Consider the following 43,799-nt stretch of genomic DNA (forward strand, 5'->3'; position numbering starts at 1 on the left):
AACTGCTCAAAATAATTAGCGTAGGGAGTACCCACCAAACCGATCAACATGGAAGGAATAGCCAACACCAACAGAGGTAGAGTCATTGTCCAAGGAGACTCATGAGGTGAACTGCTGTGGTGTCCATGTCCATGACTTTCTAACTCACCTTTTTTCATTGCTCCTGGTCCAAAATTAGGTTGTAATTCCAAACCTAACTTAGCAGCAGCAGCATCTTTGAGCATGGTTTTGATTTTCTCATCATTACCCCGGAATTTGCCCTCAAATGTCGAGAAATACATTCTAAACATATAAAAAGCGGTAATACCGGCAGTCACCCAACCAATAAACCATAACAGAGGGTTAGCTGCAAAAGCCGCGCCGAGAATTTCATCTTTTGACCAGAAACCAGCAAAGGGAGGAATACCGGAAATTGCCAAACATCCTATTAAAAAGGTAAAACCGGTTGCGGGCATATATTTCCGCAGTCCACCCATTAAGCGCATATCCTGAGCTAAAACAGGGTCATGGCCAACCACTGCTTCCATACCGTGAATAACTGAACCTGAACCCAAGAACAGCATCGCTTTAAAGTAAGCATGGGTCATCAGGTGGAATATACCCGCACTGTAAGCGCCTACACCCATTGCCATCACCATGTAACCAAGTTGGGAAATGGTGGAGTAAGCGAGTCCTTTTTTGATGTCGTTTTGGGTAATAGCGATCGTCGCCCCCAAAAATGCTGTAAATGCCCCAGTGAAAGCGATCACGTTCATTGCTGCGGGGACGTGTTCAAATACTGGGTACATCCGGGCAATGAGGAAGACACCAGCCGCCACCATTGTTGCTGCGTGGATGAGGGCGGAAATAGGTGTAGGACCTTCCATTGCGTCTGGTAGCCAGACATGGAGGGGGAACTGGGCAGACTTGGCCACTGGACCGAGGAAGACCAAAATGGCGAAGAGGATAGCCAGGAAATTGCTAATAGAACCGGTTTCTACCAATTCACCCAGGCGATCGCCCATGATTGTAAAATCAAAGCTGCCTGTTGCCCAAAATAGCCCCAGAATGCCGAGTAATAAACCAAAGTCACCGACGCGGTTAGTTACAAAAGCCTTTTGACAAGCATCCGCTGCCGCCTTGCGATCGTACCAAAAACCGACTAGGAGGTAGGAACACATCCCTACCAATTCCCAGAAAATATAAATTTGTACCAGGTTGGGACTAACCACCAACCCCAACATTGATGAGCCGAATAAACTGAGATAGGCGTAAAACCGCACGTAACCAGGGTCATGCGCCATGTAGCCATCAGTGTAAATCATCACCAAAAAGGCTACAGTTGTGACAACCACCAACATCATAGCGGTGAGATTGTCAATTGTATAGCCCATCGTCAGGTGAAAATTACCTGCTGCTGCCCATTCAAAGGTGTGAAGATAAGGCTCATGTCCTTGATATTGACTCCACAGCAGAGCTATAGACAGCCCCATAGCTGCGCCCATGAGGGAGATAATAACCACAGCGTTTAGCTGTCGCAGTCTATTTGTTACCTGATTTAACGAGATTAATCCTAGACCTACCAGCATTGCTCCTAATAGGGGTAATACTGGAATAATCCAGGCATACTGATAGATTACTTCCATCACTCACGCCTACTTTTAAAATTCTTGACAAATTAAGGACAATGCTGTAAGAATATTCTTCTTAGGCTAACTTGTCCAGGTCGGAACTGCTAATAATTGTAAGATAACGCCAATAGTCATTAAAAATATAGTCAAGTATTTACAGCTTTCAGGAGATGAGACCTGAAGCTTGATAACTGCAAACTAAATATATTTAATTTTTCCTCAAGAAAATATAAAAACCCTTTTCAGAATCTCTGAAAAGGGTCATAAATTTTGTTAAGTTTGTTAAGGATGATTTAATATTTGAATCATGGAAAAAATTGGGTGAAGAGGAATGTTGATATAGGTAGGTTGGCGTTAGGTTGGGGTTAAAAATTGTCGTTGTGACAAATTAGAAGACAGTGGAAGAAGAAGCAGGGGAGCAGGGAGCGGGGAGCAGGGGAAGAAAAGATTTTTACCAATCACCAATCACCAATCACCAATCACCAATCACCAATCACCAATCACCAATCACCAATTAAACAGAGCGGCACTCTAAATCAGGCATGGTTGTTATACTCAAGGTGTTATGGTTGGTCATGCAACTGAGTTTAATTTCTTCCAGTGCTAGACGTAAATCATCTCTACTGCGGAAACCCTCAAGGCGTTGTCTGATCACACCCTTTTCAATTAGTAGTAAAGTTGGTAGTGACTTGAGACGATAGGTGGTAGATAGCTTGAAATTTTGATCAGCGTTAACCGCTACAAGTTTAATTCCGTTGTCGCATTGAGCTTGAAATTGCAGCAACAATGGGTGAATGATGCGACACAAGCCACACCAAGGAGCCTCGAAATTAACTAACACAGGAATTGGAGATTCTAAAACTTCTTGAGTAAATGTCCGCTCACTGACCGACAACACCATGACGCCTCTTGATTTATAAGGTTTTTATATCAAAGTAACTACCACTGATGTGAGTTGGCAAGTCAGTATTATTAGGAGTGGCTGACAAAAAAGCCAGCGCGATCAAATTCACGGTAGCTTTTTTTGATGTTTAACTTTCTGACTGCCGTTTCCTCCCCAGGAAAGTTAATCGACCAGCAAATCCCAATATTCAATCTCAAACCGACTGAGGAAACCCACACTGACAGTTGGTTTAATTCATCTTACATTGATTTAGTGGTATTTGATAAGCGGGAATTTTGATGAAATTAGTATTTTATGTTTATCTTGGGGATCACTAAAAACTACCATGATATCCTACTGGTGGCTACGATCAATAGGGGGTGTAACCACCAGAACAAACCCACAAAAATGGCAACTCCCAAATAAGCAGGACGAATAAATTCTTGCCATTTCAGAGATTGACGACCATCAAAAACTGCTTGAAAGGGAATAATTGAAGTGCGTTGTTTGACTACTTCAAAAGCTTCTCCATAGCGTTTGCTCAAACGGCGATCGCCATGCCAAACTCCAAACAAGTGATGTAGCACTAAACCCAAAGATGTAACAACAGTGAAGGTTGTACCCAACCATAGGGTATGGGCAACACACCAAATAATTTGACCCACCATTTGCGGATGACGGGTAATACGAATGATACCTGTTTCATAAAGATGGACTTGGGGCTTTTGAATAGCCGCAATTTCTAGTAGATTGAAGGTAGCAGGATATAAAAATAAAAAGGAAATTGCTGATAGTACCCAAACTACTGGTTTCACACCTGGTATATCCTGCACTTGCCACAGTTGCCAACCATCATAACGGTGATTAAAAAAGTAAGTAATTAAGATCACTGCTAAGGGTAAACTAACTAATGCAAACAAAATGCGATACAACCTTGGTCCGATGTATTTTTCAGCCCAAGGACGCAAAGCAGCACCTCCGCTGTGGGCGATCGCAAAAACTAACTGTAACCCCAGTATCACAAAATGACTGGTGGTGAACCAAGGACTAGACATCATAGACACAACTCAATTTCCGATGAAAAATTCAAAATTGAAAATAAAAGCAGCTAATATTGGTAATTATCTTGACTAATAATCACTAGATGGTAAAAGCCAAGACAGTTGATTGCACCCTTAACAGTTTATACACAAGAGGATTTTTTGCAAGATGTTGTGTTAATTTCTTTTTCAGATCACGTTTTTAAATGTCATATTTAAATGTCATAGCAGTTTTCAAGATCATTAGGAGCAGTGTATATTTTGGAATCTTTGTCAAACAAGAGTTTTCCAAAGCTGACTACTGACTACTGACTGCTGACAGCTATTACAATGCCATAAATCATGCCTAGCCCAAAAGCTATAGACCTTGATTTATTTTTAAAGCTGCTCCTTCCCAAGTTTGTGGGTTAAGCCTTATGTCTGACCTTCCTTTCACTTTAGATCAGTTACGCATTCTCAAAGCGATCGCACAAGAAGGGAGCTTCAAACGCGCCGCTGATAGTCTTTACGTCTCTCAACCAGCAGTGAGTTTACAGGTGCAAAATCTGGAACGCCAACTGGATGTCCCCTTATTTGATCGGGGTGGAAGACGCGCTCAGTTAACCGAAGCTGGACATCTACTCCTCAGTTACGGTGAAAAAATTCTCAGTCTGTGTCAAGAAACTTGTCGCGCTATTGAGGATTTACAAAATCTTCAAGGTGGTACTTTAATTGTCGGTGCTTCTCAAACTACTGGTACTTACTTGTTACCGCGTATGATTGGGATGTTTCGTCAAAAATATCCTGATGTGGCGGTACAACTTCACGTCCACTCTACCCGTCGTACAGCTTGGAGTGTGGCTAATGGACAAGTTGATTTAGCTATCATCGGTGGCGAGATTCCCGGTGAACTGGCTGAATCTTTGGAAATTGTTCCCTACGCTGAAGATGAACTGGCGCTGATTTTACCTACATTCCATCCCTTTGCTAAACTCGATACCATTCAAAAAGAAGACCTATATAAATTACAATTCATTGCTCTTGACTCCCAATCTACGATCCGCAAAGTCATTGATCAGGTACTGGCACGCTGTGATATTGATACCAGACGTTTTAAATTTGAAATGGAACTAAATTCCATTGAAGCAATTAAAAATGCTGTGCAATCAGGTTTGGGGGCGGCTTTTGTTTCTACTTCGGCGATCGCTAAAGAATTACAAATGGGTGTGCTACACTGTACCCCCATTGAAGGTGTGGTTGTCAAACGCACTCTTTGGCTGATTGTTAATCCTAATCGCTATCGCTCTAAAGCCGCAGAAGCCTTTAGTCAGGAAATTTTACCCCAGTTTGCTACCCCTGGATGGGATGGAGATGCGTTAAAATTATCACAAAAAAATCTGATGTTAAGTACATTAGAAATAGATACATCAACGTCTATTTCATCTGATCCAGAGTAAATTTTTTGTCATTAATCAGTAGTCACTCGATTTTGGATTTTGGATTTTGGATTTTGGATTAACGATTTTCCTTCCTGAAGGACAGTGGCCTATACCAAATTTTTTTTCATCTAAAATCTAAAATCTAAAATCTACAATTCCCAGTCACAAGTGTAGATAAGTAGGTGAACAGAAAAAACCGAAATATGTAACCAAAAGTAAAATATCTAACAACCTGTTCCCTGTTCCCTGTTCCCTTGTCATAACGACAATTTTTAACACCCACTTACTTAGCTAATGACTCATGACTCACAACTAACATGGAAGTTTACTGCACTCGTACCAACTGCCCCAGGCCAATCAACCATTTCGCGGATTTAGATGATGTTACAACTTTACAAACTACTCAGCAAAAATACTGCATAAGTTGTGGTATGCCACTACTTTTAGATGGTCGTTATGTACCTACTCAGTTACTGGGTAAGGGAGGTTTTGGTGCTGCCTTTTTAGCACGCGATCGCCGTATTCCGGGAATGCGCTCCTGTGTGGTTAAGCAATTCCAACCTGCTGGGAATTTAACACCCACTCAACTACAACTAGCACAACAACTCTTTGAACGAGAAGCAGAAGTTTTAGCGCAAATAGGCAATGAACATGAGCAAATTCCTGACTTATTTGCTTTCTTCCCTGTCTCTGTCTCCAGTTTACCACCAGGAAAACAAGAGCAGTTTTTTTACCTCGTTCAAGAATATATTGATGGACAAAATCTAGAAGAAGAATTACTCCAAGAAGGTAAATTTTCAGAAATCGGAGTTACACAAATACTCACGGAAATTCTCCCAGTTCTGACTTTTATCCACGAAAAAGGCATTATTCACAGAGATATTAAACCCTCTAATATTATGCGTCGTCGGGATGGTAAATTATTTCTGTTAGATTTTGGTGCTGTAAAACAAGTTGCTAATGTTCCTGGTGCTTCTACTGCTTCTACGGGCATCTATTCTATGGGTTTTGCACCACCAGAACAAATGTCAGGAAATCAAGTATTTCCCTCTACGGATTTATACGCTTTATCTGTGACTGTGATTACTTTATTAACAGGACAGGAAGCTAGTAAACTTTTTGATTCCTATACTAATGAGTGGAAATGGCGGACACAAGTTACTGTTAATGACAGACTAGCTGATATTTTAGACAAAATGCTGCTACCTGCTGCTAGTCAACGCTTTCAGTCAGCAGCAGAAGTTTTAGAAGCTCTTTCTCCACCTGCTCCTAATGTAATTCCCACAGTACCACCTTCAACAACCCAAGCACCTCCACCAATATCACAACCACAACCAATACAACCACCTTCAACAACCCAAGCACCAGCACCAATATCACAACCACCACTAAAACCAATCCCACTACAACCAAAATTTGCTACTTGGGAATTATTAGCTGGTGCTGCTTTTAGCGGGTTTGAAGGTGCATTAATAGCGATCGCCCTTTTCAGCTTATTCAAAAATCCGATCATCACTATGGCTATTTCTATTGTGATTTTGAGTGGTTTAATCTTTGCTCAAACTCAACGCTGGGTGGAAAAATTTGACTTATTAATTATCCCCGCCATTACTTTGGCAATTATATTTTTTCTCCCCTTCTTACACCGTGGTATTGTTATTCAGAACGTGGTTATTTTAGCATTGGCTTCAGCTTTAATAGCTATTGCTGTAACATCAATATTTCGTTTGATTTATAAATTAATATATTCAATAATTTAGAGAATTTTAATTGAGAAAGTTTTGTTGTTTTTTTCAACTAGCGAATTATGTTACAAAAAGAAGTTAAAGTATTACTTTTATCCCTATTGGTTACAAGTGGCATACTTGGTATTGGTATATGGTTATTTCTCCCTCAAATTTCCAGCATGACTGGTGTTAAAAATTCAGTAAATAATCAAGTAAAAAATAACAATAATCAATCAAAAATCTCCATAGAAGAACGGATTAGTTTTGGTGAAAAAATATTTAGTCCGGGTGAAGCTTCTCAACTTAAAAAAGATGGCGTGAAAGCAATAGCTAATAAAAATTATGAACAAGCGATCGCCAAATTTACAGCATCTCTAAAAGTCAAACCAAACGACCCAGAAGCACTGATATATCTGAATAACGCCCGGATTGGGACAAACAAAAACTATACAATTGTGGCCACAGTACCATTAGGAAATAACCCCAATACTGGATTAGAAATTTTACGAGGTATCGCTCAAGCCCAAAATGAAATTAATAGCAATGAAAAAATTAACGGAGTTTATTTAAAGGTAGGTATAGCAAACGATGATGATAATCCAGAAATATCTAAACAAATTGCTACTAACCTCGTCAAAAATCCAGAAGTATTAGGTACAGTTTGCTGTAATACCAGCGATGCCACATTAACAGCAGGTACAGTTTATAATTCAGGAGAACTTGTTGCTATTTCTCCGATTAGCACTTCTGTAAAAATTACCAACTTTAGCCCCTACATTTTTAGAACAGTTCCCAGCGATTTTATAGCTGCTAGAACCTTAGCAAATTACATGGTGAAAAATCTAAATAAGAAAAAAGCAGCAGTTTTCTATAATTCTCAAAGTGGTTATAGTCAGTCCCTAAAATCAGAGTTTGTTTCCTCTATGTTATTGGAAGGTGGAGAAATATCTAAAGAATTTGATTTATCCAAAGCGGATTTTAGTGCTGCTTCCAGTCTCAAACAGGCAACTGAACAAGGGGCGCAAGTATTAATGTTAGCTGCTGACACGGGAACTTTAGATAAAGCACTGCAAGTAGTTCAGGTAAATCAAAAGCGTCTCACATTACTAGGAGGAGATGATGTGTATACACTAAAAACCTTAGAAATTGGCAGAGAACAAGCAGTAGGAATGGTATTAGCAGTTCCCTGGCATATTCAAGGTAATCCCAAATCAGATTTTCCCAAAACATCCCGAAAATTATGGGGTGGTGATGTGAGTTGGCGTACTGCCCTAGCCTATGATGCTACAAAAGCCTTTATTGCTGCATTAGCAACTGATCCCACCCGTTCTGGTATTCAAAAAACTCTTGTATCTCCTAGATTTTCTGCTCCAGGTGCTGCTGGTGAAATTCGCTTTTTACCATCAGGAGATAGAAACACCTCAGTCCAACTTGTAAAAATTGTTCCTGGTAATCGTTCTCGTGCTGGGTATGATTTTGAGCCAATATCACCAAGCAATTGAAAATTGAAAATAGATTGTTAATTAAAGGTTAATCAAAAGTTAAAAATCGAAAGTTAAAAATCAGGAAGGTAGGACTTGATATCAAGTCCGGCTAATTACTTACGAGGGTTGTAGGAGTGTAGGGATAATATTTTTTATTCTGTCACCTGTTCCCTGTTCCCTTCTTTTATGAGAATGTTTGCAAAAAAAATTAATACTTATCAACCCTAAATATTTCTATATCCACTAAAAATGGTAATTTACTATGTCTCAAAAAAATGAACCATTGGTTCTTGCTATATCTTTATTGACCACAATATTGCTAATAGGTGGGGGTTTTTGGTTTTTTACTCAAAAATCAAACGTTGATTTGAATAATGTCATTAATTCTCAATCCAATAATAATTCTAATTCTAGTAATCAAACCCAACCCCAGAACACCTCAACACCACCTCAAGGTACAACTTTCGCTACTGTAAAAAATGTCCCCACAGGATTATTTAACTACGGAGGCAGTACATCTTGGGCGACGATTCGGTTGGCAATTGATCCAGTCATTCAGACAACACGGCTAGAATTTAGGCTGCGTTATGTACAACCTACTAAGGCTACTCCTGGCTCTGGTACGGGTATCCAGTCTTTAATTGATGGTCAATTAGCTTTTGCCCAGTCTTCTCGTCCGATTTTAGATGAAGAATTAACTCGCGCCGAACAGCGTGGGTTCAGACTCAATCAAATTCCTGTAGCCATTGATGGGTTAGCTGTAGCCGTAAATCCCAACTTAAATATTCCAGGATTGACAATAGACCAACTAAAATCCATATACACAGGCAAGATTAATAATTGGAATCAAGTGGGTGGACCCAATTTACCGATTAAGGCATTTACACGCCGTATTAGCGATGGTGGCACAGTTGAACTTTTTGTCCAAGACATTTTGGGTGGTCAAGCTTTTGCTTCCCAAGTCGAGTTTGTTTCTACGACCACCCAAGCCTTAAAAAAGGTGGCTGATAGTCCTGGTGGCATCTATTACGCTTCTGCTCCAGAGGTTGTTCCTCAATGTTCTATTAAACCCTTGCCTTTGGGACGCACGGCTGGGGAATACATTGCTCCTTATCAAGAACCATTGATTCTCCCTAATCAATGTCCTGAAAAACGCAATCAATTGAACATTCAGGCTTTTCAATCAGGAAAATACCCGATTACCCGGAATCTGTTTGTAGTGGTTAAACAGAATGGTCAAACTGAGGAGCAAGCCGGCGTTGCTTATGCTAACTTACTGCTAACAGAGCAGGGACAGGAACTAATTACCCAAACTGGGTTTGTTAAAATCCGCTGACACCTGCTAGTCATAGCTTCTAAAATTCCCAGAACCAACTTAGACACTTCACTTGGCTTTGTGAGTGTGTTTTAACTGGCTCTGTTAATAGACTCTGCTGGCAAGCAAATCAGATTATCCCCTTGGGTGAGGATGAGTCCACGTTGACGCAATTTACCCATCAAGCGGGTAACGGTGACGCGAGTAGAACCAATGGCGCTGCCAATTTGGGCATGGGTGAGGGGGAAAGGTAGGCAATAGCCGCGAATAACATCGGGATCGGTTTCGCTCATTGCTGGTTCTCCATATTCCTCAATTAACAAGGTGAGGAAACCTAGCAGTCGGTCAATTGTACGTCGTTGACCTAAAGCACTTAGCCACAATAGCTTGCGCTGATGTTGATATCTAAAGGCATCCATGACTTCACGGCGGAAGTGAGGCCAGTTATCCAAATCATGCCAGTACATCCACAGCACCGCAGTTTGGTCAACGTGGGCGTAAGCTTGGAGTGTAAAGGGGGACTGAGCGACGATTTCAAATGGTTGTCCTGCGCCCACAAAACCTAAAAAGGCTTCTTCAGGGGTTCTGTTAATGCGTCGAGATGTTAGCTGGCTGGCAGTAGCACTTACTTGGGCTGTTCCTACCATGCGGATTGCACCTCTCTGCACTAAATACAGCAATCCGGGTCTGGCGGGAATGCGCTCATCTTTGCTGAAGGTGCGGCAGCGGTAGTGTTCTTGCGCCCAGTCAAGAATTCGTTGCCAAGTTAAGAAAGGCCGTGATGCCTCGGAAAAAGAGGATTGAGATTGCATAGTTAACAAAGAGCGTTCGGCTGAAAACAAAGACTAAATAAAAAGGTGCAAGGAGTGTCTTTGTGTTAACAGGGTAGGCTGAACACCCAACAGCGTCAGCCATCCAAAGTGTAGAAAGCGAATTTTGCCCTCTACTCTTTTGTTATACTTCTTACTGTACAATGAGGGTAGTAAAGTTTACTAATCATTCATCGATTATTCACGAAATTTTATCCTACTCTCATTTTTCTTTACTTAGACTAAACTTCTATCTCAAGGTGGATGGAACAGGATAAAATCGTGATAACCGTAAAAGTTTGCTAAATAACTACGTGCAACATTGGCTACTATTTAAGAAGTATACCTCAATTAAACAAATAGTCCATACCCATTTCATGAATTTCCTCAGTGTTTATACCAAGGATGAGAAAATTCTATGGATCAAAAAGGGAAAACTGCCTCTATATCAAGGTACAGATGGTAAAAAAATTTTATATATTTCTAGTGTAGCTTTGCAACTTTCTCCATCTGATAATTCAAAAGCGAAACATATTGTCAAGTCAATCGCTGCTCATTTAGCAGCTTATGGTGAGTTTTTTCACGTTAAAGTTGTTCCTCCTGCTTTGATTCATATAGAACTGATTGATTCTACTTTGGCAGTTTGGTTACATAATCTAACAGTCGGTGAAACTAGCTTAGAAGGAATTGGAGGTGGGGAAGATGGGGAGACGGGGAGATGGCCAGATGGTGAGAATTACAACAATAAATTGTTTAAAATTCAATATGCCCATGCACGCTGCTGTTCATTATTGAGATTAGCTGATCGGGAGGGATTGATTCAACTGATAGATAATAGTACAGAAGTGCTAGGTTTGCTGTCTACCCAACCGATACCCTGGCTAGACTGTGATCAAAAATTGCGTCTTTATCAAGGGGATGAGGTGCGTCTGATGCACCTGTTGGTAAAAATGGTGGATGATTTGGTATTCCCTGATTCTAACACTTCAGTTAACTGGATGACAACTGCACTGAAATTGAGCGAAGCTTTTGAAAGTTTCTGGTGTAATTGTCGCATCTGGGGGGAAGTGAAAATTAATTCATTGGAGTTAGCTCAGGCTAGGTTAGGATTGCTGATTGTTACCCAGTTGGTTTTAAGGTCTGTATTAGAAAGTAAATTGGCAGTTTTTGCGCCTGTGGAGTTGTGATTGGTGACTGGTGACTGGTGATTGGTGACTGGTGACTGGGGAGAATAAGATATTACTCCTTGATCTCCTGACTCCTTCCTGCCTCCTGAGACTGCAATTGAAAAAATTTGACTGTAGCTATTGACGTGATCTGACTCCTGGGATATATTAGCTGGTGTGTGAGGAGCGAACCAGCAAGAACACCGAGACGAAACACGGTCAGTCGTCGGTGTTCTTTCTGATTTTTAGGTAGAAGTCAGGGAAATTTTAGATTTTAGATTTTAGATTGAAATTAAGAAAAATAATCCAAAATCCAAAATCCAAAATAGAACCCCCAGTCACCTGTTAAAGTAAGAATTTTTCTATGGCGATCGCTACTCCATCATTTTCTACACTGGGTGTCACCCACGTTGCTATCGCTTTTACTGGTTCTGGTGCGCTTCCCATTGCTACACCTATTCCTGCATATTCCAACATTTCTACATCATTAAAGTTATCCCCAATAGTCATTACTTGACTGCTTTCTATTCCTAACATTTCTTCTGCAAGGTAACGGACAGCAGTACCTTTGTTAACAAAAGGATTTGCTACTTCTAGGAAGGTGGCGACAGAAGTTGTCATGTATAATTCTGCGGGTGTGTATTGTAAACGTAAATCACCCATCATTTTTCTAATCAAGTCTACTTCATTACACAATGCTAAAACTTTAGTCGGGATATTATCGGTTAATGCTTGACGCAAATCACCCACAGGAAGAGGAGTCACACCACAACGTTGAGAATAGTCTGCGGTATCTGTAGTGATTTCTCGCACGTAAAGTTGATCATTAATATAGAAATGGACTGAAAGGAGCGATCGCCATTGTGGCTGTTCAAAGTAATCTAGTAATTGATGGGCAATTTCCTTAGTTACAGTTAAATGACGGTGAAGTTTACCAGTATTAGGGTCTTGAATCCAAGCACCCTGATAAGCTACTAATGGTAAATTAGACCTTACATCTTGATGAAAGCGCAAAGCTGAACAATACATTCTACCTGTAGCTATAGCTACTTGAATACCTTTAGCTTGGACTGCTTTAATAGCTTGCTGTACAGTTTCACTGACTTGGTTGTCATGGCCAGCGATCGTACCATCTATATCTAGTACCAGTAGCTTAATATCTTTTTTATTTTCAGCCTGATTGTTGATAGATGTCATAAGATGAGCAGATACATTATTTAATAATCGTCCCAGTAAGAGATTAACAGGCGATCAGCAATAGTTAAAATAGGCTATGTTCCCAAACTCGACTAATTCAGTGATTTCAGATTCTGCAACTACAACCAATCCTACTATTATCCTTGTAGATGGACATTCTTTAGCTTTTCGTTCCTATTTCGCTTTTGCTAAAGGTAGAGATGGCGGACTACGTACAAAAGCAGGTATTCCTACAAGTGTTTGTTTTGGATTTATTAAATGTTTATTAGAAGTATTAAAAAGCGAACAACCACAAGCAATAGCAGTAGCATTTGATTTAGCCGCACCGACATTTCGCCATGAAGCTGATGATAACTATAAAGCGAATAGGGCAGAAACACCAGAAGATTTTATTCCCGATATAGAAAACCTGAATGATTTATTAACAGCTTTAAATATACCGATTATTACACAACCTGGTTATGAAGCAGATGATGTATTAGGAACTTTATCACAAAAAGCATCTGCGGCTGGTTATCGAGTGAAGATTTTATCAGGAGATAGGGATTTATTTCAATTAATTGATGAAAAAAAAGGGATTACAGTTTTAAATTTTAGTCCTGAAGCTTTAAAACGTTCTGCTAATAGTATCACTGAATTTCAAGCAGAACAAGTTAAAGAAAAATTAGGCGTTTTACCTACCCAAATTGTAGATTTTAAAGCCCTTTGTGGAGATACATCTGATAATATTCCTGGAGTTAAAGGAATTGGGGAAAAAACAGCAGTAAAATTATTAAATACTTATAATTCTTTAGAGGAAATTTACGCCAACATAGATAAAATTACAGGTGCAAATCAAAAAAAATTAATTGCAGGTAAAGAAGACGCGCTACATTCTCAATATTTAGCCAAAATAGTTGTCGATGTACCTTTAGAAGTTAATTTAGAAGATTGTCAATTAACGGGTTTTGATACTGCTAATTTAATTCCCATTTTAGAGAAGTTAGAATTTAAGAAATTTTTAGAACAAATCAACGAACTACAAGCAAAATTCGGGGGAGAAGTTCCAGAAACCCAAACCGAAACTATCAAAAATAACCAGATTAATATTGCATCGGAAGAAGATGATGAACTATGGTTTTTTAGTGCGGAAGATACAGCGAATGCTGAAAAATCAAATCATGGAAAAATTCACATCCGCATTATTGATACAACAGAAAAATTAGATGAGTTAGTGAGCATTTTAGAGAAATGCACTAACCCAGAAAAACCCGTTGCTTGGGATACAGAAACAACTGATTTAGAACCAAGAGATGCAAATTTAGTAGGAATTGGTTGTTGTTGGGGAACAGGAGAAAATGAAGTTGCTTATATTCCCGTTGGTCATAAAATAGGTAATATTGGCAATAATTTAAAATTAGATGTAGTATTATCAAAACTACGTCCAATTTTAGAAAATGCAGATTATCCAAAAACATTTCAAAATGCCAAATTTGATAGATTAATTTTCAAATGTCAGGGAATTAATTTAACAGGGGTGGTATTTGATCCCATGTTAGCAAGTTATTTGCTAAATCCAGATAATACCCACAATTTAAGTGATTTATCTTTAAGATATTTGGGTTTACAGCTTACAGAATATAATGATATTGTACCCAAAACTGGGAAAAAAGAACCACAAAAAACTATTGCTGATATTGGCATAAATACAGTAGCATATTATTGTGGAACTCAAGTTTATGCCACATTTCAATTAGTTGATAAATTGCGAAATGAATTAAATCAAATACCAGCATTAGAGAAATTATTGGTAGAGGTGGAACAACCCTTGGAAACCGTTTTAGCAGAAATGGAATATACAGGGGTAAAAATTAATTCTGGTTATTTACAAGAATTGTCTCAGTTGTTAGAATCAGATTTAGCAGTTTTAGAAACAAAAGCAACAGAAATTGCGGGAGAAACATTTAATTTAGGTTCTCCTAAACAATTGAGTTATATTTTGTTTGATAAACTTGCTTTAAGTACCAAATATTCCCGCAAAATTCAAACTGGTTATTCTACCGATGCTGCAACTTTAGAAAAACTCCAAGAAGTTGATACCACAGGTTTGGTTGATGCGATTATTGAATATCGAACTTTATCAAAATTAAAATCTACCTATGTAGATGCTTTACCAGCGTTGGTACATCCCAAAAGTCAACGGTTACATACTGATTTTAATCAAACTGTAACTGCAACAGGTAGGTTATCTTCTTCTAATCCTAATTTACAAAATATTCCCATTCGTACCGCTTTTAGTAGACAAATTAGAAAAGCATTTTTACCCCAATCTGGTTGGTTAATGGTTGCTGCTGACTATTCACAAATTGAGTTAAGAATTTTGGCACATTTAAGTCAAGAACCTGTATTAATTCAAGCTTATCAAAATAATGAGGATATTCATACAGTAACAGCTAAATTGGTGTTTGAAAAAGAAGAAGTGACATCAGAAGAAAGACGTTTTGCGAAAACAATTAATTTTGGTGTGATTTATGGGATGGGGTCGTTAAAGTTTTCTCGTTCTACAGGTGTGGATAAGAATACTGCAAATGAATTTATCAAGCGATTTAATGAACGATATCCCCAAGTATTTAAATATTTGGAAAGTGTGAAAAAACAAGCTATTGCTCAAGGTTATGTAGAAACAATTTTGGGAAGAAGACGTTATTTTGATTTTACTACTAAAAGCTTGAAAGAGTTAAGGGGTAGAAATTTAGAAGAGATTGATTTGAGCAAGTTAAAAAATTTGGGTGCTTATGATGCGGGGTTATTGCGTTCTGCTGCAAATGCACCAATTCAAGGTTCAAGTGCGGATATTATTAAAATTGCAATGGTGAGAATACATGAGGTTTTAAGAAGATATCAAGCGCGGTTATTATTGCAAGTTCATGATGAATTAGTGTTTGAAGTACCTCTGCAAGAGTGGGAAGAATTGCAAATAGAAATTAAGTCAGTGATGGAAAATGCGGTGAGTTTAAGTGTTCCTTTGGTTGTTGATGTGCGTGCGGGTGATAATTGGATGGAAACAAAGTAGTGTTGCAGCCGTAAAACAAATATCTGAACATTTATAGTAAAACTTTTACAAATCCCCTCATGGTATGCTATGATTATAGTATTGAGGTCGAGATTATGTTAAGGAAGAAAGTTGTACTGTTACAGCAATTTACGGTATTATGAAGTACAGATATTAATTATAAAACCCTTGTTTCACAGTCATCTTGCCTGTTCATAGTGTACCTCATGTAGATGGAATGTGCTGTATGTAGTGGAAATTGTATATGAAAAACAGGGGGAAGAACAATAAACCTATTTTATTTCCGTATTTTATCACAAACTCCTCAGGATTGCTATATAGTATTCCTACTTTAAAAACTCCATCACTTCTTGTAGAACATCAGCTATATGTGGCTTTTCGCAAGCAATTACATTGCCAAAAAGATGTTTATGGTGGGGGAAACTAGGCAAGTTGGGAAAGTGTGGTGTACTGTCATAACGAAAAATTAGACTATTTTGCTCATCTTGAAAGTGATAGCGGTAATCAACATATTCAATCTGATTATTTACAACAACAAATGCTTCACTAACTGCTAGTAAATATTTAATTGCAAAACGTATTCTAATACGGAGATTAGCACGCTCTGGCGTTAAAATTACCGCACTATACTCCTCAATATATACGTTAGAGCAATTAATTAAAAGTTGCTCAACTTCATCTAAATACCCTTGGATAATTTTACGCGACATCTTGGAGTTTGCTGGTTATTTCTTGGTGTAAAGCTAGATAATGCTGATAATTTCCTGCCCATTCGACAAACACTTCATCATCAGAAGTTTCTCCCTGGCTATATTTGGCAAAAAAATCTTCTGAACTCATTTGGTACTTGATTTCATAAACATTTAACTGTTTGGTAAGGGCAATCAACGCATCTAGTGGAGATGTATATTCGATAACTTGTTTACGCATTTATTTATCTGTTTAATTTAATTAACTTAATTATAATAGTTTGTTTGAAAAGTGCCTCATAGTGTATCAAATATCTTTACTCCTATTTTACAAAAGGTGAAGGGGTAGCAATGTGATAAAAATGACGGTATACCAATCTTAAAACATTCTCTAAGGACAAAGAAAGCATTTCGTTAATTATACAGACTCTATTTTCCAAAACAAAATTTTAACGCTCCGCTTCGCTACGCTGAAAAAAGTAAAAAAGAAAAAGTGCAAAGGGAAAAAGAAGAAAAGTATAAAAGGCTACTGAAGAATCCTCCCAACCTCACAGACTACACGAAAACCAATATTGTTGTAAAGGCTGTCGCGGAAGGAGTTGAAGTCGCGAAACGCAGAACGGCAGAATTTACAATAGTGGAACCAAGAACCGCCCCGCAGTATAGCGAGTCCCGTCTTGTCAAAGGAAGGTTCGTTGCTATTAAACCAAGCAATGCCGTTTGTAGGCGATCCTTCATAGTTATCGTGCCAATCATCGAGACACCATTCCCAAACATTGCCGTGCATATCGTACAATCCAAAATTATTGGCTACTCCAAAACTACCTACTTCTGTTGTTTTTTTTCTGTAAATTTCTTGTAATTCAATGGTTGTAAATTCTCCGTAGTGGAGGAAAGGATCATAGTTAGCCAAATCTGTTGTAATTGTCTCACCAAAGTGAAATGGTGTGGTAGTCCCGGCACGACAAGCATATTCCCATTCTGCTTCACTGGGGAGGCGATAATTTCTACCTGTGTGTCGGGAAAGGCGTGAGCAAAACTCAACTGCATCATACCAAGAAACCCGCTCTACAGGCCGATTTGCACCTGTAAACTTAGATGGGTATGGGTCAAGTTCTCGGTTAATCTGGGGTAACTGAGCTACAAATTTCCACTGTGCTTGAGTGACTGGATATTTACCCATAAAAAATGGCTGCACTGTTACTTGATGTTGGGGACGTTCACTATTATTGCTATTTTTCTCTTTTTCTGGAGCGCCCATCATAAAAGTACCTTTAGGAATAGATACCATTTCTAACTCAAAGCGATTCTCTAAATTTTCAATAAAGTGTTGAGCTTGTTTACGAAAGCCTTTTTTGCCTTGAATGGTAATGGTAACTACTTCAAAATCAAATGGTTGTGTTTTGATGGAATCATCGTTGTTTTCTGTTTGATGTTCAGTCATTGTTTTTGTTCTTGTGAATGGATTGATTTAATTAATAAAATTTTCATTTCTCAACGTTTAAAATTTTCAGATACAGTAGTATCATCAATGGTTTTGTATCTAGTCCATAAACACAAAGGAAACCCCTAAGACAATATTTTTTGAAAAAACCTCTCTCTTTCTCGATAACTGGTGGGAAGAGGAGACTTGATTTGGTTAGCTTTATTGATCAAATCTTGAGTATTTTGTATTGCTTGGAAATATTGCCACTTTTCGCGCCATACAATCTGCGAACTTCAGCCACTCATTTACATTCTGGAAAATTGCTATGAGCTTAGAAGAAATTTCATCCATAACTACAAATGTACATAGCATTATTACAAATAGATATTATCACGCTAAGTAGGTTTTTTATCACCCTAGATATAGGAAATTGCAGAGAAATAATAAAATTTAACCATTTCCATGCCTCAAACCCTTGATTTTTCGTTTCATACCTATGTAATCACCAAAATTTTCTTACAGAAAAAACTAGTACAGCAGGGCGTAAATAAACCAATTATTCTCAATCACAGCCAAAAAGCTTATGACCTATTACTTTTTACTTTTGCGAAACGGTACTAGTTTGTTACACAAAAATTACTATTTGGGCTATATGATTAATTCCTATTCAAATAGACGTAATATCACTGAGATTTACAAAATTTACGCTGTCCATCAAGTTCTGGATGTTGCCAAGAATAGGCAAAATGACTAACTGCATTTATTTGTGGTGCAAATCTCCTTAAAGCTGCCATTTGTTGTTCTAAAGGTGGACGGCCAGTTATTGGTTCTCCCCATTTACCAGCTAAAGCGGGAATGACTTTTGTACCTGGTTGAGCCATACTTAAAACTCGTTGCACTTGATCCATGATACAATTAGCATTTCCACAAGTGGCATAAGACATAGGATGCCATTCTAAAGTATTAGGAAATTTATCCCAAGGTTGTAAACGGGAATCATATCCTTTACCTACAGTTTGATTACCTTCTGGGAAAAATACCACCCCAGCAGGAATATTATTTTGTGTAGCTGGATAACTAGCTAAGGCAACAAAATCTAATATACCTTGCATGGCGTGAGCAACTGCCAAAAGCCATAAATCTGATTGCAAAATTGGTTGTTTATCGTTTGCTGTGAGTAATGATTTGTCTGCAACTGGAGGAATACGACCTTCCCACATTGGTTCATCTTCTTGGGGATAAAGTTGATCAACTTCTCTTATATCTCCTGTTGTGATGTATCCTTTACTTAAAAACCGGCGAATTAATTCTAGTCCTTTATTATTTTTGGCACGACGCAATAAAGCTTCTTGAATTGCCGGAGTAAATAACCATAAATCAGATACTTTTGTAGCTATGGAATCACTTCCTGCTTGTCGCGGATAGCGTACATAGTCTAATAATAAGCCATCAGGACGACGACGCATTATTTCTTGTACCATGCGGTAAAAATCGGTTTTTGCTTGGGTGTTGTAGGGGTCTACAAATACTTGGGAACGGTTATCTACAACTTCTATGCTAGTTTGACCTTTTCCATTACGGGCGATCGCATCTTTTCTATTCTCAATTTGACCATAAGTATAGCCAAAATTAATTGTAAACATCCAAGCATAAACTTTTAAACCTCTTGCTTGTCCTTTTTTAATTCCTTCTGCTAATAAATCAACTTTTTCTTTTCCCGGAGTACGAACTACAGCAGGCCAAACTGTGGGATTAGTTGCTGCTGGTAACAATACCTGACCATCATAAAATGCTTCTAAATAAACTTGGTTATAGCCACTATTGACTATATGATCCATTATCTGATCAATTGCTCCTGGCTGAGAGTCACAGGGATACAAACGTAACCAGATAGCTTGAGTTTGTGGCCAATTTTGACGGCGACAATTTTGTAATTCTTCTGCGTGTTCTTTGAGGATTTTTTGATAACGACTTTGTGCGTCTCTATTGCCTTTAAGGGCTGATAAACGTAGTTCTTCTTTCTCTTTCACTGCTTTTGGTGATAGTTGACAAAACTCCATTACCTGCGCTGCTGCTGGCTGAGTGCTAAAGTTAGGAATTAACATACTACTGCTAAACAAAACAGCAAACAGACTGCGACGCAATAATCTTGGTGTGGAAAAGTTGAAAGGAAGTTTGTACATATTGCTTAATTAACCTTAATTGATCTATCTTTTGCTAAATTTCTTAATTAATATATGACAACAGGAAAAATTTATTTAAGGAGTCAGGAGTCAGGAGAAATATTCATGAATCTAGAGAAATCTTTGATTCAATAATTGACAATTGACAATTACCTCTCCCTTGAAGGGAGAGGATTGAAAAAAGCGGATTTTTTATTTTTCCCCTTGAAAGGGAGGTTTTAAACCGTTCGGCACTTCGACACTTCGGCAAGCTAAGTGACCGCAATCTCAGTGACCACTGACGCTCACGGCGGAAGCCTTTAATGAAACAATTGTCAATTTTCAATTTTCAATTTTCAATTGATAAAAAGCAGGCCAAGCCTGCTATTAAGAATCTTTGAAAATTATCAACTTTTCCCTAATAATTAACCACCACGGTTAACCACTGCTTCAACACGAGCAAATTCTTTTTCTAGGCGATTTTTCAACTTTTCAGGTATGGGACGGTTAGGGTAAGAACTGTAATGTCCAGCTAAAGCGTTCAGGGCGGTTCGCATGGTTGTAAAGGAACTCAAGCCAGAAACGGCATTGGATCTTTGATAACGTGCAGAAAAGTCATTGATTTTTTGACGTGCTTCTGCTTGTATTGCTGCTTTATTAGGATCATCCGGTGATACTTCTACGGCTTGTTTTAAGACTTTGACTACGGACAAAGTGTCTTGACGATAATCTCCGGTTAAGCCGTCTGGACTGCCAGAACAACCCATTAAACCGATGGTGACTACTAAAAGTAGTGCCAGCAGACGCGACCAATAATGCTTCATATCCATTAATTAAATACGTAAATCACAGTCCATCGTATCAGGGAACAGGGAATAGGGAATAGGGAATAGTGGAGGTTAATAACTCTATAACTCTATAACTCTATTACCCATTACCCATTACCCATTACCCATTACCCATCACCTCATACAAAGTATTTCTTTGCTGGTAAGGTCTGTTGAGGGAGGCGATCGCATTTTGCAGGGTTTCTACTTCCATGCACGTACCACCAATAGCCCCGGCCATTGTGGTAATGTGTTCTTCCATCAAAGTACCGCCAATATCATTACAACCCCAAGTTAAGGCTTCTGTTGCACCAGCTAACCCTAATTTTACCCAACTCGGTTGATGGTTAGGTATGCAGTTTCCTAAGAATATCCGCGCTACCGCAGTTAGTAACAGCGCATCTGCTAATACTGGTTGATCTCTTCCTACTCGACGACGTAAGGATTTAGGTGCTTCTTGACCCACAAAGGGTAAGATAATAAATTCTGTAATTTTGGCTGGGTATCCTTTTTCTAAGGCTGTTTGTTGCAGCGATCGCAATTTTTCTAAATGTCCTATTTGCTGTTCCGGTGTTTCAATATGCCCCGATAACATGGTACTCGTAGTTGGTACACCTAATTTGTGCGCTGTACTGACAATTTCTAACCAAGTTGCAGTATCTATCTTTTCAGGACATAATACTTTTCTCACTTGATCATCTAACACCTCGGCTGCTGTTCCTGGCATTGAACCCACACCCGCATCACGTAAAGCTTCTATGACATGAGTATGGGAAATTCCATCAACTCTAGCAATAAACTGGATTTCCTGGGGCGAAAAGGCGTGTAAATGTAGCTGGGGAAACTCTTGTTTAATGGTTTCTACCAATTTAATGTAATAAGGTAAGGATTTACCGTTAATTTGCGCTTGTGGGTTTAATCCCCCTTGCATACAGATTTCTGTCGCTCCTCTACTTACAGCATCCGTAGATTTTTCTAAAATCTGCGCCCAATCTAACCAGTAAGCATCCGTATCACCATCATCTCGGCGGAATGCACAAAAACTACAATGTTGTTCACAAATGTTAGTAAAATTAATGTTACGGTTGATTACGTAAGTTACAGTCTCACCAGCTTGTTTTTGTCTCAGTTTGTCTGCTGTTTCCCGAATAATATTTACAGTTTCCGGGTCAGTTTGGTTTAATAAAACTACTGCCTCAGATGGTGATATATTAAACCCAAGTAAGGAACGCTCAAGAATCGTATCTAATGTTATATTAGTCACAGCTAGTAAAAATTTTATTAATGTATGAATGAATTAAAAGCCAACTTACTATTTTAATGCTTTGGCTATATGTTAAATATATGTTAAATTCGTTTTTAAGAGGTTTTCTAAAAAGTTGATGGCTAACGCCACGCTACGCTCTAGGCGAATATACAGCATTTTCCGGTGTCATGTGGTACACTATGGGCGGGCAAGACTTGTACTGATCGGTTAGTGAGCGCAGTCGAACTATGTCGAAATATGCCCACCCCACAAGAGTTTTATTATTATGATTTGTACCTCATAAAAACGAAATCTGCTGTAAATCGCTACCACACAAACAAAATTCACCAGTGGACTAAGGAAAGTGGACTAAGGAAAAATTGGGGTTTCAAACCTGTATAGGCAACTTTGGCAGTGTAGATGTAATTTCTCATCACCCAAGTTAGACTTTTTAAACATCCTCCAAACCTCTATTTTATTGTGCATGAGTACCTTTTGTCTACCTAAATAAATAATTTCAGATATCAACCCGGATTCCTATAGTTTTTGCCAATAAAATAAATAACATAATTAATTTTTTAGAATAAAATATTTGAAATTTTAATTTATGGACTTCGATGCCTCTAATGCCCTATTAAACGTTCCCACTGGTTCATTACAGATTACAGAATCTCCACCTAGTGATGTTGTAGCTAGAAACAATGATATTCTCCTATCTCTGGTAATTCCTACTTACAAAGAGCGTGATAATATCGAGAATATTGTTAATATCCTCACTGGTTTACTAGATGCAGCGATACCTAATAATTATGAATTAATTGTAGTTGATGATGATAGCCCGGATTTGACTTGGCAAGTAGCGCAATCTTTGATACCTGATTATCCGCAATTACGGGTGATGCGAAGACAAGAGGAACGAGGACTTTCTTCGGCGGTAATTCGAGGTTGGCAAGCTGCTACAGGTCGCGTTTTGGGTGTGATTGATGGTGATTTACAACACCCTCCAGAAGTATTGTTACAACTGTTGCATAAAATAGAAGCAGGTGCAGATTTAGCTTTAGCTAGTCGTCATGTAGACGGTGGTGGTGTCAGTAGTTGGAGTGTGGTGCGGCGGTTTTTATCCCGTGGGGCGCAGGTTTTAGGATTGATTATTTTACCAGGTGTTTTAGGCAGAGTTACTGATCCGATGAGTGGTTATTTTATGGTGCGTCGGAGTGCGATCGCTGGTGCTACTATGAATCCGGTGGGGTATAAAATTCTTTTAGAGGTGATTGGTAGAGGTAACGTTAGAGAAATTGCTGAAGTTGGTTATGTCTTCCGCGAACGCACGGAAGGAGAAAGTAAAGTAACGTGGAAGCAGTATATAGAGTATATTCAACATTTAATTCGTTTACGGGTATCTACTGGCAGGTTAGGTAAAATTAGTCGCAGAATAGATTTCCCCATTGGCAAATTTATCCGCTTTGGTTTAGTGGGTTTGAGTGGGGTGTTTGTAGATATGGCAGTGCTTTATTTACTCAGTGATGCTTCTACTTTGGCTTTACCTTTAACTCGCAGTAAAATTATTGCCGGCGAAGTTGCCATTTTCAATAATTTTTTGTGGAATGATGCTTGGACATTTGCAGATGTTTCCATGCAGCAAAAAGGATGGAAACAACGCATTAAGAGGTTTTTCAAATTTAATGTGGTTTGTTTAGCAGGATTGGTAATTAATGTTTTGGTTTTGAATATTGTTTATAATTTCTTGATTCGTAATCAGTATATTGCTAACTTGATTGCGATCGCAGTAGCAACAATTTGGAATTTCTGGGTTAACCTCAAATTAAGTTGGCGGGTGACAGATGTAAAATAATTAATTTGATTGGTGATTGTTGATTGGTGATTGGGAAGAAATTCTTTAACTATTCCCTATTTCCTATAAATGGTTTTAACCAAGTTAGAGAAATAGCAAGATCGAGAAAAGTAACTGCTAAGGCAAACCAGAAAATACTCTCTGCGGCTAAAATTAAAAAAGGCAAAATTGCATTATTAAAACTCCAACCAAATTCTATTTGAGTTAATCCGCGTACTAAACCAAAAGCAAATACCGCACCAGATTTGAGGTGACTATTTTTATCTACTCTGATGATATAGCGATAGGTGACACCAAATAGAAAACCGGAAAAACCTGCAATTACAGCACTAAGTATAAATTGTAAATTAATTTGTGAATTAATTATTTGTGATATTTGTGAAATTTGTAAATTAATTATTTGTAAATCAATTGACGAACCTTGATTAATATTCAGTATAGGAAAATACTGCTTTAGCAACAACCCATTAACAACTGTCGTGACTAAGAAAGCAGAACCAACGGATAAACTACCAATGACACCTGCTTTGACAGATTCTAACCTTTCTTGCATGAGTTCCATAAACCTGGCCAGCCTTCTGTAAACACCAATGAACAATCTACCGCCTTTTCCCGGTATGATAAACATTAGAAACCTTTTGCAATTATTTGAAAAGTAGAACTATGATTTTGACACTAGGTTGGGTATCACTTCTGGTTGTGTTCACTTGGTCGATTTCTATGGTAGTCTGGGGACGCAACGGACTCTAGAGGCATCGTGGAAAGTCCATTACTGAGTATTTTGGCTATAGTTGCCCTAGTGCTGCTAGTAGGAGTTACAGGTGGTGTAGTTTATTTAACCTTGGCAGATTGGCGCGATCGCCGTCGTCGAGAAGACGAAACCCGTGAACTTAAACGCAGCACTGCCAAACGGCGCTGATTTTACAGCCCATACAAACACATACGAAGCTTTATGTGGGGACATGATTAAATTCGTGTCTCCACATATTTTATGACAACAGGAGACTGGACTTTTTTATTTTGGATTTTGGATTTTGGATTTTGGATTGTTTTTGTCAATTCCAATCTAAAATCTAAAATCTTCTTCCCTATTCCCTTCTTGCTGTCACCTGTCACCTGCTATATCTACTTCCCCTGGTAGATCCAAAGCGATTAATAAAGCCTGTGCTAGATGTGCCATTACTGCGTCAGAAAGTACACCTCGTAATCGCAAAAAGCGCGTTTTAGATAATACCCGCACCTGATCTGCCATTGCGATCGAGTCTTTTCTGAGTCCGCCATCTGGTGCTAAAATTAAGACTTGAGTGGGGTAAACCCGCTTGCCGGTTTGATAAGTCGTGCAAGGTACTGCCAAAACAACTGGGCTAGATAAATTAATTACGTCACGACTGACAATAATTACAGGGCGAGTTCCTCCTTGTTCTGAACCTTCAGTCATTTCTAGACGCGCATCGTACACTTCACCCCTTCTCATCGTGGAGATTCCCCTAGCTGCAACGCCTCCCATTGAGCCGTAGCAAATTCCGCCTCCATTCTTAAAACTTCCGCTTGATAATCTGGATCTCTCGTCATTTCCGCTAAAGCGGCATCTATTTCGGCTCGTCTTTGTGCTGCTAGTTCCCGCTTCAAAGCTTGCACCACAAACTCATTCCTACTTTTGGCTTTCCCCTCTAACACAGCTTTATCAGTCGCTTCTAACAATTCTTTCGGGATCGTTAACGTCGTGCGAATAGTTTCTACTTTCATGGCGCGTTCAGTCTGTGATGTCTGAAGTGATGCCTTATATGATATCGTTTTCAGCATCCATTAGGAACTGTAAATTTGTCATTGGTAATTGGTGATTGGTGATTGGTAATTGGTAATTGGTAATTGGTAATTGGTAATTGGTGGGTTATTATTCTCCCCTACACCCCCAAACAAATTTAAACCCCCCAAACGGAAAATGTCAGGGGGGTTAGCACTTGGAAAAAACAGACTCTATATCCATAAATTAATTAATTCACTTGGGAAAAATAACCTTGGGGCAATATACGATCATCGGTACTGGAATACTCTTGTTTGATTTTGACTCAAGACTTACCGCGTTTAAGCGAACCATAAGCATATAGTTCTAAGGGTACTAATTCAGTTTTGCCATTAACTTTTACTTGGGAGTAAACTAATTTGAGCAAAGGAGAGTGGTTTTCATTGTAACGTAAACACATAACATATCCTCTCTTGTCTGTTACAAATTTTTCTGGTCTTCAAGGCAGTTGATGTATATAATAGAAATATGTTTTTGAAGTTGTTTGTGGTTTTGATTGCCTTGATTGAGTGTTTTTTTCTCTTTTCTTTATAAAAACAAAGAAAAGCTTAAATTTCAGAAAAATAGCTGGAAATATCATGAAGATTTGAACAATGTGGCAAATAATTTTGTCATTGGAAATTATTAGATATACTTACTAAAAGCACAATTTAGTTACCCATACAATAATATATAAATCATATATAAATCATATATAAACAACAACTGGTTATTATCTGTAATTTCCTCATGATTTCCCAGTTAATTTATTGCTTGAGAAGATAAGTTTACGTCACAGTTACAGAGTATAATTGATTTATAACTTTACTGACAAACTATGAAAACACCCACAGAATTGCCAACTCGCTTAGATTACTACTACCAACAAATCAAAACCATTATTCTCGCTCGTCAAAATCCTATCACGGGTTTGTTACCTGCGAGTACCGCAATTACCGCTCATGGTGATTATACTGATGCGTGGGTGCGAGACAATGTTTATAGCATTTTGGCAGTTTGGGGTTTAGCACTGGCATACCGAAAAATAGATAATGATCAAGGACGTACTTACGAACTTGAATATAGTGTTGTTAAATTAATGCGTGGTTTGCTTTTCGCTATGATGCGACAGGCGCATAAAGTTGAAAAATTTAAACATACCCAATCTTTATTAGATGGACTGCACGCTAAATATAACACTGCTACTGGTGATATTGTGGTTGGTGATGATGAATGGGGACATTTACAACTAGATGCCACATCTATATATTTGCTAATGTTAGCAGAAATGACAGCAGCAGGTTTATCAATTATTTTTACCTTGGATGAAGTTAACTTTGTCCAAAATTTAGTTTATTACATTGGTAGAGCTTACCGCACACCAGATTATGGGATTTGGGAGCGAGGTAATAAAATTAATCATGGTAAGGCAGAATTAAATGCTAGTTCTCTGGGAATGGCAAAAGCTGCACTAGAAGCTATCAATGGACTGAATTTATTTGGTGTGCATGGTAGTCAAGCATCAGTAATTCATGTTTTACCAGATGAAATTTCTAGAGCAAGAATTACTTTAGAATCTTTATTACCAAGAGAGTCTGCATCTAAAGAAGTTGATGCTGCATTATTGAGTATTATTAGTTATCCTGCTTTTGCTGTTGAAGATGCACAATTGAGGGAACGCACATATAAGGAAATTATTAATAAATTAGCTGGTAAATATGGCTGTAAACGCTTCCTCAGAGATGGACATCAAACAATTTTAGAAGATACTCATCGGTTACATTATGAACCTTGGGAACTGAAACAATTTGAGGATATTGAATGTGAATGGCCGCTATTTTTCACTTATTTAGTGCTTGATGGTATTTTTCGTCAAGACCAGGAACAAGTGCAAAAATACCAAGAATTGTTAGCAGCATTACTGGTAGAAAGAGATGGTTTCCAGTTATTACCAGAATTGTATTATGTGCCAGAGGAAAAGATTGAAGCGGAAAAATTAAATCCCCATTCACAAACAAGATTACCTAATGAAAATATCCCCTTAGTTTGGGCGCAAAGTTTGTATTTTCTGGGGCAAATGTTGAGTGAGGGTTTAATCGCAGTAGGTGATATTGATCCCTTGGGTAGACATTTGTGCGTGGGTAAAAAACGGGAAGCAATGATACAAATTGCTTTATTGGCAGAAAATGAAGAAGTGCAAGCACAATTAGAAGTATATGGCATTGAAAGTCAAACACCCAACCAAGTAGAACCCATTCAAGTGAGACAAGCTGGGGAATTATCAGAAATTTATACGCAAATTGGGCGCAATGATCAATTAGGTTTAACAGGTCGTCCGGTGCGAAGGTTGCGGAGTTTGACAACTTCCAGAATATTTAAAATTCAAAATCAAACTGTTGTATTTTTACCTGCTTTCTTAGATGCACAGCAGTTTTATTTAACGCTAGATTATCATTTTCTGCTGGATCAAATTCGGGGAGAATTGGCTTATATCCAAAAATATTGGAGTGATTTAGGTCGTCCTATTTTGACATTGATGATTACTCGCACGATGCTAGAAACAGGTTCAGAGGCATTATTAGCATTAATGCAAGAACTGAAAAATGGTGTTTGCGGTGGTGTGCAGGTAAAATTAGGAAAATTAAATCAATTAATGTTGACTGCGGCAATTCAAAGAATTGATTTTATTACAGATATAGAATTATTCTGTCCTCCAGTTAAAAATGCGAGATTACGTTGTTATTACTTGGTTTCTCAGCCTGAGAAAAATTGGCGCTTGGGACATACTCAAGAATTTCAAATGGAATGTGAAACTAACTTACATTTGTTACTAAGTTATTTACGTTCCTCAGAAAATATCTATGAACAAATTGAATTACTGCAAACTTTAAATCGGTTAAAGGGTTTGGATTTTGATACTGGTTATGGTGAAGATGGTTATAGTGTGACAGTGGGTGATTTATTGGATGAAGTTTACACTAAAGCAGGTTATTTAGGTTTGTGGGCGGTGGTGCGTCGTGCTGCTGGTTTACGGCAAATGGTGGATATTGGTTTATCGGATGCGGTGACAAGTATTTTGGTAAGAGGTAAACAAATTGCTGTAGGTAGGGCTTATAGTGAAGCTTCGTTAATAATTGTACCAAAATCACATCATGAAATTGCCGAGAAAATTAATAATTTCTGTCGGGAAGATATCAGAGACAGGGTTTTAACTCAAGAAATTCTCATTTATTTAGGTGTGTTAATCAAAACAGAACCAGAATTATTTAAAGGACTTTTAACACTGAGGGTTGGTTATTTAATTCTGTTAATTACTAGCGAATTAGCTCAAGAATTAGGTGTTACCCAAGACGAAGCTTATGATCACCTGATGCAGCTTTCACCTTATGAAGTGAAAATGCGTTTGGAAAAAGTTTTAACAAGTTATAGTGGGGTGAGTGGTTTATTACGTCAACAAGAATCACTGCATATTAAGCAAAAAGAAAGTGATATTGCTTGGGTAGTGCAACCTGTAATTAGTGAAGAAGAAATTGCCGTGACTCCAGAAAATTGGCGGAGATTTCGTCAAGCGGAAGGGGCAATAAATCGAGTTCCCAAGGACTTTTTTAAACAAGTTTGGTTGTTAATGCACCATTGTAAAGGTTTGGTGATTGGCGATAAATTAGAAAGACGGAATCGTTTAGAAAGTGAGGTGATGATTTCGGAAATGACTGCGGGTGAAAGAAATTTTGCTTTGAGAATTGAACATTTACTCAATAAAATTGAAGCGCCAGAATATCGCCAAGTAAATGTGGAAGCGTTGATGGAGTTAGGAGCTATAGCTGCAAATAACCCTAATTTACAAATTCAAGATTATATCGTGTTAGATGTGTTAATTGGTCACGCAGTGCGGTTAGCATGGTTAGAAAAAAATCCTGAACGGGGCGATCGCTATGATGAAGATAAAGGTTTAGCATGGCCTCAATTTTACAACACTTCACCCAGAGATTGCGCGAGTTATATTTTGAAAGCCTTGAAGTTCTTGACAGAATTTGCGAGGGATTTTTAAACTCGAAATAGAAGAATTCAGGAGTCAGGAGTCAGAATAATTTTAGATTTTAGATTTTAGATTTTAGATTGGAGTTGACAGAAACAATCCAAAATCCAAAATCCTTTCATTGTATCCCCAGTCCCCAGTCCCCAGTCACGAGTTAAAAGGAGTGTAAAAAATCCGTGCATATTCATACCCTTGAACAATGGCAGCATTCTCACGATTTTTCTGTAGATCAAAATCAGGCAGAAAAAAATACTAAAATTGTGATGCTATTCACGGCATTAACAATGGTTGCGGAAATTGCCGCAGGAACGTTTTTTGGTTCGATGGCTTTGCTTGCTGATGGTTGGCACATGGCCACCCATGTTGCAGCTTTTGGAATTACGATTTTTGCTTATCAATATGCGCGAAATAATGCCAATAATCCCAAGTATACTTTTGGTACAGGAAAAGTTAGCGTCTTGGGTGGTTTCGCTAGTGCTGTAGCGTTGGCGGTGATCGCTTTTTTGATGGGAATGGAATCACTGGGGCGGTTTTTTGAACCGCAAAATATTCACTTTAATGAAGCAATTGGAGTGGCTATTATTGGTTTGGTTGTGAATATAGCCAGTGCTTTTTTATTGCAAGATCATCATCACCATGATCATGCAGATGATCATCATCATGAACATCATGAACATCAAGATCATAACTTGCGTGCAGCTTATATTCATGTTTTGGCAGATGCACTAACTTCTGTTTTTGCGATTATTGCTTTATTTGCTGGTAAATTTTTGGGTTGGGTGTGGATGGATGCAGCAATGGGGTTTGTTGGTGCTGCGGTAATTGCTAAATGGTCTTATGGTTTGGTACGTGATACGGGTTTAATTTTATTAGATGGTTCAGGTGATAAACAAATCAAGTTAGCTATTGTGAATACTATAGAAGAAAATGCTGATAATAAGGTTACAGATTTGCATATTTGGTATGTGGGTCAGCATCATTTAGCTGCTACAATTTCTTTAGTTACCCATTATCCGCAAACACCGGAATATTATAAAAATCTCCTCAAAGATATTCCGTCTCTTGGTCATGTTTCTGTGGAAGTTAATCATTGTCAAGGAGAACCTTGTGTAGATATACACAGGGACTAAAATGCTGATTATTGCTGTAAGTTATAATGGTTTCAGTTCTAATTATTCAGGAGGTGAGATGATGGTTATTGCTAATACCAACCCGCCGATTATTACCCCAGAGATCACAAAAACTCACTTTACTCCAGATGAGTATAGAGAGATGGAGGAAACCGCCGAAGAACGCCACGAATACAGCGATGGGGAGATTATTGTTATGACTGGAGGTTCAGAAATTCATAGTGCGATCGCTAGTAATATTTTAATTTATTTGGGATTTTTACTCAGGGATACTGATTTTCGTTTTTATGGTAGTGATTTGCGGGTTTGGATTCCTAATTTTAATCATGGAACTTATGCAGATGTACTGGTGATTAATGGTGAACCAGAATTTAATAATAATCGCACGGATGAAATTCTCAATCCTTTACTAATTATGGAAGTTCTGTCACCTTCAACAGAAGGTTATGATAGAGGGAATAAATTCAGAAAATATCGTTCTCTTCCTAGTTTTTGTGAATATATGCTAGTTAGTCAAGCTGAAGCTTATATTGAGCAGTATTATAAACAGGAAGAAGAAAATAACTATCTTTGGCAATTGAAAGCTTATGATCATATTGATCAGTCAGTTTTTCTGCACAGTTTAAATATAGAACTTCCCATGAAAGAAATTTATCGGCGGATTAAATTTTAAATTAAATTTAAGAGCGATATTTCCACACACAACATCTGATAATATCACTCATATAGTAGAGTGCGTTAAGAACGTTTAACGCACCATGTATTTCATGTTTATAAATTGCTCACAGCTTCGGCAATTTTTCCTGAAACAAAAGGTAAAATTTCCCGACTTTTAGCTTGTGCTTTCCCTTCTGTAAATACTACTAACAAATAAGGACGCTGTTCTGGTAATTCAATATAAGCCGCATCATGGCGGACAGAACTTGTCCAACCGGCTTTTGACCAGATTTGACTATTTTGGGGTAAACCACCGCCTAAAAAGCCTGTAACTTGGTCTTCTTCCACATCTTGGGGTAAGTCATCAGGGTTAAGACTGCGTTTGAGTAAAGACATCATTTGTTGCGATCGCCCACTGGAAACCGCAACCCCACCCACAATACTATGTAATAACCTGGCAGTGGCATTAGTTGTTAACATATTTCTATTTTCAAACATTTCCCCATAAAACGCCCTTTCCCTACCAAAAGGACCATCACCCCAAGTTTTTTGACAAACATTAATATTTGTCATTTCTTCCCAACCCAAGGATTGATAATAACGGTTAACAATATTGCGTTGATATTTCCAAGTTTCAAAAGGTCCTATAGGTAATTCTGGTCCAGAGGTAGTACCGCTGAGAATATCAACTATTAAACTGGTAGCATCATTGCTAGATTCAATAATCATATCACTTAACGCCCGTTCTAATTCCTTAGAAGTGTTAGTCATGCCTTTTTCTAACCATTCATGAACAGCAACTAAATAGAATAATTTGACAACACTTGCAGGATAAATGCGTTCTCCACCACGATAATTAAAACCTCTGACACCATGACCCCAAAAAGCATCAGGAGTCAAAGCACCACCAGTATTTACAGGGATAGGAGGATCATAAACAACCCAAGTTAAAGCAATTTGATCCCGGTTTAAATTAGGAAAATTAGAAAAAGTAGCTTCTAAGATTTCATCACCGAGATTTTCTATTTGTTCGTTTTGATTGAATAAAACCATTTGCGAATAATTCCTTGAAAATATCAAAATGTTAATTTCTATATTTATTATAACATTAATTGTATAATAATCTTTATCAATTGATGATTGACAATTGATGATTGACAACTGCTTATTTATTCAAGGGTTAAAACCTCTCCTTTCAAGGATAAAAATAAAAAAGCTCCCATTTCTCAATCCTCTCACTTGGAGAGAAAGATAATTGTCAATTGTCAATTGTTAATTTTTGGGATGGTACTGACAACCTTAGAAGAAAGTCAAGCACCAGCAGCAGCAAGGTATATCATGGTTATTTAGATAATCCCACATTTCGAGGAATGCGACAAAGTTTAGCAAAAAATTTTGATGAAATATATATAATGGATTTACATGGTAATAGTAAGAGAAAAGAAGTCACTCCCGATGGTTTACCAGATAAAAATGTATTTGATATTCAGCAGGGAGTCGCTATTTGTTTTATGATTAAATATCCCCAGGAAGTAAAAATATGAAATGGCGTGTTATTTTAGAAACCGATCCTGAAACCGGAGATTGGGCGGTTTGGTGTCCAGAATTACCTGGTTGTGTTTCCGCAGGTGAAACAGAAGCAGAAGCTTTAGAAAATATTCGTGAAGCGATTGGCTTCGCCAGTGCCATAGGCAATCGCACTTTATCTAGAACCTGACACAATTACATTAAAACCAGGATCAGTCATGCGAGAGGTTTTAGTAACATGACTCGTATCCGCAGAATGAATGCAGATGAAGTTGAAACTATAAACAGAATGGAAAACTGCGTAAAATAATCTCAAACAAATTATGACCAAGTTTTATCATATGGCAGCATCCCCAATGTGTAAGTTTATTTTTACTAACAATATAAAATTATCCCCAGCTTAATTGGATTGAACCGCAAAGGACGCAAAGTACACAAAGGAAAGAGAGTTTCAGAGGGTTTTTGATGTGACTGCGTTTATTTCTTCAAAATTGGGATGCTTACGATAAATTCGCTGAAATTATCGTAATTTTGGTTTGATTGAATTACTCTAATCTACAAATAGGAGACTCTTTTTTTAACCAAACATGATATAATCCTGAAAATCCTTAAATCCTGGAAATCCTGATTCTGACAAAAATTAACTATATAATCCTGTAAATCCTTAAATCCTGGACACCCTGATTCTGACAAAAATATGTCTTTAAATTTAAATTTACTAATCCCCCATTCCCCAACCAACGAATATCAATGTCTAGCTGACCTCAATTTATATGATGCTCCTGAATGTGTCCGTTTAGCAACTCAAGCTGCTACTGGTCGCAATTTACGCATTACATCAAATCATCAAGATACAGCAATTCAAGTTTGTTTATGTGAAGATGATTATCCGGGATGGGTTGCTGTTAATGATTTGTCCTTATTACAACCTGCTACTACATCCTACGAACCTGCATTTTTTACTGAATCGGAAATTAAAAAACTACTACCAAAGGTAATTGAATTTACCCAACAAGCAATGCAGCAAACTAATTATTATTTGTGGGGTGGAACAGTAGGACCAAATTATGATTGTTCTGGTTTAATGCAAGCTGCTTTTGTATCTGTGGGTGTGTGTTTGCCAAGAGATGCTTATCAACAAGAAGCTTTTACCCAACCAATTAATATTCATGATATCGAACCAGGGGATTTAATCTTTTTTGGAACTCCGCAAAAAGCAACTCATGTAGGTTTATATTTAGGTGATGGTTATTATATTCACAGTTCAGGAAAAGAACAAGGACGCAACGGTATAGGTATTGATCAACTTTCGGAACAAGGTGATAAAGTTAGTCAGTCATACTATAAACAATTACGGGGTGCTGGTAGAGTTGTGAAAAGCTATGTTGGTCAATTGATAATTGATAATTGATAATTATTTTATTAAAGGTTTAAATTCTCTCATTTGCAGGAGAAAAAAACAGAAAAAATTTCCTATTTCCAATCCTCTCACTTCCAGGTACAGGTAATTGTTTTCTAGATCCCCGACTTCTTAAAGAATTAGGGGATCTATACCACGAACAACATCAAGCCAAATTTTTGGTAAAATCAACCATCAGCGATCGCCTATCAGCAATGACCAATTACCAATTACCAGATGTATCCGTAGTTGTACCGATTAAAGATGAAGTAGAAAGTCTACCTTTATTACTAGAAGCCATTTCTACCACTCTGACAGCCAGTGAGTTAAGTTATGAAATTATCTGTGTAGATGATGGTTCTACTGATGGTTCACCGGAATTTCTCAAAGAACAGGCACAACTCCGCACTGATTTAAAAGCGGTGATTTTACGCCGCAACTACGGACAAACTGCGGCCATGTCTGCGGGTTTTAATTATGCTACAGGTAAAGCAATTGTTACCCTAGATGCTGATTTACAAAATGATCCGGCTGATATCCCCATGTTATTGGCAAAATTAGATGAAGGTTACGATTTGGTCAGTGGTTGGCGCAAAAATCGCCAAGATGGGGCAATAAATCGGTTACTTCCTTCAAAAATTGCTAATTGGTTAATTCGTCGTACCACTAGCGTCTATATTCACGACTATGGTTGTTCTCTCAAAGCCTATCGTGCAGAATTAGTTGCAGATATGAACCTTTACGGAGAACTACACCGCTTCTTGCCAGCTTTAGCTTATATCGAAGGGGCAAGAATCACCGAAATGCCTGTGCGTCATCATGCACGACGCTTCGGTAAAAGTAAATATGGCATTTCTCGGACTTTTCGGGTATTGATGGATTTATTAACAATTCTATTTATGAAAAAGTTCCTCACCCGTCCCATGCACGTCTTTGGGTTGTTTGGCTTGTTGTCAATGGTTACAGGTGGCGGACTAGGAATTTATTTAACTTTCCTGAAACTGGCTTTTGGTGCAGATATTGGTAATCGTCCTTTATTAATTTTAGCTGTGTTATTGCTGCTAACTGGTATTCAGTTATTTTGCTTCGGTTTGTTAGCAGAATTATTAATGCGTACTTACCACGAATCTCAAGGAAGGCCAATATATCGAGTGCGGGAAGTAGTGGCAAAAAATGTTAAGTAACGTAACAATGGAAATACAAAATTACTAAATATTACATTGCATCTGCCGTGAAAGACTTTGAGACTATTGACGCTAAGTTACGGCGCAACCTACTAATATTATTTGCAGCAGGTTTATTATTCTGGTCAGCTTTAGCTTCCTTGTTGCCAACATTACCTTTATATATAGAATCTCTAGGGGCAACAAAACAACAAATTGGCATTGTTATGGGCTGCTTTGCCATCGGGATGTTAGTATTTCGTCCCCAAGTGGGGATTTTAGCCGACCGTAAAGGCAGAAAAATTGTGTTACTGATTGGGTTGGCAGTAGCAGCGATCGCACCTTTAGGTTATTTATTGGCGAAGTCACTACCATCCTTAATGGTAATTCGTGCCTTTCATGGTATCAGTATTGCTGCATTTGCTACTGCTTACACTGCCTTAGTGGGAGATTTAGCACCAGAACACCGTCGGGGCGAAATCATTGGTTATATGAGTTTAGTTAATCCCATCGGTGTGGCACTAGGTCCAGCTTTAGGGGGATATTTACAAGCCACAGTAGGCTACACACCTTTATTTATCGCATCTACCACTTTAGGTTGTTTAGGCTTACTCTGTCTTTTACCCGTTGTTAATCCACCTGTGATTGAAAAACCTAAAGACTTTACAGAAGATAAATTTTGGCAATTAATCACCAGTCCCCGTGTCCGTGTACCTGCTATAGTTTTGTTACTGATTGGTTTATCGTTAGGGACGATACATACCTTTATTGCCTTGTACATGAAATCAACAGGAGTAGATTTAAATGCGGGGTTGTTTTTTACCGCCGCTGCCATATCCAGTTTTAGTGTCAGATTATTTGCAGGGCGGGCTTCTGACAAATACGGACGTGGTTTATTTGTCACTTTCAGTTTGATTTCTTTTACTATGGCACTGTTATTTATTTGGCAAGCAAACAGCGCCTTAACATTTTTAATAGGTGCAGTTGTTGAAGGTGCGGCTTCTGGAACTGCTATTCCCATGATTTCTGCAATGATGACAGATAGAGCCTTACCCCATGAAAGAGGGCGAATTTTTGGCGTGTCTTTAATGGGATTTGATGTAGGACTAGCTATAGCCGGTCCAGTTGTCGGTTCTATAGCCCAACAAATGGGCTATCGCAGTATGTTTGGTTTTGCTATGAGCTTAACTTTAGTGGCTGTACTGATTTTTATTACACAGTCGAGTAAAAGTGTTACCAAATCTTTCCGCTTTGCCCTTGGCCGTGGTGAAGATGCCTATGCTTTAAAAAGCAAGGTGTAGTTATCAATTGATAATTGACAATTGACAATTGATAATTGTTTCATTCAAGGTTTAAAACCTCCTCTTTCAGGGGGAAAAAGCCCAAAATTCCGCTTGTGAAATCCTCTTCCTGTAACGAAGAAGTAATTGTCAATTGTTCATTGTTAATTGTCCATTATTGAAACCTATTCCCCAGTCACCAATCACTAGTCACCTAAAAAAATTGCACAAACCCAACTACCGAGTTTGTGCGATTATTGTTATTTAACGGGCGAGGAGGGATTCGAACCCCCGACACCGTGGTCCGTAGCCACGTGCTCTAGTCCACTGAGCTACACGCCCTTAACCAACGAATCTTATAGTAACACACACTTCCCAAATGACGCAAGAGGTTTTTTCAAATTCTTCCCATATTTCTCAAAATATTTCTCAACTTTCTCATCTCACCCCCCAGGGAGAGGCGCAAATGGTTGATGTGTCTGGGAAAGTCGCCACTGTGCGGGAAGCTGTGGCTACTGCTAAAGTGCGAATGCTCCCAGAAACGTTAGCAGCTATTGAAGCGGGGAATGCTCCTAAAGGGGATGTTTTGGCAACTGCTAGGTTAGCGGGTATTATGGCCGCTAAACAAACAGCTAATTTAATTCCCCTTTGTCATCCCTTACCTTTGCAAAAGATTACTGTTGATATCAAACCAGATGGACAACTACCCGGTTATCAAATTTATGCCACAGTCAAAACCAAGGCGGAAACAGGTGTAGAAATGGAAGCTTTAACAGCGGTTTCTGTTGCTGCTCTTACCTTATATGATATGGCTAAAGCTCTGGAAAAGTCGATTCAAATTGAAGCCATTAGTTTAGTCAGTAAGACAGGTGGGAAATCTGGAGATTATCAGCAATTTTAGATTTGAGATTTTTGATTGGGTAATTTAGTAATTGCTAATTGGTAATTGCTAATTGGTAATTGGTAATTGCTAATTGGGAAAAATAAAATAGATTATCCAGTCACCAGTCACCAATAATAACGAGAATGTGTTAACATCTGTAACAAATTCACAAATTCACACATATTAATTATTTATGCCTCCTCGTTGGCCACGCAAACCAGATCGTAAAGATCCAGAGTTCCGTAAGTTAGATGATCGGATGAATTTTGCTTTTCATGTAGCTGTTGCTGCTACTGTTAATTCTGGGTTGTGGTTTTTCCACATCTTGAAATCTACATCCTGGGAATGGTTGACACCATTAACTCTAGGTTGGGTAGGGGTAATATTGCTGCATTTCATTTATATTAGTGCGATCGCTAATTACTCAGAAACTCCACCCTCATCAACCTGAAGACTGACTGCTAATGCTGGGGCGTTGTCACCGATGGTAGTAGATACAGTCTAGCTAATTGCGCCATAATATGAAATAAGCTGAAATAAACTAAAAATCCGCGTCCTTGTTTTGTAATGAGGTTATTTTATGGCTACAACTCCTACCACAGAAATACTAGAAGCCCTAGCAGCAGAAATAGGCGAAAATGTCTATATAGACATTGCTAAATGGCATCTTTACCTATCTGATGCCAAACTTCATACCGTCGTTGCTGAAAAATTATATCCTTTAATTGTTGATAAAAATGTCAATGAAGACAGAGTTTTAGAATTATTAGCATCCATCCCTGTAAAAATTGGTGGTGGGAGAAAAGAACTACCTTTGATTGATTTATTGCCTCTACAATGTCAAGTAAGCTTGGTTGACATACTAGAAAAATATCAACGGGAAATTTAAGTTATTCAGGAGTTAGGAGTTAGGAGTCAGGAGTCAGGAATAAAATTGACTTGATTTACCTGTTAATCGACGTTATTCTCAGTTGAAAATTCACACATCCTTGAGTATTGAATCACATAATTAAAGGAGGATTTTTGATATGTTTTTACAAATCAAAAATAGTCGGGATTTAGTCAAAATTGTTGATTTTCAAGAATTAATTGATCCTAATAGTGAAATTGTACACGCTAAAGATCAAGAAGGACAAGAAGAACAGGAAACAGACACCTATCAAAAGGAAGATTTGGTTTTTCCATCAGGGGAAAAATTACCACGTTGTTGGTTAGATGCTAATTACCAAACAGCGCACGCTGCATAATTGTAAGCATTCAGCTATCAGTAATCAGTAATCAGCTTTTTTCTAGAGAGAGACTGAGATTAACTACACCAGTTTTAATGAATAGTTTTCTTCTTTTTTGCTGACTACTGACTACTGAATGCTGACAATTTAATTAACAGCAGCTTTTTCTTCTACTGTCACACCTTCACCTTCAGAAGTTTTGGAAAATGCTTTAAAAATCCAAGCTGTGAAAATATGAGAAAGTACACCCATTGGACCCGCAAATAAACACAAAGCTAAAGAATGAATTGTCCAAACTCCGGTTTTTTGACCTTCCCAATATATCCATCTTCCGACAAATAAATCCATCACCAGAAAATGAATCCAACCTGTAGCAGCAGCTTTTTCATCTGCAAAAAATTTGGCGATATCTGCTAACTGAGGATTTGATAAAGCAGCAGCATTTTCTGGGGTAATACTGCTGACAAATAAATACACATAAGCAGCAGCTAAAACCACAAAAGGAAGATAAGATTCCATTACCTTGCGGGTGACTTTCCAGTTAGGTAATAAAATCATTAAAGCCCAAAAGGGTAAAACAAACAAATTGGCAATGTTGAATAAATCGGTGATATTCATATTAGGTGACAGGTGACAGGTGACAGGTGACAGTAGGGGTTTAGCAATGTTAAACCCTTACCGATTCATAATATATTACAATGCTACTAATTCAGATTCTATTTCTGAAGATTGTAAATCACGACCGATAAAAACTAAACGGGTTTGTTTTGTTTCTTCTGGTTTCCAAGGTCGGTCATAAAATTTTTCAAATCTTGTCCCTACACCTTGCATAACCAACCGCATGGGTTTATTCGCAACTGCAACAAATCCTTTGATTCGGTAAATTTCTTTTTGTTCTGCAAGTTTCTTTAAGGTTTCTTGCAGTTTTTCTGGATCAAAGGTACGATCTAAAATTACATGAGTTGAATTTATTTCATCATCATGATCATGGTCTTCTTCTGTGTCGTGATGACTAGGACGATCATCTAAATTATCTTCAACTGCGGATTCAAATCCTAATAATATTGATGGGTCAAGTTTACCATAATCACTAGAGACTATTTTCACTTCTCTGGGTAATTCGTTTTTGACTATTTCTACAACTTCTGATTTTTGCTGATCATCAACTAAATCGGTTTTATTCAAAATCACTAAATCTGCACAAGCAAGTTGATCTTCAAATAATTCTTGTAATGGTGTTTCATGTTCTAGACTATCATCTTCTTGTCTTTGTGCGGCGATCGCTTCTAAATCACTTGCAAATGTTCCCGCAGCAACCGCAGCGCAATCTACAACTGTAATCACTGCATCTACTGTAGCAGCATTGCGGATTTCTTGCCAACGAAAGGCTTTAACTAAGGGTTTTGGTAATGCTAAACCAGAGGTTTCAATTACTATACAATCAATACTATCACGGCGTTTAATTAATTCCCGCATTGTGGGGTAAAATTCCTCTTGCACTGTGCAGCATAAACAGCCGTTTGTGAGTTCAAATATATTAGTATTTTCTGGATTTTCTTGTACTTCATCTTCGGGGCAAATTTGGCAGGATTTTAATAATTCTCCATCTATTCCAAGTTCGCCAAATTCGTTAACTAATACTGCTATGCGTCGTCCTTGGTTGTTTTGCAGTAGGTGACGGATGAGGCTGGTTTTACCGCTTCCTAAAAAGCCGGTGATGACTGTGACGGGGATTTTTGTGGCCATGTTTGGTGTGTTGTTTTGTTATTTGATTTTACCATATATTGTATAACCCCTCTCCAAACCTCTCCCCGCACCTCTCCCTAACCCTCTCCTAAGAGGAGAGGGAAAAGGAATAAAATTTAATATTGGGGAGGCTTAAATACCAATAATATTACTTACTTAATTATTAGTTTAAAAGCCCCTCTCCGCGTCGGAGAGGGGTTGGGGTGAGGTCAGATTATTTTAAGAATATCCAATTTCTATCATTTTGAAAAATTCCTGGACTACTTCATCAGGATTGTTATAACATCTTTCTGCATCAAATCTTTCTACAACCTTGATACCATTTTTCTTGAAAATGCGTTCTCTTTCTTGTTCCTCAACTCTGCGTTCTGCGGTGTGAAATGGTCCATCAACTTCTAAAACTCCCCATTTACCGTTATAACAAATGAGAAAATCAGCTTCTTTATTTTCTCTACCTTTGGGTGTGGTGAGTCTTGCTAAGGAGTTGGGTACAAATAAAACGCCAGTTTTGTCTAATGCTTCAGCAATTTTGATTTCTGTTTTTGAGCGAAAGCGTAGGTTTTCCCAAGTGTGAATTGTTGAGTTTGAATAAAATTGAACTCCTTGATTATTGATATTATCATTTTGGGAAGTTTTGCTTAAAATGAAATCTTGGTTATTGATATTATTATCTTTTTCAAGAGTTTTGCTGATAATTAAATCTGTATTTTCTATAATCTTTTTATATAAACTGGCAAATTCTCCAGGTGCAAAATTACCATTGATAGGTCGTCTTTCTTTTTTCTCCACATCATCCACATTATCGCCGAAATACACATATTTATAATCAAGATATACATATTCACAAATTACTTCATCCAAATTTGTTTGACTATTAGTTTGCCAATCTTCTATACAAGAACCTGTTAAAGTTGCATTATGAAAATTTGTACCAATTACTTGGGATATTGCTAAATTAGCCTCACTCAGGTTAGCCTCACTCAGGTCAGCCCAATTCAGGTTAGCCCCACTCAGGTTAGCCCCACTCAGGTTAGCCCCACTCAGGTCAGCCTCACTCAGGTTAGCCCCACCCAGGTCATCCCCACGCAGGTCAGCATAACTCAAGTTAGGTGTTATTGTTATACTACCTGGATTTTTATCTCTCCACTTATTCCAAACTTCTACCCCTTGCTTCAATTTTGCTAAATGCTCTGGATTTGCCATAATCTAGTTTTTATACCTAAAATTGCCAATATTCGGATTGTAACCTAATTTCATTAAGCTGAGAATGTAATCAAAATAGCGATCGCATTTAGCATTAACCAGATTTTTCAAATGTTTTCTATGAAACAATAATTTATGTTGTGTTTTTTGGCTACTGATGTTAACTCAAGCAGAATTTGAGGAATTGATAAATGATACTACAAAACAAATTGATTGTAATATTTTATGGAGTGAGGATGAAGACCATTCTCCTACCGTAGAATTTAGTGTTGAGCTTACCTCAAATCCTGGTTATCCCATTTTTGTCAAAGGTAGTTATAACCCGCTAACAGAAAAACTGACCTACGCACTTATCCATAGGGCTGCTGGTAGAATATATGCTTTGGATTTAGGACAAGATCATAAAAATCCTGATGGAACCCTAGTAGGAGAAAAACACAAGCATCGCTGGAGAGAGCCGTATCGAGATAAAGAAGCTTATGTTCCAGAAGATATAACTGCTCCTGTCACCGATCCAGTTAGAGTATGGCAACAGTTTTGTCTAGAGTCGAGAATAAGGCATAATGGAATTATGCAAGATCCACCGCCATTACAGTTAGATTTATTCCTCTAATGTTAACCCCTTGCCAAGAAATTGCCAGAACGATTGGAGAGTTGTTTACCTGTTCAACGGTCAACGACTATATCCGTATACGTACCCCATTACTTTATCCTGATGGTGACGTTATTGATATATATCTGAAGGAAAAAGAGGGACAATATATCTTGACAGATTTAGGTGAAACTTTACGCTGGCTACGGATGCAAACTATATCTGAGAAAAGGTCAGAAAAGCAAGAAACGCTAATTCAAGATACACTATTAACTCATGGTGTTGAAAGATATAAAGGAATGTTAATAATTAGAATACAAGAAAATGAAAACTTAGCTTCTGCTGTCACAACTTTATCGCAAGCAGCATTTAGAGTTTCTGATATTTGGTTTACATTTAGAACTAGAGCTTTTGAGTCAATTATAGAAGAAGTAGCAGAATTTTTAATAGAGAAACAAATACCTTTTGAACAAAATAAGAAATTTGAAGGACGTTCTGGGCGTTCTCGAAAAGTAGATTTTTGCACCAAATATCGCCAACAAACATCATTAATTGATGTACTAAGTACAGCAAGTGTGACAACAGGTAATAGTAGGGCTGATAATGTTTTTACTGTTTGGTCAGACCTTAGCTACCTTCAAGAAAGAAAGTACAAATTTATTTCATTATTTGACGATACCATAATTTGGAAACTTGAAAATATTACTCTTCTAGAACAAGTGTCTAATGTAGCATACTGGTCGCGCAAAGCTGAATTTCAAGAAATGCTCCTTACAAACAATACCCCATCACTTCCTCAAACCTAAACCCAAAAGAGGGATAGAAGGAGATAGTACAATGGATACCAAATTAAAATATCAAGAAATCATCAAAAGCATATTAACAGAAACCGCCGAATATCGCGCTTCTATACCTGATGGTTATAATTTCCAAGTTTTATTTGATGATGAACATGGACGTTATTTAGTGTTAGATCCCACATTCCGCACCCTCAACTGTCACAAGGTAAAAAAGCCATTAAAGTAGTACATATTAACTAAAGATAATTCAAAGATTAAGAGGGTTAATGAGAATGAGTAGCATTAAAAGGGAGATGGTGTGAGAAAGTGAAGCTTGGTAACAAAAACAAACGAAAAAAATGAATTGATAACCAAATAAGAAATAATGGATAACAACAGAATAGTAGAGGAAACTGTTGTGAAATTAAAACCTCAAGAAATAGAAATTCAGAACATAGACCATTTAGGGATAGTAGCAGGAATAATAGA

The 43,799-nt window shown here is 37.9% G+C and carries 43 protein-coding genes and 1 tRNA gene; 24 read left to right on the forward strand and 20 right to left on the reverse strand.

Features of this window, described 5'->3' with window-relative positions; translation table 11 throughout:
- The 3 genes from IQ237_RS21455 to IQ237_RS21465 all read right to left on the reverse strand — a co-directional run.
- Positions 1-1,625 (reverse strand): NAD(P)H-quinone oxidoreductase subunit 5 (locus tag IQ237_RS21455; RefSeq protein ID WP_194058889.1); only part of this gene is annotated, 1,625 nt, incomplete at its 3' end.
- 499 nt (positions 1,626-2,124) lie between these two features.
- On the reverse strand, positions 2,125-2,511 hold the full coding sequence (locus IQ237_RS21460) for a co-chaperone YbbN (RefSeq protein ID WP_194058891.1): 387 nt from the start codon (positions 2,509-2,511) through the stop codon (positions 2,125-2,127).
- A gap of 323 nt (positions 2,512-2,834) precedes the next feature.
- Complete coding sequence (locus IQ237_RS21465; protein ID WP_194058948.1) at positions 2,835-3,551, reverse strand: NnrU family protein; 717 nt, start codon at positions 3,549-3,551, stop codon at positions 2,835-2,837.
- A 398-nt stretch (positions 3,552-3,949) separates the two neighbouring features.
- Here IQ237_RS21465 and IQ237_RS21470 point away from each other — a divergent pair, with 398 nt between their 5' ends.
- The 4 genes from IQ237_RS21470 (at position 3,950) to IQ237_RS21485 (ending at position 9,498) form a co-directional block, all read left to right on the forward strand.
- Positions 3,950-4,969, forward strand: coding sequence for a LysR family transcriptional regulator (locus IQ237_RS21470; RefSeq protein ID WP_194058893.1), 1,020 nt, complete (start codon positions 3,950-3,952; stop codon positions 4,967-4,969).
- Positions 4,970-5,268: 299 nt separating this feature from the next.
- Positions 5,269-6,711 carry a serine/threonine-protein kinase gene (locus IQ237_RS21475; protein WP_194058895.1) on the forward strand — a complete coding sequence of 481 codons (1,443 nt, stop codon included), beginning with the start codon at positions 5,269-5,271 and terminating at the stop codon, positions 6,709-6,711.
- A gap of 47 nt (positions 6,712-6,758) precedes the next feature.
- Positions 6,759-8,180 (forward strand): ABC transporter substrate-binding protein, encoded by a 1,422-nt coding sequence (locus IQ237_RS21480; protein ID WP_194058897.1) that lies wholly within the window; start codon positions 6,759-6,761, stop codon positions 8,178-8,180.
- 244 nt (positions 8,181-8,424) lie between these two features.
- Positions 8,425-9,498, forward strand: a complete 1,074-nt coding sequence (locus IQ237_RS21485) for a PstS family phosphate ABC transporter substrate-binding protein (RefSeq protein ID WP_194058899.1) — start codon at positions 8,425-8,427, stop codon at positions 9,496-9,498.
- A gap of 71 nt (positions 9,499-9,569) precedes the next feature.
- Here the strand turns inward: IQ237_RS21485 and IQ237_RS21490 are convergent, their stop codons facing one another.
- Positions 9,570-10,289, reverse strand: a complete 720-nt coding sequence (locus IQ237_RS21490) for a Crp/Fnr family transcriptional regulator (protein ID WP_096572776.1) — start codon at positions 10,287-10,289, stop codon at positions 9,570-9,572.
- 374 nt (positions 10,290-10,663) lie between these two features.
- Here IQ237_RS21490 and IQ237_RS21495 point away from each other — a divergent pair, with 374 nt between their 5' ends.
- Positions 10,664-11,473: a DALR anticodon-binding domain-containing protein gene (locus tag IQ237_RS21495; protein ID WP_194058901.1), complete on the forward strand. Its 810-nt coding sequence runs from the start codon at positions 10,664-10,666 to the stop codon at positions 11,471-11,473.
- Positions 11,474-11,797: 324 nt separating this feature from the next.
- On the opposite strand, the gene IQ237_RS21500 is transcribed toward IQ237_RS21495, so the two are convergent.
- The gene (locus IQ237_RS21500; RefSeq protein WP_194058903.1) at positions 11,798-12,649 is read right to left on the reverse strand and encodes a Cof-type HAD-IIB family hydrolase; all 852 of its coding nucleotides are present in this window, start codon (positions 12,647-12,649) and stop codon (positions 11,798-11,800) included.
- Positions 12,650-12,725: 76 nt separating this feature from the next.
- Between IQ237_RS21500 and polA the strand changes: the two genes are divergently transcribed.
- The gene (gene polA, locus IQ237_RS21505) at positions 12,726-15,701 is read left to right on the forward strand and encodes a DNA polymerase I (RefSeq protein WP_194058905.1); all 2,976 of its coding nucleotides are present in this window, start codon (positions 12,726-12,728) and stop codon (positions 15,699-15,701) included.
- A 326-nt stretch (positions 15,702-16,027) separates the two neighbouring features.
- Here the strand turns inward: polA and tumE are convergent, their stop codons facing one another.
- The 6 genes from tumE to cofH all read right to left on the reverse strand — a co-directional run bounded on the left by tumE (position 16,028) and on the right by cofH (position 22,069).
- Positions 16,028-16,411, reverse strand: a complete 384-nt coding sequence (gene tumE / locus IQ237_RS21510) for a toxin TumE (RefSeq protein WP_190648181.1) — start codon at positions 16,409-16,411, stop codon at positions 16,028-16,030.
- Positions 16,401-16,631: an antitoxin TumA gene (gene tumA / locus IQ237_RS21515; RefSeq protein WP_027401476.1), complete on the reverse strand. Its 231-nt coding sequence runs from the start codon at positions 16,629-16,631 to the stop codon at positions 16,401-16,403. Before tumA ends, tumE begins: the two co-directional genes overlap by 11 nt.
- Before the next feature lie 285 nt (positions 16,632-16,916).
- Positions 16,917-17,834 carry an SUMF1/EgtB/PvdO family nonheme iron enzyme gene (locus tag IQ237_RS21520; RefSeq protein ID WP_194058907.1) on the reverse strand — a complete coding sequence of 306 codons (918 nt, stop codon included), beginning with the start codon at positions 17,832-17,834 and terminating at the stop codon, positions 16,917-16,919.
- 665 nt (positions 17,835-18,499) lie between these two features.
- Positions 18,500-19,999 (reverse strand): family 10 glycosylhydrolase, encoded by a 1,500-nt coding sequence (locus IQ237_RS21525; protein WP_194058909.1) that lies wholly within the window; start codon positions 19,997-19,999, stop codon positions 18,500-18,502.
- Between the two features lie 404 nt (positions 20,000-20,403).
- Entirely contained in the window at positions 20,404-20,802 is a 399-nt protein-coding gene (gene psb27 / locus IQ237_RS21530; protein ID WP_194058911.1) for a photosystem II protein Psb27, read from the reverse strand.
- A gap of 124 nt (positions 20,803-20,926) precedes the next feature.
- Entirely contained in the window at positions 20,927-22,069 is a 1,143-nt protein-coding gene (cofH, locus tag IQ237_RS21535) for a 7,8-didemethyl-8-hydroxy-5-deazariboflavin synthase subunit CofH (protein WP_194058913.1), read from the reverse strand.
- A gap of 589 nt (positions 22,070-22,658) precedes the next feature.
- On the opposite strand from cofH, the gene IQ237_RS21540 reads away from it, so the two are divergent.
- Positions 22,659-23,903 (forward strand): glycosyltransferase, encoded by a 1,245-nt coding sequence (locus IQ237_RS21540; RefSeq protein ID WP_194058915.1) that lies wholly within the window; start codon positions 22,659-22,661, stop codon positions 23,901-23,903.
- A 49-nt stretch (positions 23,904-23,952) separates the two neighbouring features.
- Here the strand turns inward: IQ237_RS21540 and IQ237_RS21545 are convergent, their stop codons facing one another.
- Entirely contained in the window at positions 23,953-24,465 is a 513-nt protein-coding gene (locus IQ237_RS21545) for a hypothetical protein (protein WP_194058950.1), read from the reverse strand.
- A 101-nt stretch (positions 24,466-24,566) separates the two neighbouring features.
- On the opposite strand from IQ237_RS21545, the gene petN reads away from it, so the two are divergent.
- Positions 24,567-24,653, forward strand: coding sequence for a cytochrome b6-f complex subunit PetN (gene petN, locus IQ237_RS21550; protein WP_013189847.1), 87 nt, complete (start codon positions 24,567-24,569; stop codon positions 24,651-24,653).
- 7 nt (positions 24,654-24,660) lie between these two features.
- Positions 24,661-24,822, forward strand: a complete 162-nt coding sequence (locus tag IQ237_RS21555) for a hypothetical protein (protein WP_096570625.1) — start codon at positions 24,661-24,663, stop codon at positions 24,820-24,822.
- Positions 24,823-25,008: 186 nt separating this feature from the next.
- Here the strand turns inward: IQ237_RS21555 and IQ237_RS21560 are convergent, their stop codons facing one another.
- From IQ237_RS21560 to IQ237_RS26755, 3 genes are all read right to left on the reverse strand, one after another.
- Positions 25,009-25,377: a type II toxin-antitoxin system PemK/MazF family toxin gene (locus tag IQ237_RS21560; RefSeq protein WP_187039041.1), complete on the reverse strand. Its 369-nt coding sequence runs from the start codon at positions 25,375-25,377 to the stop codon at positions 25,009-25,011.
- Positions 25,374-25,649 (reverse strand): ribbon-helix-helix domain-containing protein, encoded by a 276-nt coding sequence (locus tag IQ237_RS21565; RefSeq protein ID WP_096570629.1) that lies wholly within the window; start codon positions 25,647-25,649, stop codon positions 25,374-25,376. The genes IQ237_RS21560 and IQ237_RS21565 overlap by 4 nt, the downstream gene beginning before the upstream one ends.
- A 323-nt stretch (positions 25,650-25,972) precedes the next feature.
- A complete protein-coding gene (locus IQ237_RS26755) occupies positions 25,973-26,107 on the reverse strand; it encodes a hypothetical protein (RefSeq protein WP_255512697.1) in 135 nt (44 codons plus the stop codon).
- A 417-nt stretch (positions 26,108-26,524) separates the two neighbouring features.
- Here IQ237_RS26755 and IQ237_RS21570 point away from each other — a divergent pair, with 417 nt between their 5' ends.
- The 3 genes from IQ237_RS21570 to IQ237_RS21580 all read left to right on the forward strand — a co-directional run bounded on the left by IQ237_RS21570 (position 26,525) and on the right by IQ237_RS21580 (position 31,525).
- The gene (locus IQ237_RS21570) at positions 26,525-29,734 is read left to right on the forward strand and encodes a glycoside hydrolase family 15 protein (RefSeq protein WP_194058916.1); all 3,210 of its coding nucleotides are present in this window, start codon (positions 26,525-26,527) and stop codon (positions 29,732-29,734) included.
- 164 nt (positions 29,735-29,898) lie between these two features.
- Positions 29,899-30,852, forward strand: a complete 954-nt coding sequence (gene dmeF / locus IQ237_RS21575; RefSeq protein WP_194058924.1) for a CDF family Co(II)/Ni(II) efflux transporter DmeF — start codon at positions 29,899-29,901, stop codon at positions 30,850-30,852.
- A 61-nt stretch (positions 30,853-30,913) separates the two neighbouring features.
- Complete coding sequence (locus tag IQ237_RS21580; RefSeq protein ID WP_194058926.1) at positions 30,914-31,525, forward strand: Uma2 family endonuclease; 612 nt, start codon at positions 30,914-30,916, stop codon at positions 31,523-31,525.
- 98 nt (positions 31,526-31,623) lie between these two features.
- Here IQ237_RS21580 and IQ237_RS21585 read toward each other — a convergent pair whose 3' ends face one another.
- Positions 31,624-32,562 carry a serine hydrolase gene (locus tag IQ237_RS21585; RefSeq protein WP_194058928.1) on the reverse strand — a complete coding sequence of 313 codons (939 nt, stop codon included), beginning with the start codon at positions 32,560-32,562 and terminating at the stop codon, positions 31,624-31,626.
- Positions 32,563-32,771: 209 nt separating this feature from the next.
- Here IQ237_RS21585 and IQ237_RS21590 point away from each other — a divergent pair, with 209 nt between their 5' ends.
- From IQ237_RS21590 to IQ237_RS21610, 5 genes are all read left to right on the forward strand, one after another.
- Positions 32,772-33,053 carry a hypothetical protein gene (locus IQ237_RS21590; protein WP_228020570.1) on the forward strand — a complete coding sequence of 94 codons (282 nt, stop codon included), beginning with the start codon at positions 32,772-32,774 and terminating at the stop codon, positions 33,051-33,053.
- Positions 33,050-33,226, forward strand: a complete 177-nt coding sequence (locus IQ237_RS21595; RefSeq protein WP_375539916.1) for a type II toxin-antitoxin system HicB family antitoxin — start codon at positions 33,050-33,052, stop codon at positions 33,224-33,226. The genes IQ237_RS21590 and IQ237_RS21595 overlap by 4 nt, the downstream gene beginning before the upstream one ends.
- Positions 33,227-33,733: 507 nt before the next feature.
- Entirely contained in the window at positions 33,734-34,447 is a 714-nt protein-coding gene (locus IQ237_RS21600; RefSeq protein ID WP_194058930.1) for a C40 family peptidase, read from the forward strand.
- Positions 34,448-34,650: 203 nt separating this feature from the next.
- Positions 34,651-35,619, forward strand: a complete 969-nt coding sequence (locus IQ237_RS21605) for a glycosyltransferase family 2 protein (RefSeq protein WP_194058952.1) — start codon at positions 34,651-34,653, stop codon at positions 35,617-35,619.
- Positions 35,620-35,666: 47 nt separating this feature from the next.
- On the forward strand, positions 35,667-36,899 hold the full coding sequence (locus tag IQ237_RS21610) for an MFS transporter (protein WP_194058932.1): 1,233 nt from the start codon (positions 35,667-35,669) through the stop codon (positions 36,897-36,899).
- Between the two features lie 247 nt (positions 36,900-37,146).
- Here the strand turns inward: IQ237_RS21610 and IQ237_RS21615 are convergent.
- Positions 37,147-37,220 (reverse strand) — tRNA-Arg (locus IQ237_RS21615).
- A 37-nt stretch (positions 37,221-37,257) separates the two neighbouring features.
- Between IQ237_RS21615 and moaC the strand changes: the two genes are divergently transcribed.
- The 4 genes from moaC to IQ237_RS21635 all read left to right on the forward strand — a co-directional run bounded on the left by moaC (position 37,258) and on the right by IQ237_RS21635 (position 39,008).
- Positions 37,258-37,779, forward strand: coding sequence for a cyclic pyranopterin monophosphate synthase MoaC (gene moaC / locus IQ237_RS21620; protein WP_194058934.1), 522 nt, complete (start codon positions 37,258-37,260; stop codon positions 37,777-37,779).
- Between the two features lie 175 nt (positions 37,780-37,954).
- On the forward strand, positions 37,955-38,212 hold the full coding sequence (locus IQ237_RS21625) for a hypothetical protein (RefSeq protein ID WP_096570648.1): 258 nt from the start codon (positions 37,955-37,957) through the stop codon (positions 38,210-38,212).
- A gap of 129 nt (positions 38,213-38,341) precedes the next feature.
- Positions 38,342-38,650, forward strand: coding sequence for a DUF3181 family protein (locus IQ237_RS21630; protein ID WP_194058936.1), 309 nt, complete (start codon positions 38,342-38,344; stop codon positions 38,648-38,650).
- Between the two features lie 139 nt (positions 38,651-38,789).
- Positions 38,790-39,008 carry an acetyltransferase gene (locus IQ237_RS21635; protein WP_096570654.1) on the forward strand — a complete coding sequence of 73 codons (219 nt, stop codon included), beginning with the start codon at positions 38,790-38,792 and terminating at the stop codon, positions 39,006-39,008.
- A gap of 129 nt (positions 39,009-39,137) precedes the next feature.
- Here the strand turns inward: IQ237_RS21635 and IQ237_RS21640 are convergent, their stop codons facing one another.
- The 3 genes from IQ237_RS21640 to IQ237_RS26445 all read right to left on the reverse strand — a co-directional run bounded on the left by IQ237_RS21640 (position 39,138) and on the right by IQ237_RS26445 (position 41,939).
- Positions 39,138-39,608 carry an ABA4-like family protein gene (locus IQ237_RS21640; protein WP_194058938.1) on the reverse strand — a complete coding sequence of 157 codons (471 nt, stop codon included), beginning with the start codon at positions 39,606-39,608 and terminating at the stop codon, positions 39,138-39,140.
- A 75-nt stretch (positions 39,609-39,683) separates the two neighbouring features.
- Positions 39,684-40,736, reverse strand: a complete 1,053-nt coding sequence (cobW, locus tag IQ237_RS21645) for a cobalamin biosynthesis protein CobW (protein ID WP_194058940.1) — start codon at positions 40,734-40,736, stop codon at positions 39,684-39,686.
- Positions 40,737-40,955: 219 nt separating this feature from the next.
- Entirely contained in the window at positions 40,956-41,939 is a 984-nt protein-coding gene (locus tag IQ237_RS26445) for a pentapeptide repeat-containing protein (protein ID WP_228020571.1), read from the reverse strand.
- Positions 41,940-42,096: 157 nt separating this feature from the next.
- On the opposite strand from IQ237_RS26445, the gene IQ237_RS21660 reads away from it, so the two are divergent.
- From IQ237_RS21660 to IQ237_RS21670, 3 genes are read left to right on the forward strand one after another with little or no spacing between them, the layout of a single operon-like run.
- The gene (locus IQ237_RS21660) at positions 42,097-42,552 is read left to right on the forward strand and encodes a DUF6978 family protein (protein ID WP_194058942.1); all 456 of its coding nucleotides are present in this window, start codon (positions 42,097-42,099) and stop codon (positions 42,550-42,552) included.
- Entirely contained in the window at positions 42,552-43,337 is a 786-nt protein-coding gene (locus IQ237_RS21665) for a DUF1828 domain-containing protein (RefSeq protein ID WP_194058944.1), read from the forward strand. Before IQ237_RS21660 ends, IQ237_RS21665 begins: the two co-directional genes overlap by 1 nt.
- 31 nt (positions 43,338-43,368) lie before the next feature.
- Entirely contained in the window at positions 43,369-43,557 is a 189-nt protein-coding gene (locus IQ237_RS21670) for an element excision factor XisI family protein (protein ID WP_194058946.1), read from the forward strand.
- Positions 43,558-43,799: the final 242 nt, after the last annotated feature.

Origin of the sequence: Sphaerospermopsis sp. LEGE 08334 (assembly GCF_015207205.1) — a bacterium.
Lineage (GTDB): Bacteria > Cyanobacteriota > Cyanobacteriia > Cyanobacteriales > Nostocaceae > Sphaerospermopsis.

Coding starts and splice junctions, on each gene's coding strand:
- IQ237_RS21460 (WP_194058891.1), bottom strand. CDS start 2,511: ATGGTGTTGTCGGTCAGTGAGCGGACATTTACTCAAGAAGTTTTAGAA.
- IQ237_RS21465 (WP_194058948.1), bottom strand. CDS start 3,551: ATGATGTCTAGTCCTTGGTTCACCACCAGTCATTTTGTGATACTGGGG.
- IQ237_RS21470 (WP_194058893.1), top strand. CDS start 3,950: ATGTCTGACCTTCCTTTCACTTTAGATCAGTTACGCATTCTCAAAGCG.
- IQ237_RS21475 (WP_194058895.1), top strand. CDS start 5,269: ATGGAAGTTTACTGCACTCGTACCAACTGCCCCAGGCCAATCAACCAT.
- IQ237_RS21480 (WP_194058897.1), top strand. CDS start 6,759: ATGTTACAAAAAGAAGTTAAAGTATTACTTTTATCCCTATTGGTTACA.
- IQ237_RS21485 (WP_194058899.1), top strand. CDS start 8,425: ATGTCTCAAAAAAATGAACCATTGGTTCTTGCTATATCTTTATTGACC.
- IQ237_RS21490 (WP_096572776.1), bottom strand. CDS start 10,289: ATGCAATCTCAATCCTCTTTTTCCGAGGCATCACGGCCTTTCTTAACT.
- IQ237_RS21495 (WP_194058901.1), top strand. CDS start 10,664: ATGAATTTCCTCAGTGTTTATACCAAGGATGAGAAAATTCTATGGATC.
- IQ237_RS21500 (WP_194058903.1), bottom strand. CDS start 12,649: ATGACATCTATCAACAATCAGGCTGAAAATAAAAAAGATATTAAGCTA.
- polA (WP_194058905.1), top strand. CDS start 12,726: ATGTTCCCAAACTCGACTAATTCAGTGATTTCAGATTCTGCAACTACA.
- tumE (WP_190648181.1), bottom strand. CDS start 16,411: ATGTCGCGTAAAATTATCCAAGGGTATTTAGATGAAGTTGAGCAACTT.
- tumA (WP_027401476.1), bottom strand. CDS start 16,631: ATGCGTAAACAAGTTATCGAATATACATCTCCACTAGATGCGTTGATT.
- IQ237_RS21520 (WP_194058907.1), bottom strand. CDS start 17,834: ATGACTGAACATCAAACAGAAAACAACGATGATTCCATCAAAACACAA.
- IQ237_RS21525 (WP_194058909.1), bottom strand. CDS start 19,999: ATGTACAAACTTCCTTTCAACTTTTCCACACCAAGATTATTGCGTCGC.
- psb27 (WP_194058911.1), bottom strand. CDS start 20,802: ATGAAGCATTATTGGTCGCGTCTGCTGGCACTACTTTTAGTAGTCACC.
- IQ237_RS21540 (WP_194058915.1), top strand. CDS start 22,659: ATGGACTTCGATGCCTCTAATGCCCTATTAAACGTTCCCACTGGTTCA.
- IQ237_RS21545 (WP_194058950.1), bottom strand. CDS start 24,465: ATGGAACTCATGCAAGAAAGGTTAGAATCTGTCAAAGCAGGTGTCATT.
- petN (WP_013189847.1), top strand. CDS start 24,567: ATGATTTTGACACTAGGTTGGGTATCACTTCTGGTTGTGTTCACTTGG.
- IQ237_RS21560 (WP_187039041.1), bottom strand. CDS start 25,377: ATGAGAAGGGGTGAAGTGTACGATGCGCGTCTAGAAATGACTGAAGGT.
- IQ237_RS21565 (WP_096570629.1), bottom strand. CDS start 25,649: ATGAAAGTAGAAACTATTCGCACGACGTTAACGATCCCGAAAGAATTG.
- IQ237_RS26755 (WP_255512697.1), bottom strand. CDS start 26,107: ATGTGTTTACGTTACAATGAAAACCACTCTCCTTTGCTCAAATTAGTT.
- IQ237_RS21570 (WP_194058916.1), top strand. CDS start 26,525: ATGAAAACACCCACAGAATTGCCAACTCGCTTAGATTACTACTACCAA.
- IQ237_RS21580 (WP_194058926.1), top strand. CDS start 30,914: ATGGTTATTGCTAATACCAACCCGCCGATTATTACCCCAGAGATCACA.
- IQ237_RS21585 (WP_194058928.1), bottom strand. CDS start 32,562: ATGGTTTTATTCAATCAAAACGAACAAATAGAAAATCTCGGTGATGAA.
- IQ237_RS21595 (WP_375539916.1), top strand. CDS start 33,050: ATGAAATGGCGTGTTATTTTAGAAACCGATCCTGAAACCGGAGATTGG.
- IQ237_RS21600 (WP_194058930.1), top strand. CDS start 33,734: ATGTCTTTAAATTTAAATTTACTAATCCCCCATTCCCCAACCAACGAA.
- IQ237_RS21605 (WP_194058952.1), top strand. CDS start 34,651: ATGACCAATTACCAATTACCAGATGTATCCGTAGTTGTACCGATTAAA.
- moaC (WP_194058934.1), top strand. CDS start 37,258: ATGACGCAAGAGGTTTTTTCAAATTCTTCCCATATTTCTCAAAATATT.
- IQ237_RS21625 (WP_096570648.1), top strand. CDS start 37,955: ATGCCTCCTCGTTGGCCACGCAAACCAGATCGTAAAGATCCAGAGTTC.
- IQ237_RS21630 (WP_194058936.1), top strand. CDS start 38,342: ATGGCTACAACTCCTACCACAGAAATACTAGAAGCCCTAGCAGCAGAA.
- IQ237_RS21635 (WP_096570654.1), top strand. CDS start 38,790: ATGTTTTTACAAATCAAAAATAGTCGGGATTTAGTCAAAATTGTTGAT.
- IQ237_RS21640 (WP_194058938.1), bottom strand. CDS start 39,608: ATGAATATCACCGATTTATTCAACATTGCCAATTTGTTTGTTTTACCC.
- cobW (WP_194058940.1), bottom strand. CDS start 40,736: ATGGCCACAAAAATCCCCGTCACAGTCATCACCGGCTTTTTAGGAAGC.
- IQ237_RS26445 (WP_228020571.1), bottom strand. CDS start 41,939: ATGGCAAATCCAGAGCATTTAGCAAAATTGAAGCAAGGGGTAGAAGTT.
- IQ237_RS21660 (WP_194058942.1), top strand. CDS start 42,097: ATGTTAACTCAAGCAGAATTTGAGGAATTGATAAATGATACTACAAAA.
- IQ237_RS21665 (WP_194058944.1), top strand. CDS start 42,552: ATGTTAACCCCTTGCCAAGAAATTGCCAGAACGATTGGAGAGTTGTTT.
- IQ237_RS21670 (WP_194058946.1), top strand. CDS start 43,369: ATGGATACCAAATTAAAATATCAAGAAATCATCAAAAGCATATTAACA.